44 protein-coding genes, 1 tRNA gene and 1 pseudogene are annotated in these 49,499 nt (G+C 66.9%); 21 read left to right on the top strand and 25 right to left on the bottom strand.

All coding sequences use genetic code 11. The features are described 5' to 3' along the window. From hemE to KHC24_RS07600, 4 genes are all read left to right on the top strand, one after another. Positions 1 to 964, top strand: a 964-nt coding sequence (gene hemE, locus KHC24_RS07615) for a uroporphyrinogen decarboxylase (RefSeq protein WP_213361820.1), incomplete at its 5' end; no start/stop codon positions are given. Positions 965 to 1,022: 58 nt separating this feature from the next. Next, complete coding sequence (hemJ, locus tag KHC24_RS07610) at positions 1,023 to 1,448, top strand: protoporphyrinogen oxidase HemJ (protein ID WP_213361819.1); 426 nt, start codon at positions 1,023 to 1,025, stop codon at positions 1,446 to 1,448. 232 nt (positions 1,449 to 1,680) lie between these two features. After that, positions 1,681 to 2,946 (top strand): transcription termination factor Rho, encoded by a 1,266-nt coding sequence (gene rho / locus KHC24_RS07605; protein ID WP_213352391.1) that lies wholly within the window; start codon positions 1,681 to 1,683, stop codon positions 2,944 to 2,946. Between the two features lie 56 nt (positions 2,947 to 3,002). Further along, positions 3,003 to 3,401 (top strand): hypothetical protein, encoded by a 399-nt coding sequence (locus KHC24_RS07600; protein ID WP_213361818.1) that lies wholly within the window; start codon positions 3,003 to 3,005, stop codon positions 3,399 to 3,401. Between the two features lie 523 nt (positions 3,402 to 3,924). Here KHC24_RS07600 and KHC24_RS07595 read toward each other — a convergent pair. Further along, positions 3,925 to 5,958 carry a thioredoxin domain-containing protein gene (locus tag KHC24_RS07595; RefSeq protein WP_213361816.1) on the bottom strand — a complete coding sequence of 678 codons (2,034 nt, stop codon included), beginning with the start codon at positions 5,956 to 5,958 and terminating at the stop codon, positions 3,925 to 3,927. A 66-nt stretch (positions 5,959 to 6,024) separates the two neighbouring features. Between KHC24_RS07595 and mnmE the strand changes: the two genes are divergently transcribed. The 5 genes from mnmE to KHC24_RS07570 all read left to right on the top strand — a co-directional run bounded on the left by mnmE (position 6,025) and on the right by KHC24_RS07570 (position 12,032). Beyond that, a complete protein-coding gene (mnmE, locus tag KHC24_RS07590; RefSeq protein WP_213361814.1) occupies positions 6,025 to 7,371 on the top strand; it encodes a tRNA uridine-5-carboxymethylaminomethyl(34) synthesis GTPase MnmE in 1,347 nt (448 codons plus the stop codon). Positions 7,372 to 7,586: 215 nt separating this feature from the next. Continuing rightward, a complete protein-coding gene (gene mnmG / locus KHC24_RS07585) occupies positions 7,587 to 9,437 on the top strand; it encodes a tRNA uridine-5-carboxymethylaminomethyl(34) synthesis enzyme MnmG (protein WP_213361812.1) in 1,851 nt (616 codons plus the stop codon). Between the two features lie 85 nt (positions 9,438 to 9,522). Then, entirely contained in the window at positions 9,523 to 10,179 is a 657-nt protein-coding gene (gene rsmG / locus KHC24_RS07580) for a 16S rRNA (guanine(527)-N(7))-methyltransferase RsmG (RefSeq protein ID WP_213361809.1), read from the top strand. A gap of 36 nt (positions 10,180 to 10,215) precedes the next feature. Continuing rightward, on the top strand, positions 10,216 to 11,103 hold the full coding sequence (locus KHC24_RS07575) for a ParA family protein (RefSeq protein WP_246546350.1): 888 nt from the start codon (positions 10,216 to 10,218) through the stop codon (positions 11,101 to 11,103). Between the two features lie 20 nt (positions 11,104 to 11,123). After that, positions 11,124 to 12,032, top strand: coding sequence for a ParB/RepB/Spo0J family partition protein (locus KHC24_RS07570; protein ID WP_213361806.1), 909 nt, complete (start codon positions 11,124 to 11,126; stop codon positions 12,030 to 12,032). A 212-nt stretch (positions 12,033 to 12,244) separates the two neighbouring features. Here KHC24_RS07570 and holA read toward each other — a convergent pair whose 3' ends face one another. The 4 genes from holA to KHC24_RS25540 form a co-directional block, all read right to left on the bottom strand. After that, the gene (gene holA / locus KHC24_RS07565) at positions 12,245 to 13,270 is read right to left on the bottom strand and encodes a DNA polymerase III subunit delta (protein WP_213361802.1); all 1,026 of its coding nucleotides are present in this window, start codon (positions 13,268 to 13,270) and stop codon (positions 12,245 to 12,247) included. Positions 13,271 to 13,277: 7 nt separating this feature from the next. After that, a complete protein-coding gene (locus KHC24_RS07560; RefSeq protein WP_213361801.1) occupies positions 13,278 to 13,928 on the bottom strand; it encodes a hypothetical protein in 651 nt (216 codons plus the stop codon). Next, positions 13,915 to 16,542, bottom strand: coding sequence for a leucine--tRNA ligase (gene leuS / locus KHC24_RS07555; protein WP_213361800.1), 2,628 nt, complete (start codon positions 16,540 to 16,542; stop codon positions 13,915 to 13,917). Before leuS ends, KHC24_RS07560 begins: the two co-directional genes overlap by 14 nt. Positions 16,543 to 16,665: 123 nt before the next feature. Further along, a complete protein-coding gene (locus KHC24_RS25540) occupies positions 16,666 to 18,291 on the bottom strand; it encodes a sensor domain-containing diguanylate cyclase (protein ID WP_213361796.1) in 1,626 nt (541 codons plus the stop codon). A gap of 265 nt (positions 18,292 to 18,556) precedes the next feature. On the opposite strand from KHC24_RS25540, the gene KHC24_RS07545 reads away from it, so the two are divergent. Further along, on the top strand, positions 18,557 to 19,231 hold the full coding sequence (locus tag KHC24_RS07545) for a YggS family pyridoxal phosphate-dependent enzyme (protein WP_213361795.1): 675 nt from the start codon (positions 18,557 to 18,559) through the stop codon (positions 19,229 to 19,231). Between the two features lie 4 nt (positions 19,232 to 19,235). Here the strand turns inward: KHC24_RS07545 and KHC24_RS07540 are convergent, their stop codons facing one another. Then, a complete protein-coding gene (locus KHC24_RS07540) occupies positions 19,236 to 19,790 on the bottom strand; it encodes a L,D-transpeptidase family protein (protein ID WP_271180547.1) in 555 nt (184 codons plus the stop codon). Positions 19,791 to 19,971: 181 nt separating this feature from the next. On the opposite strand from KHC24_RS07540, the gene KHC24_RS07535 reads away from it, so the two are divergent. The 3 genes from KHC24_RS07535 (at position 19,972) to arfB (ending at position 21,792) form a co-directional block, all read left to right on the top strand. Further along, positions 19,972 to 20,658: a response regulator transcription factor gene (locus KHC24_RS07535; RefSeq protein WP_213361781.1), complete on the top strand. Its 687-nt coding sequence runs from the start codon at positions 19,972 to 19,974 to the stop codon at positions 20,656 to 20,658. An 82-nt stretch (positions 20,659 to 20,740) separates the two neighbouring features. Next, positions 20,741 to 21,229, top strand: coding sequence for a cyclic nucleotide-binding domain-containing protein (locus tag KHC24_RS07530; RefSeq protein ID WP_213361780.1), 489 nt, complete (start codon positions 20,741 to 20,743; stop codon positions 21,227 to 21,229). Positions 21,230 to 21,360: 131 nt separating this feature from the next. Continuing rightward, positions 21,361 to 21,792 (top strand): alternative ribosome rescue aminoacyl-tRNA hydrolase ArfB, encoded by a 432-nt coding sequence (gene arfB / locus KHC24_RS07525; protein ID WP_213361776.1) that lies wholly within the window; start codon positions 21,361 to 21,363, stop codon positions 21,790 to 21,792. Positions 21,793 to 21,840: 48 nt separating this feature from the next. Here the strand turns inward: arfB and KHC24_RS07520 are convergent, their stop codons facing one another. After that, positions 21,841 to 22,050: a YegP family protein gene (locus tag KHC24_RS07520; protein WP_213361774.1), complete on the bottom strand. Its 210-nt coding sequence runs from the start codon at positions 22,048 to 22,050 to the stop codon at positions 21,841 to 21,843. A gap of 319 nt (positions 22,051 to 22,369) precedes the next feature. Further along, entirely contained in the window at positions 22,370 to 22,579 is a 210-nt protein-coding gene (locus KHC24_RS07515; RefSeq protein WP_213361773.1) for a DUF1674 domain-containing protein, read from the bottom strand. Positions 22,580 to 22,825: 246 nt separating this feature from the next. On the opposite strand from KHC24_RS07515, the gene htpX reads away from it, so the two are divergent. The 3 genes and pseudogenes from htpX to KHC24_RS25020 all read left to right on the top strand — a co-directional run. Continuing rightward, a complete protein-coding gene (htpX, locus tag KHC24_RS07510) occupies positions 22,826 to 23,818 on the top strand; it encodes a zinc metalloprotease HtpX (RefSeq protein ID WP_213361771.1) in 993 nt (330 codons plus the stop codon). Positions 23,819 to 23,960: 142 nt separating this feature from the next. Continuing rightward, positions 23,961 to 24,036: transfer RNA gene (locus KHC24_RS07505), tRNA-Thr, on the top strand. 197 nt (positions 24,037 to 24,233) lie between these two features. Then, positions 24,234 to 24,556, top strand: a pseudogene (locus KHC24_RS25020) (PIN domain-containing protein); the annotation flags it as partial. 532 nt (positions 24,557 to 25,088) lie between these two features. Here KHC24_RS25020 and KHC24_RS07495 read toward each other — a convergent pair. The 10 genes from KHC24_RS07495 to KHC24_RS07455 all read right to left on the bottom strand — a co-directional run bounded on the left by KHC24_RS07495 (position 25,089) and on the right by KHC24_RS07455 (position 36,393). After that, positions 25,089 to 26,201 carry an AI-2E family transporter gene (locus tag KHC24_RS07495; RefSeq protein WP_213361768.1) on the bottom strand — a complete coding sequence of 371 codons (1,113 nt, stop codon included), beginning with the start codon at positions 26,199 to 26,201 and terminating at the stop codon, positions 25,089 to 25,091. A gap of 108 nt (positions 26,202 to 26,309) precedes the next feature. After that, positions 26,310 to 27,539: a DUF2254 domain-containing protein gene (locus KHC24_RS07490; RefSeq protein WP_213361764.1), complete on the bottom strand. Its 1,230-nt coding sequence runs from the start codon at positions 27,537 to 27,539 to the stop codon at positions 26,310 to 26,312. A gap of 131 nt (positions 27,540 to 27,670) precedes the next feature. Then, the gene (locus tag KHC24_RS07485; protein WP_271180546.1) at positions 27,671 to 27,964 is read right to left on the bottom strand and encodes an HdeA/HdeB family chaperone; all 294 of its coding nucleotides are present in this window, start codon (positions 27,962 to 27,964) and stop codon (positions 27,671 to 27,673) included. A 248-nt stretch (positions 27,965 to 28,212) separates the two neighbouring features. Next, positions 28,213 to 28,425 (bottom strand): hypothetical protein, encoded by a 213-nt coding sequence (locus KHC24_RS25015; RefSeq protein WP_373878563.1) that lies wholly within the window; start codon positions 28,423 to 28,425, stop codon positions 28,213 to 28,215. After that, a complete protein-coding gene (locus KHC24_RS07480) occupies positions 28,422 to 29,621 on the bottom strand; it encodes a DUF2092 domain-containing protein (protein ID WP_213361762.1) in 1,200 nt (399 codons plus the stop codon). The genes KHC24_RS25015 and KHC24_RS07480 overlap by 4 nt, the downstream gene beginning before the upstream one ends. A gap of 756 nt (positions 29,622 to 30,377) precedes the next feature. After that, the gene (locus KHC24_RS07475) at positions 30,378 to 31,784 is read right to left on the bottom strand and encodes a metallophosphoesterase (RefSeq protein ID WP_213361761.1); all 1,407 of its coding nucleotides are present in this window, start codon (positions 31,782 to 31,784) and stop codon (positions 30,378 to 30,380) included. An 87-nt stretch (positions 31,785 to 31,871) separates the two neighbouring features. Then, positions 31,872 to 32,723: an HAD family hydrolase gene (locus KHC24_RS07470; protein ID WP_213361759.1), complete on the bottom strand. Its 852-nt coding sequence runs from the start codon at positions 32,721 to 32,723 to the stop codon at positions 31,872 to 31,874. Next, complete coding sequence (gene zwf / locus KHC24_RS07465) at positions 32,720 to 34,264, bottom strand: glucose-6-phosphate dehydrogenase (RefSeq protein ID WP_213361757.1); 1,545 nt, start codon at positions 34,262 to 34,264, stop codon at positions 32,720 to 32,722. Before zwf ends, KHC24_RS07470 begins: the two co-directional genes overlap by 4 nt. Before the next feature lie 3 nt (positions 34,265 to 34,267). Next, positions 34,268 to 35,251, bottom strand: coding sequence for a phosphogluconate dehydrogenase (NAD(+)-dependent, decarboxylating) (gnd, locus tag KHC24_RS07460; protein ID WP_213361754.1), 984 nt, complete (start codon positions 35,249 to 35,251; stop codon positions 34,268 to 34,270). 212 nt (positions 35,252 to 35,463) lie between these two features. Further along, positions 35,464 to 36,393, bottom strand: coding sequence for a LysR family transcriptional regulator (locus KHC24_RS07455; RefSeq protein WP_213361752.1), 930 nt, complete (start codon positions 36,391 to 36,393; stop codon positions 35,464 to 35,466). A 95-nt stretch (positions 36,394 to 36,488) separates the two neighbouring features. Here KHC24_RS07455 and KHC24_RS07450 point away from each other — a divergent pair, with 95 nt between their 5' ends. Continuing rightward, entirely contained in the window at positions 36,489 to 37,904 is a 1,416-nt protein-coding gene (locus KHC24_RS07450; RefSeq protein WP_213361749.1) for an aldehyde dehydrogenase family protein, read from the top strand. Then, entirely contained in the window at positions 37,901 to 38,752 is an 852-nt protein-coding gene (locus tag KHC24_RS07445; RefSeq protein ID WP_213361748.1) for an SDR family NAD(P)-dependent oxidoreductase, read from the top strand. Before KHC24_RS07450 ends, KHC24_RS07445 begins: the two co-directional genes overlap by 4 nt. Here KHC24_RS07445 and KHC24_RS07440 read toward each other — a convergent pair. After that, the gene (locus tag KHC24_RS07440) at positions 38,712 to 40,304 is read right to left on the bottom strand and encodes an ABC-F family ATP-binding cassette domain-containing protein (RefSeq protein ID WP_213361741.1); all 1,593 of its coding nucleotides are present in this window, start codon (positions 40,302 to 40,304) and stop codon (positions 38,712 to 38,714) included. The genes KHC24_RS07445 and KHC24_RS07440 overlap by 41 nt on opposite strands. 99 nt (positions 40,305 to 40,403) lie before the next feature. On the opposite strand from KHC24_RS07440, the gene KHC24_RS07435 reads away from it, so the two are divergent. Next, positions 40,404 to 41,072, top strand: coding sequence for a TetR/AcrR family transcriptional regulator (locus tag KHC24_RS07435; protein ID WP_213361739.1), 669 nt, complete (start codon positions 40,404 to 40,406; stop codon positions 41,070 to 41,072). A 345-nt stretch (positions 41,073 to 41,417) separates the two neighbouring features. Further along, entirely contained in the window at positions 41,418 to 42,638 is a 1,221-nt protein-coding gene (locus tag KHC24_RS07430) for an epoxide hydrolase family protein (RefSeq protein ID WP_373878564.1), read from the top strand. Between the two features lie 63 nt (positions 42,639 to 42,701). Here KHC24_RS07430 and KHC24_RS07425 read toward each other — a convergent pair whose 3' ends face one another. The 5 genes from KHC24_RS07425 to KHC24_RS07405 form a co-directional block, all read right to left on the bottom strand. Beyond that, positions 42,702 to 43,379: an aspartate racemase/maleate isomerase family protein gene (locus KHC24_RS07425; RefSeq protein ID WP_213361738.1), complete on the bottom strand. Its 678-nt coding sequence runs from the start codon at positions 43,377 to 43,379 to the stop codon at positions 42,702 to 42,704. A gap of 11 nt (positions 43,380 to 43,390) precedes the next feature. Next, a complete protein-coding gene (locus KHC24_RS07420) occupies positions 43,391 to 44,497 on the bottom strand; it encodes an ABC transporter ATP-binding protein (protein ID WP_213361735.1) in 1,107 nt (368 codons plus the stop codon). A gap of 63 nt (positions 44,498 to 44,560) precedes the next feature. Then, the gene (locus KHC24_RS07415) at positions 44,561 to 45,631 is read right to left on the bottom strand and encodes an extracellular solute-binding protein (RefSeq protein ID WP_213361733.1); all 1,071 of its coding nucleotides are present in this window, start codon (positions 45,629 to 45,631) and stop codon (positions 44,561 to 44,563) included. 35 nt (positions 45,632 to 45,666) lie between these two features. Then, entirely contained in the window at positions 45,667 to 46,461 is a 795-nt protein-coding gene (locus KHC24_RS07410; RefSeq protein WP_213361732.1) for an ABC transporter permease, read from the bottom strand. A gap of 13 nt (positions 46,462 to 46,474) precedes the next feature. After that, positions 46,475 to 47,470 (bottom strand): ABC transporter permease, encoded by a 996-nt coding sequence (locus tag KHC24_RS07405; protein ID WP_213361730.1) that lies wholly within the window; start codon positions 47,468 to 47,470, stop codon positions 46,475 to 46,477. A 137-nt stretch (positions 47,471 to 47,607) separates the two neighbouring features. On the opposite strand from KHC24_RS07405, the gene KHC24_RS07400 reads away from it, so the two are divergent. Further along, positions 47,608 to 48,594 carry a LysR family transcriptional regulator gene (locus tag KHC24_RS07400; RefSeq protein ID WP_213361729.1) on the top strand — a complete coding sequence of 329 codons (987 nt, stop codon included), beginning with the start codon at positions 47,608 to 47,610 and terminating at the stop codon, positions 48,592 to 48,594. 144 nt (positions 48,595 to 48,738) lie between these two features. Here KHC24_RS07400 and KHC24_RS07395 read toward each other — a convergent pair whose 3' ends face one another. Next, a complete protein-coding gene (locus tag KHC24_RS07395; protein ID WP_213361727.1) occupies positions 48,739 to 49,068 on the bottom strand; it encodes a hypothetical protein in 330 nt (109 codons plus the stop codon). Between the last annotated feature and the right edge of the window lie 431 nt (positions 49,069 to 49,499).

Raw genomic sequence — 49,499 nt, 5'->3', positions numbered from 1 at the left:
GCGCCAGGCCGGGCGCTACCTGCCGGAATATCGCGAGTTGCGCGCCAAGGCCGGCGATTTCCTCTCCCTCTGCTACAATCCCGACTACGCCACCGAGGTAACGCTCCAACCCATTCGTCGGTTCAATTTCGACGCGGCGATTCTGTTTTCCGATATCCTGGTGGTACCGCATGCGCTGGGCATGGGGCTTACCTTCGAGGCCGGGGAGGGGCCGCGTCTCGATCCGGTAAAGAATATCAGCGATCTCAATAATTTACGCCGGATGCTCGATCCGGCTCGTACCGGGCCGGTGTTCGAGACGGTGGCGAAGACCCGCGCCAGCCTGCCGGCGGAAACCGCGCTGCTCGGCTTCTGCGGCGCGCCCTGGACGGTGGCGACCTACATGATCGCCGGCCGCGGCACGCCCGACCAGGCCCCCGCCCGCCTCGCTTCGCTCACCGATCCGGTCTTCTTCGACGCGCTGATCGACCGGCTGGTCGAGGTCTCCGCCGACTACCTGCTCGGGCAGCTGGAGGCCGGAGCCGATGCGGTGCAGATCTTCGACAGCTGGTCCGGCGTGCTCGACCCGGAGAGTTTTGTCAGGTGTACGATCCGGCCGATTTCGCGGCTGGTCGGGCTGGTCAGAGCGAAAAGGCCGGGGGCGCGCATCATCGCCTTCCCGAAGGGGGCGACACTCACCGGTCTCACGCAGCTGGTCGAGGCCAGCGGGGTCGATGCCGTCGGGCTCGACTGGACGGCGGACCGGCCGGCGGTGCGGCGGGCGCTGGGCGGCAAGGTAGCGTTGCAGGGCAACCTCGATCCGCTGGCGCTGATCGCCGGCGGGGCAAGCCTCGACGCCGCCATCGACGCGCTGCTGGCCGACTTGCGGGGCGCCGCGCATATCTTCAATCTCGGCCACGGCATCCGACCGGAAACGCCGATCGCCCATGTCGAGCAGATGCTGCGGCGGGTCAGGGGCTTTTGAAATCCGGAATAGCGATTCCCGGCACGAAACCGCTTCGCACTTTTGCTGGAACAGCTTGATGCTCTACGACTGGATCAAGGCGCTGCACATCCTCGCCGTCATCTCCTGGATGGCGGGCATGCTCTATCTGCCGCGCCTGATGGTCTATCATTGCGACGCGCCTCCCGGCTCGCAGCAGTCCGAGACGTTCAAGATCATGGAACGGCGGCTGTTGAAGGGCATCATCGACCCGGCGATGGCGGTGACCTGGCTCGCCGGGCTGTGGCTGGCGTGGCAGGGCGGCTGGTGGGTCGCGCCCTGGTTCCACGCCAAATTCGCGCTGGTGCTGGCGATGAGCGGCTTCCACGGCTTTCTCACCGCGCGGGTGAGGGACTTTGCCGAGGACCGAAACACCCGTTCCGCCCGCTTCTACCGCATCGCCAACGAGGTGCCGACGCTGCTGATGATCGCGATCGTGATCCTGGTGGCGGTGAAACCTTTCTGATCCTCGTTTCAGCAGGCTTGCGCGGAATCGCCAGCTTGCCTATGTTGCTAACTCTCCGCGAAGCTGGCTGCCGCATCGTTTGCACCGGCATCTCCCCGATGCCGGCCGGTGGGTCGGACAAGAAGCCGGGTTTTCCGCCGGCTCGGTCCGCAGACCAGCGCTTCCCTTATTCCACGATCGTCCGTGCCGGATCTCTTCCGCCGGAAACATCCAAACATCGAGGCCCTTTCCCATGGGGGAAATGAAGCTCCAGGACCTCAAGTCCAAGACTCCGGCCGAACTGCTCGTCACTGCCGAGGAGCTCGAGGTCGAGAACGCCAGCACGCTGCGCAAGCAGGAGCTGATGTTCGCCATTCTGAAACAGCTGGCCGCCCGCGAGACCGACATCATCGGCGAAGGCGTCGTCGAGATCCTCTCCGACGGCTTCGGCTTCCTGCGCTCGCCGGACGCCAATTATCTGCCCGGCCCCGACGATATCTATGTCTCGCCCTCGCAGATCCGCCGCTTCGGCCTGCGCACCGGCGACACGGTGGAAGGCCAGATCCGCTCGCCGAAAGAGGGCGAGCGCTATTTCGCGCTGCTCAAGGTCAACACGATCAATTTCGAGGACCCGGAGAAGATCCGTCACAAGATCAACTTCGACAACCTCACCCCGCTCTATCCCGACGAGCGGCTGAAGCTCGAGATCGAGGATCCGACCCGCAAGGACTTCTCGCCACGAATCATCGATATCGTGGCGCCGATCGGCAAGGGCCAGCGCGGCCTGATCGTGGCACCGCCGCGCACGGGTAAAACCGTTCTCTTGCAGAACATCGCCCAGTCGATCACCACCAACCACCCCGAGTGCTACCTCATCGTGCTGCTCATCGACGAGCGGCCGGAGGAAGTCACCGACATGCAACGCTCGGTGAAGGGCGAGGTGGTGTCCTCCACCTTCGACGAGCCGGCCCAGCGCCACGTGCAGGTCGCCGAGATGGTGATCGAGAAGGCCAAGCGCCTGGTTGAGCACAAGCGCGACGTTGTGATCCTGCTGGATTCGATCACCCGCCTCGGCCGCGCCTACAACACCGTGGTGCCGTCCTCCGGCAAGGTGCTGACCGGCGGTGTCGACGCCAACGCCCTGCAGCGGCCCAAGCGCTTCTTCGGCGCGGCGCGCAACATCGAGGAAGGCGGCTCGCTGACCATCATCGCCACGGCGCTGATCGAGACCGGCTCGCGCATGGACGAGGTGATCTTCGAGGAATTCAAGGGCACGGGTAACTCCGAAGTCATCCTCGACCGCAAGGTGTCCGACAAGCGGGTGTTCCCGGCCATCGACATCACCCGCTCGGGCACCCGCAAGGAAGAGCTGCTGGTGCCGAACGACGTGCTCAAGAAGATGTATGTGCTGCGGCGCATCCTCAATCCGATGGGCACCGTCGACGCCATCGAGTTCCTGCTGGACAAATTGCGCCAGACCAAGACCAATGGCGACTTCTTCGATTCCATGAATACCTGACGAGGCGACCCTGGCGATCACTCGCTGATCGGCAAACTCTGGCGGCGGAGACGGCCATGGCGGTGCGGCGAATCCTTCTCGTTCTCACGGGCTGGACCTTGCCCGCCGCCTCGGCCCTGGCCGCACCGATCGCTACCGGAATGGCCGAGCGCGAGCCTCCGGCGCCGGTTCTGTGGCTGACGCTGCTGACCATCGCCGGACTGAGCCTTGCCATGTCCTGCCGGCGCTGGTGGCTGCCTCTGATGCTGTGGGTGCCGGTGGCCTTCGCCGTCTCGCTGATCATCGCCGAACTCGCCGATCCGGTGATCGGCGCCGCGATACGCGAGGAACTCGGCGGCTTCTACGTGTTGCAGGCCGACCTGTGCGCGGCGCTGGCGATCACCGTGCCGTTGATGTTCGCCAATATGCGCTTCGGCCGCGGCGACGGCGCGAAGAACCGCTCCCGGCTCGGCTGACACCACGGCCGACGGCCGACGGCTGAGGGCGGGGCGAGGCGGACTTGTCCCCATGCCGCGCGGTGCCCGGTGGACTGCACGGCCGCCTCTGAATATCCGAGCCGGGTGACGGCCTCCAGCAGGACAACCAGTGCGAGTCATTTCATCGATTCGCTACCGAAATGATGCCCTTCAGAATTGACTCAGGACAGCCGTTTCGGACTCGATCCGATGGATGGTTCATAAAACGTCGATCTGCCGTCCTCGGCGATTTCTGAGGCTCTGCGGGGATGAGGGCATTTTATGCCCAGTTTATCCACAGGCTTGCCCACAGAGGTGGGCATGCACGGCTATTCGCGAGCCGCTTCGCCGAAATGACGGCAGGGGTCGCGTCCGGCCGATAGCGCGACGCTAGATCCACGGCAATCTTGTGAATTCAGAGTGATGCCGATGCCTGTGTCTGACGCGGGCATCGGTTCGAGTGTGGAGGGAGCAGCCGAGCCCGCTGCTGCGAGAATCAAGCCGGGCGTGTGACGCTGCTGCCTCAGCCCAGGGCTGGCCGGTTCAACAGCGTCGCCAGCTGATTCGCGTCGGTGACGGGAAGCGAGCAGGTGCCGTTGGCGCACAGGAAGGCGGAAGGCTGGCTTACCGACACCGCCTTGATCGCCGCCGGGTGATCGGCGGGCAGGCCGGTCGCGGCATCGACGCGCTGGAGCACGGCGTCGATCAGCGGCAGTTTCTGCGCGGCGCTCCACAAAGCCTCGGTGGCCGGGTCGTCGGCGGTACCGACCACCACCAGCTCCGGCGACCGCAGCCGGGTGTCGAGCGCGTTCAGCAGGCCGGCATGGCTGTAGAGCTGCGGCGCCGCGCGCGGCAGCAGGCCATCGAACAGGCGGTCGAGCCGGGCGCGCCAGCCCTCGTCGCCGGTGAGCGAGGCCAGATGCGCCAGCGCCCGCGCCGCCACCGCGTTCGGGTTGGTGACGGCGTCGTCCATGGTGGCGTCGGGCCGCAGGATCAGGCCCTCGGCATCGGCGGCGGTCAGGTAGTAGCCGCCATCCGGGCCGGCATGATGGGCATCGAGGCTGCGCATCCAGCCGATGGCGCGGTCGAGATAAGTAGGTTCGCCGGTCGCCTCATGCAGCGCCAGCGCCGCGCCGGCCATGGCGGCATAGTCGGAGGAAAGCCCGGGAACGACCAGCTTGCCCTGGCGATAGCTGTGCCCCAGCCGTTCGCCACGGGTCATATGGGCGACGATGAAATCGAAGGCGCCTCGGGCCAGCTCCAGCCATTCCGGCCGGTCGAGCCGGCCGGCGGCGCGGGCCAGCGCCGCGATCATCAACCCGTTCCAATCGGCCAGCACCTTGTCGTCGCGGCCGGGCGGCACCCGTTTCGAGCGCACCGCCAGCAGCTTGTCGCGCAGCATGGCGAGGCGGATGTCGTCGGCACCGGAGCGCTCGACTTCCTTCAATCGATTCGGGATCGAAACGCCTTCCCAATTGCCGAACGGGGCGATGTCGTAGTGCCGGGCGAAGAACTCGGCATCCTGCGCACCCAGCGCATCGAGCAGCTGTTTCAGCGTCCAGACGTAATAGCGCCCCTCATGGCCTTCGGAATCGGCGTCGAGGCTGGCGGCGAAGGCGGCGGTGTTGCCGTCGCCCTCGACCAGCATCTCGCGCTGGAGCCAGGCCACCGTCTCCTCGGCGCGGGCGCGGAACAGTGGCTCGTGCGTCTCGACAAAGGCGAGCGACAGCAGGTCGAGCAGCTGCGCATTGTCGTAGAGCATCTTCTCGAAATGCGGCACCAGCCAGTGATCGTCGACCGAATAGCGCGAATAGCCGCCGCCGATGTGGTCGTAGATGCCGCCCTCGCTCATGGCATCGAGCGCGTGCAGTGCCTCGTTGCGGAAGCGCTCGCGGCCGGTACGCTCATAGGCGCGCCAGAGCAGCTCGAGGAATGGCGTATTGGGGAATTTCGGCGCCCCCTTCAACCCGCCATGCTCGGGATCCATGATGCCGAGGATGCGGCCGGCGACATCGTCGAGCTCGTTGGCGCCGATGACGACCTTGCCGGCGGGGCGGGCCCGCTCGGTGAGCTTGTGCAGCAGCGCCTCGCGATTGGTGGCGATGCGCGGGTCGCCGGAGGCATAGGCATTGGCCATGGTCTTCAGCACATCGACGAAGGCGGGCTGGCCATAGCGCGCCTCGTTGGGGAAATAGGTGCCGCCCCAGAACGGCGCGCCGTCGGCGTCGAGGAACATGGTCATCGGCCAGCCGCCGGAGACGCCGAGCTGTTGCAGCGCCGACATGTAGATCTGGTCGATGTCGGGGCGTTCCTCGCGGTCGACCTTGATGTTCACGAAAAGCTCGTTCATCACCGCGCTCGTGGCGTCGTCCTCGAAGCTCTCATGCGCCATGACATGGCACCAATGGCAGGCGGCGTAGCCGACCGAGAGCAGCACCGGGCGGCCGCTGCGGCGGGCCTCGGCGAAGGCTTCCGGGGTCCATTCCCACCAGTCGACGGGGTTTTCGGCATGCTGGAGCAGATAGGGGCTGGCGGCTTCGGCGAGGCGGTTCGGCACGGCGTCTCTCCCGTCGGATGGAGGCATCTGGCGCGAATGGCGAATCTTCAACCTAGGGCGTAGCCGGTGAACGGACAGGAAGAAAGCACAATTGCCGCGGTATCGAGCGGCTCCGGTGCCGCGGCGGTGGCGGTAATCCGGGTTTCGGGCCCGCGCGCCGGCGAGGCGGTGAGGGCACTCGCCGGGCGCCTGCCGCCGCCGCGCCGCGCCAGCCTGGCGCGGCTTGTGGATCCGCGCAGCGGCGAGGGGCTGGATTCGGCGCTGGTGCTGTGGTTTCCCGGCCCGGCCAGCGCTACCGGCGAGGACATGGCGGAGTTCCAGGTGCATGGCGGCCGCGCCGTCGTCGCGGCGGTGCTGGCGGCGCTGTTCGCGCTGCCGGGCGTGCGGCCGGCCGAGCGCGGCGAATTCTCCCGCCGGGCCTTTCTCAACGGCCGCATGAGCCTTGCCGAGGCGGAAGGGCTGGCCGACCTGATCGCCGCCGAGACGGCGCAGCAGCGGCGCCAGGCGCTCGCCCATGCCTTTGGCCATCTCGCCGACCGGGTGGAGGGCTGGCGGGCGGCGCTGGTGCGCGGCATGGCGCTGATCGAGGCCGGCATCGATTTCGCCGAGGAGGACGACGTGCCGGCCGAGGCCCGCGCCCTTGCCCGGCCGGGGCTGGAAGCGCTGCTTGCCGAACTCGATACCGCACTTGCCGACCGGCGCGGCGCCATGGTGCGGGACGGGGCGACGATCGCCATCGCCGGGCGGCCCAATGCCGGCAAGTCGTCGCTGATGAACGCGCTGGCGGCGCGCGACGTCGCCATCGTCTCCGACGAGCCGGGCACCACCCGCGACGTGCTGGAAGTGGCGCTCGACCTCGACGGCCACAAGGCGATCCTCATCGACACCGCCGGGCTGCGTGAGGCGGCCGGCGCGGTGGAGGCCGAGGGCATTCGCCGGGCGCGGGCGCGCATCGAGGCGGCCGACCTGGTGCTGTGGGTGCATGACGGCAGCGACAGCGAAGCGCTGGCGATCGAAGTAACGCCGCCGCCGGAGGCCGGGTTGTGGCTGGTGGTCAACAAGAGCGACCTTGCCGGCGGACCGATGACGATGCCGGCGGCGGCGCGTACCTTTGCCGTTTCCGCCCGCACCGGCGACGGGCTGGACGGGCTGACCGCCGCGCTCGCCGGCTTCGTCACCGCGCGGGCCGGCGGTGCCGAGCATCCGGCGCTGATCCGTGAGCGCCAGCGCGGCGCGGTCGCCGAGGCCGCGGGACATCTGCGCCAGGGGCTCGCCGGCTGGGAGATGCTGAGCGACGAATTGATCGCCGAAGAGCTACGGCTTGCCGCCCGCGCGCTCGGTCGGGTGACTGGCGCCATCGATGTCGAGGACCTGCTCGACGTGGTGTTCCGCGAGTTCTGCATCGGCAAGTGATCGACCCGCTCCTTCGATGAGGGGGTGGATTCACGTGAAACCACCACGCCGGCGGCATCGATTCGGCCCCGTGCTGTTTCACGTGAATCAGGGTGAAGGGACCCTTAACCGCGGCGGGAGCCGGCATTCCCGCGCGCCGCGGGCGACCGCCGCGCTTGACGTTGCCGGTGAATTGGCGCTTCAACTCCGGCAACACCCCTGAAGGACCGAACGGAATGAGCGACACGCGTTTCGACGTGCTGGTGATCGGCGGCGGCCACGCCGGGACCGAGGCGGCCGCGGCGGCTGCGCGATTTGGCGCCCGCACGGCGCTGATCACCCATCGGCGCGACACTATCGGCGCCATGTCCTGCAACCCGGCAATCGGCGGGCTCGGCAAGGGGCATCTGGTGCGCGAGATCGACGCGCTGGACGGGCTGATGGGCCGTGTCGCCGACCAGGGCGGCATCCAGTTCCGGCTGCTCAACCGTCGCAAGGGGCCGGCAGTACGCGGCCCGCGGGCGCAGGCCGACCGCAAGCTCTATGCCCGTGCGATGCAGGCGGCGATCGAGGCGCAGCCGAACCTGAGCGTCATCGAAAGCGAGGCGCATGATCTGGTGATCGCCGACGGCCGCGTTACTGGCGCGATGCTGCGCGACGGCCGCACCCTGACCGCCGGTGCAGTGGTGCTGACAACCGGCACTTTCCTCAACGGTCTCATCCATATCGGCGACCGGCAGACCCCGGCTGGGCGCATGGGCGAAGCGCCGGCGCTCGGCCTCTCCGAGACGCTGGCGCGGCTCGGTCTCGCGCTCGGCCGGTTGAAGACCGGCACGCCGCCGCGGCTCGACGGGCGGACCATCGACTGGGCGTCGCTGGAGATGCAGCCGGGCGACGAGCCGCCGGAGCCATTCTCGGCGCTCACCGACCGCATCACCAACCGCCAAGTGGAGTGCGGCATCACCCGCACCACCCCGGCGACGCATGCGACGATCCGCGCCAATATCGACCGCTCGGCGATGTACTCCGGCAACATCAAGAGCATCGGCCCGCGCTACTGCCCCTCGATCGAGGACAAGATCGTCCGCTTCGGCGAGCGGGAAGGGCACCAGATATTCCTGGAGCCGGAAGGGCTCGACGATCCGACGGTGTATCCCAACGGCATCTCCACCTCGCTGCCGGAGGAGGTGCAGAAGGCGCTGCTCGCCACCATTCCGGGACTGGAAAAGGTGGTGATGCTGCGGCCCGGCTATGCCATCGAATATGACCATGTCGATCCGCGCGAGCTGGCGGCGACGCTGGAAGCCAAGAAGGCGCCGGGGCTGTTCCTCGCCGGACAGATCAACGGCACCACCGGCTATGAGGAGGCGGCGGCGCAGGGGCTGGTCGCCGGGCTCAGTGCGGCGCGGCGGGCGGCCGGCATGGAAGGCGCCACCTTCGACCGCAGTGCCGCCTATATCGGGGTGATGCTCGACGACCTCGTCACCCGCGGGGTCAGCGAGCCGTATCGCATGTTCACCTCGCGTGCCGAATACCGGTTGTCGCTCCGGGCGGACAATGCCGACCAGCGGCTGACCGCGCGCGGGGTCGAACTGGGATTGGTGGGCTCCCGGCGCGAGCGGCTGTTCGCCGGCAAGCAGGAGGCGCTGCAGCGGGTGCGGGACTGGAGCGGTTCGGTGTCGCTGACCCCGGCGGAAGGCGATCGCCACGGGCTGGCGCTGAACCGCGACGGCCAGCGGCGCACCGCCTTCGACCTGCTGTCCTATCCGCATGTCGGCTGGGCCGATATCTGCCGCATCTGGCCGGAGGCTTCGGACGAGCCGACGCACATCGGGGAGCAGGTGGAGATCGATGCCAAATACGCCGTCTATCTGCACCGGCAGGAGGCCGACATCGCCTCGTTTCGCCGCGAGGAAGCCGCCGAGCTGCCGGAATTGGACTATCGCGGCCTGGCCGGCATCTCCAACGAGATCAAGGCGAAGCTGGAATCGATTCGGCCCCGTACCATTGGCCAGGCCGGGCGCATCGACGGCATGACGCCGGCAGCGCTGGCGCTGCTGGCGGCGCATGCGCGCAAGGCGCGCTGAGTATCTGACGCGTTAAACGCCTGGCGCGTGGGGCATTGGCGGCCGAGGTTTTTACCCGCTCGCCGCGGCGGGGTATGCTGGCGGCATGATAACTGCCGATTCGGATGACCGCCGCCGCGCTCTCGCGCTCACCCCTGTTTCACGTGAAACAGAGGACCGCCTGGTCGCGATTGTCGCGCTGCTGGAGAAGTGGCAGCGCACCATCAATCTGGTGGCGCCGGGCACGCTGCCGAAGCTGTGGACCCGCCACATCGCCGATTCGCTGCAGCTGGTGCCGCTGGCCGGGGAGGTGACCCGCTGGGTCGATCTCGGTTCCGGCGGCGGCTTTCCCGGACTGGTGGTGGCCGCGGTGCTGGCCGAGCGCGACGGCGCCGACGTGACGCTGGTGGAGAGCGACAGCCGCAAGGCGGCGTTTCTGCGCGAGGCGGCGCGGATCGGCGAGCTGCCGGCCACCGTCCTGCCGATGCGGATCGAGCAGGTGGCGCCGAAGATCGCCGCCGGGGTGGAGATCGTCTCGGCGCGGGCGCTGGCACCCCTGCCGAAACTGCTCGAGCTGAGCTTTCCCTTTCTGGAACAGGGCGCCCGCGGCCTGTTTTTGAAGGGACAAGATGTTGATAACGAATTGACCGAGTCATCTAAATCTTGGAGAATCGACGCCAGGATTACGGAGAGCCTGACCGATCCAGGCGGGCGCATCCTGATGGTAAATCGAGCGGTGCCGCTGACGCCGGCGAAAGACTGAACCGCGAAGCCGGTTCACGGAAAGCGGGAACGGACCATGAGTGACATCAGGGACGAGGCGGAATCCGGCGAAGCGGTCTCGCTGGCACCGCGGGCACCGGTGGCGGTGCCACGGGTGCTGGCGCTGGCCAATCAGAAGGGTGGGGTCGGCAAGACCACCACCGCGATCAATCTCGGCACCGCGCTGGCCGCGATCGGCGAGACGGTGCTGATCATCGACCTCGATCCGCAGGGCAATGCCTCGACCGGACTGGGCATCGAGCGCCGCGACCGGCGGGTCTCCACCTATGATGTGATGTGCGGCGAGGCGACGTTGCGGCAGGCGGTGCTGCCGACGGCAGTGCCGCGGCTGCATATCGCGCCCTCCACCATGGACCTTTCCGGCCTGGAGCTGGAGCTCGCCACCGCGCGCGACCGCGCCTATCGCCTGCGCGACGCGGTGCGGCGGTTGAACGTGGACTCATCTCACTACCGTAACGAGTCGTTCGATTTCACCTATGTACTGATCGACTGCCCGCCCTCGCTGAACCTGATCACCGTCAACGCCATGGCGGCGGCCAATGCCATTCTGGTGCCGCTGCAATGCGAGTTCTTCGCGCTCGAGGGTCTGTCGCAGTTGCTGAAGACCGTCGAGCAGGTGCGGCAGACGCTCAATCCCGGCCTGTCGATTCATGGTGTGGTGCTCACCATGTTCGATGCGCGCAACAATCTCTCCAACCAGGTGGTGGAGGATGTGCGCCAGTTCATGGGCGAGAAGGTCTACGAGACCATCATCCCGCGCAATGTGCGGGTGTCGGAGGCGCCGTCCTACGGCAAGCCGGTGCTGCTCTACGATCTCAAATGCGTCGGGTCGCAGGCCTATCTTCGTCTCGCATCCGAAATAATCCAGCGCGAGCGCAATCTGCGCGCGGCGGCGACGGTCTGAAAGGTCCTGGGGAGCGTTCCATGGCAATGGCGGAAGACGGCGGGCGTTCGCGACTGGGGCGCGGCCTCGCGGCGCTGATCGGCGACATGGGCGACGACAGCCCGGCGCAGGAGCGCCCGATTGCGACGGGCGGCGCGCGGCGGGTGCCGCTGGCCTTCCTGCGGCCGAACCCGCACAATCCGCGCCGGACCTTCGTCGAGGCGGATCTGGAGGATCTCGCCAACTCGATCCGCGAGCGCGGCATCATCCAGCCGATCGTGGTGCGACAGGTCGCCGGCCTGCGCGATGCCTACGAGATCGTTGCCGGCGAGCGGCGCTGGCGGGCCTCGCAGCGGGCGGGCATCCACGAGGTGCCGATCGTCGTCGTCGACGTCTCCGACCGCGAGGCGCTGGAGATCGCCATCGTCGAGAACGTCCAGCGCGCCGATCTCAATCCGCTGGAGGAGGCGGCCGGCTACCAGCAACTGGCCGATCAGTTCAGCTATTCGCAGAACGATCTGGCGCGGGTGATCGGCAAGAGCCGCTCGCATGTCGCCAATACCATGCGGCTTTTGAAGCTGCCGGACAGCGTGAAGATCTATCTCGCCGACGGCCGGCTCTCCGCCGGCCATGCGCGGGCGCTGCTGACTCAGGACGATCCCGAAACGATCGCCCGCGCCATTGTCGAGCAGGGGCTGAATGTGCGCGCCGTCGAGGCGCTGGCGCAGGAGCTCAACGAGGCGAAGGCGCGCGCCGAGGGCAAGCCGGCGAAGAAGCCACGCACGCCGCGCGAGGTCGATGCCGATACGCGGGCGCTGGAGAAGCAGCTCTCCGACGTGCTCGGCCTTGCCGTCAGCCTGCGCCATGAAGGCCAGGCCGGCGAGATCCGCATCCGCTATGGCACGCTGGAGCAACTCGACGAGCTGTGCCGACGCCTGTCGGCGGGCTGAGGCCGGCGGGTTCCATCCTATCCTGCGTCGCCGCGGCTCGATCCATGGCCGGCGGCGAGTGCCGGGTCGTCGATGCAAGGATGTCAGGTCTCACTGAGCCGGCGAGCCTATCAGGGAGCCCCTCATCCCGGTCTTCGCGGCGCTCGGAGGCTTTTGCCTCATCCGGCAGCACCGCGTGCCGACTTTCGATTCGATAGCGGAACAAGCGCTGTTCAGCCGCGCCGGGCGGTGGCGGCGAGCTGAAGCAGGGCGCGTTCAGCCAGCACGGGTCCCAGTGCGGCGCTGCGGCGGGCGGCGAGCAGCGCGTCATCGACCGCCAGCAGCGCCTTTTCCAGCCGGGCGGCGGTCCAGCCGCGTAGCGCCTTCTCCACCAGCGGCTTGCGGCGGAAATGGATTGCCGGACGCGCGCCGTCGATCGCCCGCTCGACGCTGCCGCCGGCCTCGATGCCCAGCCGCATCAGGTGCAGGCCCTGCGCCGCGCGGGCCACCAAGCCGAGGATGACGTCGCCGCGCATGCCCTCGCCGAGCGCCTTGTGATAGGCCTCGATCGCTTCCGCCGACAGGCCGGCCAGCGCGGAATCCACCACCTCGTCAAGGGCGAGAGCCGAGGCATCGCCGACGATGTCGCGCACATGGGCGGCGGTGACGCGCGGCTCGCCGGCGGCATAGAGCAGCAGCTTCTCGATCTCGCCGCGGGAGGCGAGGCGATCGCCCCCGAGCAGGCCGACCAGCTCCTCGCGGGCGTCACGGTCGATGGCGAGGCCGGCGCCGGCCGCCATGGTATCGATCAGGCGGGCGAGATCGCGCTCATTGTCGGCATAGCAGGCAATGGCCAGCGCCCGCGGCGAGGATTCGCAACTGGCCCGAAGCGGGGCATTCTTCTTCAGGTCGCCGGCCTCGATCACCACCACGGCTTCGAGGCCCGGCATGGCCAGCAGCGCGTCGACGGCGGGGACGATGTTCTTGGCACCGGCGCGCACCGAGACTACCCGCCGGCCGCCGAACAGCGCCACGGTGCCGGCCTCGTCGACCAGACGGCCGGGATCGCCGGCAATCTCATCGCCGTCGAGCCGAACGATGCCAAAGGGATCGGTGGAGCCAGTCGCGGCCTTGGCGAGAAAGACGCGGGCGCGCTCGCGCACCAGCCCGATATCCGGCCCGAACAGCAGCAGCACCGGCCGCAGCGGATCGACGCGCGAGAGCGTGGCCTCGACATCGCCGGGCCGGACCGCGACCATGGGCGGCTCAGCTCCGCGGCCGGGCGGAAGTCGGCGTGCCGATGATCGGCGTCGAGGGATCGGTGACGACGGTCGACGCGGCGTTCGGGCTGACGCTGGCCGCCGCGGTCTTGTTGGAGAAATACACCGCGAGCTGGCTGCGAATGGTCTCGGCCACCACGGTGGAGGCGCGGTTCTGCGCGTCGCGGATGGCGCGGGCACGGGCAAAACGCTGGTAGCCGCTGTCGATGGAGGCCTTGCCATAGGCATTGGAGGCCATCACCGGCTTCTTGTCGTTGCCGGCCTCGAAGAGCTGCCACTTGGAATCGACGGTGATCAGCTCGACCTCGGGCAGGCCGGAGACCGGGTCGATGATGGCGGATGTGGTGTTGTCGGTGACGTTCAGCACCAGCCGATAGGGCGCGCCGGCCGGATTGCCGGCACCGCCGGTGAGGGCGAAGATCAGGTCGTTGCGCACCTCGTTGCCGACGCGGCCGGGCGCGAACACCACCTCCACATCGCCGAGCTGGTCGCTAAGGCCGGTGCCGGCCTCGTTGCTGCTGTTGGCATACATCGGCCGGAAGCAGCCGGCGGTGAGACCGGACAGCAGCACGACCGCGGCAAGGGCGACGAGACGGCGGCGGGTGGGCGCGGTGCGCGGGAGGTCAGGCGACGACATTCACGATCCTCTGCGGAACCACGATGATACGCTTCGGGGCGCGCCCGTCGAGGGCCTGCGCGATGAGATCGAGCGCCAGCACCGCCTGCTCGACCTCGGCGGGGCTCGCCTCCTTCGGCACGGTGATCTCGCCGCGGCGCTTGCCGTTGATCTGGATCGGCAGCGTCACGGTGTCGTCGACCAACAAGGCGGGGTCGCTCGCCGGCCAGGAGGCGGTGGCGGCGAGGCCGTCGCGGCCCAGCACCGTCCAGCATTCCTCGGCGAGATGCGGCACCATCGGCGCGACCACCGCGACCAGGATCGACGCCGCCTCGCGCAGGGCGAAAGCAAGGTCGGGCGCCACGGTATCGGCCTTGCGCGCTTGCGCAAGCGCGTCGCCGAACTCGTTGGCGAAGCCATGCACGCGGGCGACGGCGACGTTGAAGCGCAGGCGCTCGACATCATCTGCCACCTGGGCGGCCAGCCGGTGGGCGGCGCGGCGGAGCGCCGTCGATTCGGGGCCGAAATTATCGGGAGGCGCCACCTCGACCGGCGCCAGCGCCGCCGTGTCGCCGACGAGGCGCCAGATGCGCTGCACGAAACGCCAGGCCCCCTCGATGCCGGCGCTGGTCCATTCGCTGTCGCGCTCCGGCGGGGTGTCGGAGAGCATGAACCAGCGGGCGCAGTCGACGCCATAGGTATCGGCCACCACTTCCGGCGGCACGACGTTGCGCTTGGACTTCGACATCTTCTCCGGCGCGCCGACCGTAACCGGCTCCTCGGTGCCGATGCGCACCGCGGTGCCGTCCGGGCGCTTCTCGACCTCCTCGGGGAACAGCCACTTGCCGGCGCTGTCCTTGTAGGTCTCGTGGACGATCATGCCTTGGGTGAACAGGCCGGCGAACGGCTCCTTCACCGAGACGCGCCCGGTCTTGTGCAGCGTGCGGGTGAAGAAGCGCGAATAGAGCAGGTGCAGGATCGCATGCTCGATGCCGCCAATATACTGGTCGACCGCCAGCCAGGAATCGGCGGCGTCCTTCTGCAAGGGATCGGTGCCGGGCTCGGAGGCGAAGCGGGCGAAATACCAGGACGAATCCACGAAGGTGTCCATGGTGTCGGTTTCGCGCCGGGCCGGGGCGCCGCAGCTCGGGCAGTTCACGTGCTTCCACGTCGGGTGACGGTCGAGCGGGTTGCCGGGCTGGTCGAAGCTGACGTCCTCCGGCAGGCGCACGGGAAGCTGGTCCTGCGGCACCGGCACCGGGCCGCAGGCGTCGCAATGGATGATCGGGATCGGGCAGCCCCAGTAGCGCTGGCGCGAAATGCCCCAATCGCGCAAGCGGTAGTTCACCGCCCGCTCGCCGACCGGCGCGTTGCCGGCGATCTCGTTCTCCAGCCGCAGCGCCACCGCCTCCTTGGCCGCCGGCACGTTGAGGCCGTCGAGGAAGCCGGAGTTGAACAGCGTGCCGTCGCCATCATAGGGGGCGTCGGCGACCGAGAAGGCCGCGGGATCGACATCCGGCGCCAGCACCACCGGGACGATCGGCAGGCGGTATTTCGTCGCGAAATCGTGGTCGCGCTGGTCATGGCCGGGGCAGCCGAAAATGGCGCCGGTGCCGTAATCCATCAGCACGAAATTGGCGACATAGACCGGCACTGGCTTGCCGCCCAGCGGGTGGCGCACGGTGAGGCCGGTGTCGAAGCCCATCTTCTCCTGCGTCTCGATCTCGGCGGTGGAGGTGCCGCCGCGACGGCATTCCTCGACGAAGGCTTTTAGCGCGGCGTTGTCCTGCGCGAGCGCCTCGGTCAGCGGATGGCCGGGCGAGAGCGCCAGGAAGGAGGCGCCGAACAGCGTGTCCGGGCGGGTGGTGTAGACCTTCACCTCGGAAGGCAGGCCGGCAGGCGCGTTGTCCAGCATGAAGCGGACATGCAGCCCTTCCGAGCGGCCGATCCAGTTGCGCTGCATCAGCCGCACCTTGTCCGGCCAGCGCTCCAGCGTGTCGAGGCCGGCGAGCAACTCCTCGGAGGCGTCGGAAATGCGGAAGAACCACTGGGCGAGCTTGCGGCGCTCCACCAGCGCGCCGGAGCGCCAGCCGCGCCCGTCGATCACCTGCTCGTTGGCAAGCACGGTGTTATCGACCGGGTCCCAGTTCACTTCGCTCTCGCGGCGATAGACGAAGCCGCCCTTGAGGAACTCCAGGAAGATGCGCTGCTGCTCGCCATAATAGGAGGGATCGCAGGTGGCGATCTCACGCGACCAGTCCAGCGACAGGCCGAGCAGCTTCAGCTGCTCGCGCATGGTGGCGATGTTCTCGTAGGTCCACTTGCCCGGATGGGTGTTGCGCTCGATGGCGGCGTTCTCGGCCGGCAGGCCGAAGGCGTCCCAGCCCATCGGGTGCAGGACGTTGAAGCCCTTCATCCGCTTGAAGCGGGCGACCACGTCGCCCATCACGTAATTGCGCCCGTGGCCGATATGGATGCGCCCCGACGGATAGGGGAACATCTCCAGCACGTAATATTTGGGGCGCGGGTCGGCGTTCGCCGTGCGGTAGATGCCGCGTTCGTCCCAGATCTTCTGCCAGCGGGGTTCCGCCTCGCGGGCATTGTAGCGCTCAGTGGTGGTCGAAGGCGGTGTCATGGAGCCGGTCTTGTCGTCGCAGTCAGGGGAGGCGGGCGGGGGTCTCGGGCCAGTGGCCGCGCGCGGAAAAGTCACGCGCGAGGACCGGCGGCGCCGGACTAGGGCACGAAGTCGGCGCTTCGGTCAACCTCCGGCGGGATCGCGCCCTTCCGTGGCGGACATGGCGCCGGCCCGTCCGCCGCCCGGCTGCACGGCCTCGGCGGCGCAGACCCGGTTGCGGCCTGCCTGCTTGGCGGCATAGAGCGCCCGGTCGGCGGCCATCATCAGGTCGCGGCCATGCAGTCCCGGCGCCGGCGCGCAGGCGGCGCAGCCGATGCTGATGGTGACGGTGCCGTCGACCGTCGGGGCATGCTCGATGCCAAGCTCGTCGGCGGCAGCGCGCAGCCTTTCGGCGAGCTCGACTGCCGCCTCCAGGGTCGCTCCAGGCATCAATATGGCAAATTCCTCGCCGCCGATGCGGGCGACGACATCGGTGCCGCGCGCCGCGGCAGTGAGCGCCTGGGCGATGCGGTAGAGGCAGCGGTCGCCTTCCACATGTCCGAAATGGTCATTGTAGGGTTTGAAATCGTCGATATCGACCATCAGCAGGGCAAGGTTCCGCGCCGTGCTCCATTGAACCGCGAAGACGGCGTCGAAGCTGCGCCGGTTGGCGATGCCGGTGAGCGGGTCGAGGCTGGCCAGCGAACTGAGCCGCCGGTTGGCGCCGCGCAGCGCGTCCTCGCGGCGGGTCAGTTCCTCCGCCATCGCCTCGAAGGCGGCGGCAAGCGGTGCCAGCTCGGTGATCACCACCCTGCCGTCATCGCCGCCTTCGCGCTTGCCCTCGCCGAAGCGGGTAAGGCGCCGCGACAGCGCCATCACCGGCGCCACAATCAGCGTCTCGCCGACCAGCCAGAGCCCGATCAGCATGATCACGGTGGCGACCAGCAGCGTCGTCGCCGCCCGCCAGGTCGCCCGCTCGACCTCCCGCGTCACCGCGGCCATGTCGAGGCCGACGATGAGGTGCATGTTGCTCAGCGGCAGGCGGCTGTAGCCATAGAGGCGCAGGACCGAATCCACCCCCTCGGCGATGAGGGTGCCGCGGGTCTGCGACAGGGTCTGGATGACGACGGCACTGTGATTCAGGTCCCGGCCCATCATGGCGCCGTTGTCGGGAGCGGCCCGGATGACGACCCCGGACGGGTCGATCAGCAGCGCCTGCGAGCGCAGATCGAGATCGCTGGCGAACGATTCGGGGAACAGCTCGGCGATGCCGACCCGCGCGATCACCACCGACCGGACCTCGCCATCGTCCTCCAGCGCCGGCGCCGCCATGTATATGGCCGGGGTCTGGGTGACATAGCTCTGCCGCACGGTGCTCAGATTGGCGACGCCGCGCATGGCGATGCGGAAATATTCGCGGCCGCTCAGATCGAGACCGACCGCCCCCGGTGCTGTGGCGCAGACCACCGCTCCATCTGTGCCGACGAGGGTGAGGGTCTCGATGCCCGGCGCCGAGCCGAGCACGGCGTGCAGGCGTTCGCATTGCTCCGGGGTCGGATTTCCCGGCGACGTATCGGCGGCGGCCAGCGTTGAAAGCACGGCCCCGGCGGCAGCGATTTCCTGGCTGTACCGGCTGACGCCCTGTTGCACCAGGTCCATCACCCGGCCGCGCGCCTGCGACAGCGTATCGGCATGCAGGCTGAAGATGCTCAGGCTGCGCTCGCCGATCACCAGCGCCATGACGCAGACCACGAAGGCAGCGAGACGCACCCGCAGGCTAACGGTCCGCGCTCTCGGGCGGACCGCGTCAACGGAGCGAAACCAAGAATCGCCGGGAGAGCGGGCGTTGTTGCCGCCCCGATCATTCGTCACCGACACGTCGTGCGTGCTCTGGCCTGTGGTGGGTCGACGCTACCCCGTGTGCCGGCACCCGGCAAGGATGCGCGGGCGAAATCGCGTGCCGAGACTGTCAAATCGCGCGATTGCTTGGCATATGAGGCGTCTGCTCCGTTCGCCGCCCGAAAGGAAGTCCGTCATGACCGCCGCCGCGCCCGTCGCCCTCCGTCTTGCGGAGGTTCGCGCCTCCATCGCCCGGGCCTGCCGCGATGCCGGCCGGCCGGCAGACGCGGCGACGCTGGTGGCGGTATCCAAGACCTTCGACGCCGGCGAGATCCGCCCGGCGCTGGAGGCCGGCCAGCGCCGCTTCGGCGAGAACCGGGTTCAGGAGGCCAAGGCGAAATGGCCGGAGCTGAAGGCGGACTATCCCGATGTCGAGCTGCACCTGATCGGGCCGCTGCAGAGCAACAAGGTGCGCGAGGCGCTGGCGCTGTTCGACGTGATCCACACGCTGGACCGTCCCTCGCTGGCGAAGGAACTCGCCAAGGAAATCCCGAAAAGCGACCGTCCGGCGCCGCGGCTGCTGGTGCAGATCAACACCGGCGAGGAGCCGCAGAAGGCCGGGGTGTCGCCGCTGGAGGCCGACGCCTTCCTCGAAGCCTGCCGCGCCGAATATGGCCTCGCGGTGGAGGGGCTGATGTGCATCCCGCCGGCCGGCGAGCCGGCCGCGCCGCATTTCGCGCTGCTCGCCACCATCGCCAAGCGCAACGGGCTGTCGACGCTCTCCATGGGCATGAGCGGCGACTACGAGACGGCGGTGGCGCTGGGGGCGACGCATGTGCGGGTCGGCAGCGCCATTTTCGGCGCGCGCTGACGGTTCAGCCGACGACGATCGCGGTACGCGGGCCGATCCGCGCCAGCAGCCGCAGCAGGTCGGCGCGGCGGAAAGCGATGCAGCCGGCGGTGGGCTCGAAGCCCTCGCGCGCCAGATGCATGAACACCGCCGAGCCGCGCCGGGCGCGGCGCGGGCGGGTGTTGTGGTCGAGCACCACCACCAGGTCATAGAGGCGGTCCGCCCGCCACATTTCCTCATGCGAGGCCTGGAACGGCGCGCGCACCGGCTGGTTGTAGCGCCCGTGCGAGGGCGCGTCGCACCACAATTCATCCGGCCTCGTGCGATGCAGGGGCAGGCGGCTCGCCGGCTGGCGCCCCTGGTCGGCGCGCCAGCGCAGCGCCAGCGGATGCCAGGTGCCCGCCGGGGTGGCGCCGTCGCCTTCGCGCTTGTCATGCCGTATCCCGGTACGGCCAAGCGCGACCGGCGCGGCGAATCCGGGGGCGAGAACGAGCCCGCGCGTGCGGCATCCGGGACGTGCCACCACGCGCAGCCGGGTGATCGTCCCCGGCTTTTCTTGGTGAAACCTCTTCTTCTTCACGCGATTTCCGTTCACGATCACGTCACGATCCCGGCCGTATCGCCCTTGGCGACGCTGCCACTCTTGCCGAAGGTGCCGAGCCTGCCTAGTCGGGGAGCGTGGTCGACGACGAAGCTGATATCACGCCTGCGTACCGAACGACGACGCGGACAGGGCAACTCAAGCGATCGGAAGCTGACAGATGGCGAATGCTCAAAGGGTTCTGGTGGTCGATGACGACAAGGAACTGCGCGAAGCGCTGGTGGAGCAGCTCGCCCTCTACGATGAGTTCGAGGTCGTCGCCGCCGACAGTGCGCGCGCCGCGCAGGATGTGGTGGACACCGGCCGCGTCGACCTGGTGCTGATGGATGTCGGCCTGCCGGACGCCGACGGCCGCGAGGCGGTGCGTGCCATGCGCCAGAAGGGCTTCAAGGCGCCGGTGATCATGCTCACCGGCCACGATACCGACAGCGACACCATCATGGGGCTGGAAGCCGGCGCAAACGACTATGTGGCCAAGCCGTTCCGCTTCGCGGTGCTGCTCGCCCGCATCCGCGCGCAGATGCGCTCGCACGAGGCGAGCGAGGACGCGGTGTTCACCATCGGGCCGTACACGTTCCGCCCCGGTGCCAAGATGCTGGTGACCGAGCGCAACTCCAAGATCCGCCTCACCGAGAAGGAAACAGCGATCCTGCGCTACCTCTACCGCGCCGGGAAGAAGCCGGTGGCGCGCGAGATCCTGCTGCAGGAGGTGTGGGGCTACAATTCCGGCGTCACCACCCATACGCTGGAAACCCACATCTACCGGCTGCGGCAGAAGATCGAGAAGGATCCCTCGCACCCCAATCTGCTCGCCACCGAGGCCGGCGGCTACAAACTGGTACCCTGACGGTGCGGCAGGTGATTCACTCCCGGGTGAATCTGATTCGCGCGGGTGATTCGCGCCTGCGCGCTGGAGGTGGGCCCGCCTGATGGCCATCGAGGACGACATTGCGCTGCTCGAAGGCGTGCCGCTGCTGCAGTTGCTCGGCCGCGAGGGACTGCGCGTGATCGCCATCAGCGCCGATACCCGTCGCCTCAACGAGGGCGAGGTGCTGTTCCGCGAGGGCCAGTTCGCCGATGCCGCCTATGTGGTGGTGAGCGGGAAGCTGCGCGTGTGCCACGAGAATCCCGCCCGCAGCGCCAAGCCCGGCCACAATGAGGAGGTCGGGCCCGGCACGCTGCTCGGCGAGATCGCGCTGATCACCGACACCAAGCGCCCGGCCACCGCCACCGCGCTGGTGCCTTCGGCGGTGCTGCGCATTCCGCGCGTGATCTTCATGCGCACGGTGGAAAGCTATCCCGAGGCGGCGGTGCGCATCGCCGAGACGCTCAGCGAGCGGGTGAGCACCACGCTCGGCCAGCTCGACGACGTGCGCCGGCGGCTCGACGAGATCGGCGTCCCGCCGGGCGGGCGCTGAGGCGCCGCAGCCGGCAGTGGCTTTCCTCCGCCTGGACCGCCAACGGCAGCGCTGCTTCGTTGCCTTGTCGCTTTTTCCGAAGCGCCGGGATATTTCCTCCGGCCTGAGATGTTCCAGCCCGGACCGGCGCGATGATCCCCGTCACCAATCGCATCAGCCTCGCCGAGGAGGAGATCGTCGAGGTGTTCGTACGCGCCTCCGGCCCCGGCGGGCAGAACGTCAACAAGGTGTCGAGCGCGGTGCAGCTGCGCTTCGACGTGCGCGGCTCGCCGAACCTGCCGGAAGGCGTGAAGGAGCGGCTGGAGCGCCTCGCCGGCAAGCGGCTGACCAATGACGGGGTTATCGTCATTTCCGCCCAGCGCTTCCGCACCCAGGAGCGCAATCGCGAGGACGCCCTCGCCCGGCTGGTCGAGATGATCCAGCAGGCGGCGGTGGTGCCGATCACCCGCCGGCCGACCCGGCCGACGCTCGGCTCGAAGATGCGCCGGCTGGAAGGCAAGGCGCGCCGCTCCGGCGTCAAGGCGATGCGGCGCGACAAGCCGGGTGGTGATTCTGAAAGTTGAAAGCCCGACTTGCGACCGGGCTTTCTTTTCTCAATCGCCCATGGATGCTCAGGCAGCCGTCGCGAGATTATCGGGCAGCCATACCGGAGCGCGGGACGACCCCTTCATGATGTTGATGCTGTTCTCGCAATCGACGCGGCGATTGTAACTCTCGCTGCTGACAGCGATCGCCTCACCATTAACCGCGTGATAGGTCCAGCGCCACTTGTTCTGGACATCCTTATACATCCAGTAGGAGGGGAAGGTACGCGTAGCCATTTCTTACCTCATTGAAGAGGGCTGGGCCTTGACCTTTGACCTGCACGGATTCAAGATTCCGCTGTAGCGCACGTCGTGCCCGCGGCCCAGCCGGGTTTTTGCGGGACGGTTGCTTCAAAAGCCGTCGGGTGGATCAGACCCGGCGGCTTTTCCACAACCGCTCAATGTCATTGAGCCGTGGAGCTACCTCTAGGTCAATAGGTGGTAGTCGAGAAAATTTTTGCACTAGATATAGTGCGTTGCCTTGACTCAATCCTTATGGAGAGTCCTTACGCTGAGTCTGCCAAGTAACTGACATGTATGTCAAAGCAATGGGTACTCAGAAATCCGAGGCGATGCCCTTCACTTCCCAGTCGCCGTAGCGGACCGGCTCGGGACCGCCGCGCCCGTCGATCTCCTTGGGCAGCGGCGCCGGCTCGCCCTGTGCGGCGCGGCGGGCCGCGGCTTCGTCCAGCGCCCGGCGGGCGGCCGGGGACAGCACACGCGGCGGCACCGCCGTTGCCTCTGGGGCTTTGGGTTTCTCGTCCATGGCACATTGGAAGCACCGCGCGCGGGTGCGCGTCAAGCCGGCACGTCAGGCCGGGGACGTCCGCCGGCGCGTCTTGCCGGGGCGACCTGCCCGCGTGTCTTGCCGCGTGTCTTGCCGCCTGTCTTGGCTCCGGCCTCTTGTCCCGCGACCTGCCAGGACGGCACGGCTCCCTTGCGGCAACCGGCGCGACTTCCCATCCTATTTCCATCAAGGGGCGCCGCCGGACGGCGCCGGAAGAGGAAATCGATGAACTATTTTCGCACGGCGATCCTGCTGGCGGGGATGACCGCGCTGTTCATGGGCATCGGCTACATGATCGGCGGCTCGGGCGGCATGATGATCGCGCTGGTCGTCGCCGCCGGCATGAACGTCTTCAGCTACTGGAATTCCGACCGGATGGTGCTGTCGATGTACGGCGCCCGCGAGGTCGACCGTTCGAGCGCGCCGGATTTCGTCGGCATGGTGGAGCAGCTGGCGGCCCGCGCCGGTCTGCCGATGCCGCGGGTCTACATCATCGACAACCCGCAGCCCAACGCCTTCGCCACCGGCCGCAACCCGAACAACGCCGCGGTGGCAGCGACCACCGGCCTTCTGAACGCGCTGTCGCGCGAGGAAGTGGCCGGGGTGATGGCGCATGAGCTGGCGCACATCAAGCATTACGATACGCTGACCATGACCATCACCGCGACGCTGGCCGGCGCGATCTCCATGCTGGCGAATTTCGCGATGTTCTTCGGCAACAGCCGGGAGAACAACAACAACCCGTTCGGCGTCATCGGCACCATCGCCATGATGATCCTCGCGCCGCTGGCGGCGATGGTGGTGCAGATGGCGGTGTCGCGCTCGCGCGAATATGTGGCGGACCGCGAGGGGGCGCTGATCTGCGGCCAGCCGCTGTGGCTGGCCTCGGCGCTGGCCAAGATCGCCAATGCCGCCCACCAGGTGCCGAACATGCCGGCCGAACACAATCCGGCCACCGCGCATATGTTCATCATCAATCCGCTCTCGGGCGAGCGGATGGACAATCTGTTCTCCACCCACCCGGCCACCGAGAACCGCATCGCCGCGCTGCAGGCGCTGGCGCAGGAAATGGGCGTCGGCAGGGAGAGTGGTGTCTCTGGCGGTTCGGGCTGGAGCGGGCGGGAAGCGGCCGGCCCGGCATCGCGGCCCTCCTCCACGGCATGGGGCCGGCGCGGCGGGCAGAGCGAGAGTGGCGGCCGGCGCGGTCCGTGGGGCTGAAGCCGTTGCGGAAGGTGCCGGTCCGGGCATGGCAGCGGAGCGGCGGCAGGGCCGGCGCGGACGGATTGCATTCATCGCCGGCGGCACGCTTGAAAAACCGCGGCTTCGCGGCTATCAGAGGCACCGTCGACGCATATCCCGTGCCGCGGTAGCTCAGCTGGTAGAGCAACGCATTCGTAATGCGTGGGTCGGGGGTTCGAATCCCTTCCGCGGCACCATCACCCCGTCCAGCGGGGTCCGATACAGTCCAACAAACAGCAGAATCAGAATTTGATGCCTGTCGGGTGTCCAGCGCGGACCGGCCGTGTCAAGTGCTATCCGGCGTGAACGTTGCTACGGCTGATGATGTCGTCAAATCGGGGTGTTGGTATCGTCCGGGTTCAGAGGTCGACCATGCCGCTCGGCGACCCTGGACAGGATGGCGGCCCAACGCGACGACGATTTGTTGATTGCTTCGCCGACGGTTGCCGAAATCCGACGGGGCATTCTCAAGGAACCGCGTGGCAAGAAGCGCGACGCGCTCGACACTTGGTTTTCTGGATCCGAATGACCGCGAGCCTTGTTCGCCGGTCGCATTCTCCCCTTTGATGACAGGGTTGCGCTCATATGGGCGCGGTCGATGGCTGACGGAACGGCGGCCGGTCGACCACGGAGCGGCTCGATATGACCATCGCCGCTGTTGCGGAATCCAAAGACTGCACCGTTGTGACGGACAATGAAAAGGATTTCGCCGGCCTCATGCATCATCACCGCCTCTTCCGGCGTGCAGGTCTCGCTCACTTTTTTCCTTGGCCATGTCGTCGTTGCCATTGGTGGCCGATGATATGCAAGCTGACCGGGCCGTTGAAGTGCGCCTCGCCCCTAAGCTGATGGGGCAATTCAGGAGTTCCAAAAGGCCAACGAGTTCGAACCCACCGGCATACTGACGGCGGAACAACGGGGCCCTTCGCGCGCATGCATTCCCGCTCTTCCGGCTGTGGGACCTGTCTCCCCTGCCATGCCCGTGAGCAGCGGCGACGTTGAAGGAACGGCTCTGAATGCTCCAGATGAGACCGCGAGAATTGTTACGGTCCCCTCTGTCGTCAGGTCAAACTGGTTAGGAATGAGGCCGTAAACATCCTCTGACTAGGTAATATACAGCCATCAAGGGGCGCGAGGCGCGCTCAGGCGAGAGCCTGGCGGATTTCACTTACATCCAAGACGGCCAGGGGATGGCCTCGCGTCGCCGCCGTTGATCCGCTCTTTCGAACACGTCGTCGGTTCTGACAAACTACCCTCTCGGCATGGCCGCGCGGCTCGTTCGCCAGCCCTGAAGCAAGACGAAGGCGACCGCGAGAACCATGGGGCCGATGAACAGCCCCAGGAACCCGAAGGCGACAAATCCGCCGAAAACTCCCAATATCGTCAAAGGCATGGGCATGCGGATCCCGAGGCCGATCAGCCACGGCTTCATCAGATTGTCGATCATGCTGACCAGGAGTCCCCAGACGATCAGGAAGCTTCCCATCCCCGGCTGACCGTGCGCAAAGAGCCACCAGGCCGCACCGCCCCAGATCACTATCAGCAGCGGTGCTCCCACCTGGCTCAAGGCGAGCAGCAGGCCGATAAAGCCGAGTGTCGTTGCGCCGGGGATGCCCGCAATCACCAGCCCGATCGTCAAGAGTACGGCCTGCGCCAAAGCCGTGCCTATGACACCATAGGCGACGCTGCGGACGGCTCCGGCCGCTGCGAACAGGCTCGTCCTTGCCGTGAGGCCTCCCAGCCGATCGACGATGCTCTCCAGTTCGCGGACGACGACGTTTCCACTGATCCAGAACATTGTAGCGACGATCAAGGACAGGAGAATCTGCATGACACTGTCGGCCAATGCCGCGGCAACGGAGACAAGCAGTTGCTCCACGGCCGCGGAGTGCGGCGCCAGAGCAGCTCCGACGTCTCCGCGGGCTCGCAGCAATTGATCCCACGCAGCAACAAGCTTCGGCCCCACCACGGGCACCCGATCGAACCACTCCGGGCGTTCCGACACGGCGGCAAAGTGGCGCTGGACGCTTTGGCCAAAGCTTGCGATTTCGTCGCTGAGTACGGGTGCCAAAAGGAGCACCGGCAGGACGATCACTATGCCTGAGGCAAGCAACAGCGCACCGGCCGCCGACCGCGGGCTGAGACCTCGTCGAACAAGCCACTGTCGGCATGGCCAGGCTGCCATGGCCAGCGTTGAACCAAACAGGATCGCGGCCGCAAACGGCTTGAGTATTGCCAATACGGCAACGAGCAGAACGATGATGAGTATCAAGGTCAGGCTTCGTTCAATAAGACTTTCTGTCGTCAGTTCTCGGCCAGAACTTGCACGTCTTGGAGAAGCATCCTTGGTCGTCCCGATCATTTCCTCACTCCTGTCCCTCTCATGGCCCCTTCAATCGCTTGCTGGCATCACCACAGCCAGGAAAGGGTGGGGGAGGCATCTTCCGCAAGCGGACCAGCACCGGCGGTATCAAGGTCGGCGCTGGGCCGGCAGTTCGTCGTCACGTGCGGCGACCGAGGGGGAAATCAGCGCGTCGATCTCGTGCTTGAACCGTTCCACCGCCGTCTGTCGAAGGGGATCCGTGACGATGTCGCCAAGGTTGGAAAGGCTCGCCCTGAGCCTTCGCGAGACTTGGGTGGAAGCCGCGCTGTATTGTAAAATTTCCTCGAACGCGAGCGACAGATAGTCCTCCCAAGTAGGCATTGGGATCAGAACACACGGTCGGCCATGCGCATCGCAGCGATAAAGGTCGCTCAGCTCCTGCCGAGCCAGGCGTCGAAGAAGATCCTCGATCTGGTCGAGCGCCTGTACAGCCGTTGTTGGATCGTTGATGGCCGGAGAAAGGGCCTTGAGCGCAATGTCCACAAGCAAACGGAAAGAAAATCTGGGATCCTGTTCAAGCGTCCTGTCTCGGCCGAGGTCGATGGCTTCTCTCAGCTTGCTCTCCGGGATCCGTGGCGGCGCGCTCGATGCGACGAGAAGGGTATCTCCTTCGAGCACCGTGTCCCCCACGGAAATTTCGAGCCAGATGACTCCGTTGTAGTTCGTCGCCAGCGACTGAAGGCGATCCGCATCGATAGTTCGGACGCTCAATGGCGGCCCAACATGCAGCAGTTTCCGACATCTGTCGGGGGCACGCTCCATTGCGTCCCAAGCCGGCGGCTGCGAGGTCGCAACACCGGCATGATCGGAGGTGCTCTTCTGACGTGCCAGCACCTCTCGCCCCATATCTCCGACCAGCATGAGGACCTCGGTGATCTGCAGCTGCGCCACCCCCTGAATGAGGCGCGCGAAGACAATCATGCTTGCGGAAAGTAGTATCAGGACGACAACCGTAGATAAAAACGGGACGAAGTTCGATCCATAGCGATCCGTCCAAGCCAACGTAGCCATGGCGAAGGTAAAAGTTGCAATGAAAATCCCGAGGGCGTGATAGAGTTGGGGCCGATTCACGAACCAAAGTGCCAGACGGGGGGAATAGGCAATGGCACTAAACTGGATAATGACAAAGGTAATCGAAACTATGATTGCTGTGAAGGTGATGATGCCTGAAGCTGCCGCTGACATGAACGCCGTGGCCGACGCAACCGACATGCCATAGGACGGGTCCGGCAGCAGGGCATATTCGACCCGCGGGAGAGCCAAAGCCACGATGAGACTTCCGATGGCATAGAAAGTGGGGATCCGCCACTGTCTCATTCGCGGCCTCGCGACTGCACATTTTTGTATTGTGGATGAGCCAAGCAAAGTACGGCAGAATGCTGATGACCCACTGGGCAAAGCGAGCGGTCCAGAATGGGCCGCTCGACTAAGTCAGTTCCTTTCGTCCCCTACGATTTGGCAAGCGCCTCGATCGCACTCGTGAGGGTCGCAGTGGGATTTTGCTTACAATAAGTCGCGATCTTCTCCGCATTGGCATGCGCCTTGTCGGCGTCGACCATGGCGTTGCCGGCCTTGCCATGAACATAGCCGTTCACCCACATCGCCACGCCGATGGTCTTGGCCGCCGGCATCTCGCCGACTTGCTTGCAGGTGAGCTTCGACATGTCCATTTCGGCGGCGAACGATGGGACTGCCAGTCCGAGACTTGCCGCGACGAATAGCATCGAAAGGTGGTGTTTCACGATGAGTTCCTCCTTAGATGGTGAGTTGGCCTTAACACTCCCCCAAGGCTAGACACCCCAAAGACTTGACCCGCCCAAAGCCCGACGCCGACTCGCATGGCTCTCCGCCATCGCTGGCAATAGAGGTTCGAGCTAGGCGAGCAACGTGACGCCCCATTTCCGCATGGGATCCGTTTCTTTCTTCGTTGATCTGATGTGCCGAGCAAGGCGTCGTCGAAGCTTCGCACCGCAGCGTTGCCCGTCTTTTCTCAGTAGCACGTCACGCCGGCGGCGCAGCGTCGGGCCGAGCGCCTGGCCACTCCTGCGACGCTGACCGGCGTCAAGGGACGGCCGACGCGCGCCTCTGCCTGCGCGACCAATCCATTCAGGCTTGGGGCCGAACCTTGCCCCGCGAGATCAAGTCCGCCAAGGCATAGGAAAAATGCCGCTGACGCGAATAAGTATCGACATGTCATCGTCATTGTTTCGCTCCCATTATAAAATTTTCCGGCAGTTCTTTCAACTCTGCGACTTGCCCCGGCTCCAGACGTACCGCATCCGTCGTATTGGCGAAGCTGAAATCTCCTGCAAATACCTTGTCTCCACTTTTCCAGTTCGTGATCTGGATCGCGAATTGCGGTGCTTGCTCGATGTTCTTCGAGGTAATGACATATTGGCAGGGATACCGAGCTTGGCCCTGCGCGATCCAGATCTGCCAATCGACATCCTTGGTCCGGAATGCAAGGTGATCGCACTCGGTGCCGCCGATAATGCCGCTTCCGAGATCCTTGGCGTCGATGACATCCGCGATCAGTTCATTATATGTGTCGGATGATAACAGATCCGCGATCGGAAGAGGCGAATCGTACTTGTTCTTCAGAATAGCTATCAGCGTATCGAGTGTTCCCGACATATCGACCTGAATATATTTGTTGGAATTCTTGCCGAGCACCGTGAACTTCGACCCGTCGAAGGAAATCTCGGTTTCCGCGAAACCACCGAGCCTCGTCGCGCGAAGTTTGTCGGGGCGGCTGACGTCGATGGTGCCCGAGCTTGCGAGTTGCAGCTTCTGATGTTCCTTCGTCACTATCTCGAAGCTGGTATCGAAGCCGAACGATATGGATTTCTGGGCGGCGAGGTAGTCGGACATCGCCCTCAGCATCTTCGCGGCTTCGGATCCTTCGACGTCGGACTCCAGACGAAGGAGTTCGACACGGCGATTCAGGGCCTTTCCCTCCGCTGTGTCGTTGCTGGCGGCCGGGCTGCGCTGGCCGATGCCAAATGTCTCGATCCTTGCTGCATCGATGCCGCGTTCGACAAGCGCCTGCTTGATCGCGAGTGCGCGGTCTTTCGATAGCACGTCGTTGTGAGCCGCGTCGCCGGTTGCATCGGTATGCCCGGTGATCCTGAGGCGCCAGGTCGGAAACTGCTTCAGCGTCGCTGCGATATCGTCGAGGAGAGGCATAGTGTCAGCCTGAATCATCGACTTGTCGAACTCGAAGCGAATGCCATAGAGGTCATAGGCGTTCTTCGTCGCGAGTGCTTGCTCCATCGCCTCCTTGCTGTAGGCGACCCCGTCTTGGGATTGCGACGGCAGATTCATGCCGAAATAGATCACCGCCGCGATTGCCGCCGACGTGAGAATTTTGCTGCGCAGATTCGGCCTAAAGTTCGACATCGTTGTCCCTCCATTGGTCGAACGCGCACGTGCCGGTGCCTGGGGCGCCGACCCACGTGTTCGCCACGTCAGTTCTGGGGCTATAAAATATAGAATCCCCACATGCGCGATGATGAGAACGTACTAATCGAATATTATGAAGTGAAGCGGGAAAAGCATCCGCAAGTCTGCGGCGACAGACTACCCTACATTCTTGCGTGAGGGTCTATATAGTTGGCAGAAGCTGAAATTTATATCACAAACTTAAATCGTTGTGAATTGACTTCTTTCGACAGGTTCAAATGCCGCCATACCGGCCTACTCGGCGATCCCGATGCGTATCGCGGGTTTTGTTCCACCAGTATGAGCGAACGGGAGCGGTCTGGAGTGAGGTATTGTCCTCATGGAACAGCGGCACGCCCCGACTGCGCGACAGAGCTCCCATGACCGGCAGATCCAGACTGCCCGACCTGAGGTGTAGGTTTGCAATGATAATTTACATCGGCACGTCAGGGCAGCCGTTGCTTCTTACAGAGCCAGCACCTGCTCATTTCAACCGCTGCCGCCAGCTGCGCCTTTGGCAGCGTGAAGCCGGTGGCCAACTGTTCGGGCGCTTTGGCCAAGGAGAGGCTCAAGTTCTGGATGCCAAAGGGTCCGGGCCGACAGACCGACGAGCCCGGACACGCTACGAGCCGGCTCCCCGCGCAGAGCAACGGGAAATCCACGAACGGTTTCCCCCATGACCTTAAACCGCTGCGCTCTTTTGCGGGAATTGCTTTAGCGGCCGCAGTAGCAGGCGGCAAAGGCGGCGGGCTCGGTGTAGCCGATGGCGCAGGCATAGGCTGGTAACTCGTCGCTCCCGAGCTCGCCGTGGCTGACATTGTAGAAGCGTCGGAACGGCGCGTCGGCTGCGCCTGCCGGTTGCAGCTGCTTCCACATCGCCTCGACAGCTGATGGCGTGAAGGCCCCCGCAGCGTAGGCCGCCGCGAACCGGTATTCCTGCTTCCATTCGGCCGCGGCGGCGGTCGCCGCGGTTTCGAGATTGGCGAGGTAGCGCGCCACGAAATCCGTCATCGCGCCCGAGGCACGGTCATAGGAAAACACCAGGAACCCCGGATTCTGGCCGAAGACGGGGCTGATCGCCGGCGCGATCTTCTCGGTGCCGATGACGGCGCCGGTTCGATCGCGCAGCAGCCGGTAGTCGTCGTGATGGTCGTGTCCGCTGAAGCTCGCCGTCACCGTGCCGGCGTAGCGCGCCAGCAGGCCGGTGAAGCGCGAGGCGAAGGGCTCGGCCAGCATCGGCACGATGCGCTCGCGGCAGGTCTCGCCTTTGGCTCTCAGCGTGCCATAGGCGTCGATGCCCGCCGGAATGTGGTGCATCAGCCAGACCTTGCGGCCGGCGGCCTCGGCCGTCGCCAACTGGCGTTCGAGCCAGGAAAGCATGGCGTGCGCCGCGTCGAGGCCGGTGGTGCCGCAGGCATTGCGGTACGCGGGCGACCACAGCGCATCGTCGAGCACCAGCAGGGTGGTGTCGGCCAGAGTCGGATGCGAGGCGGCGTAAAATCCGCCGGCGAGGTAGCTCTCGTCGAAATCCGCGGCGAGCAGGGACGATCCCACCAGTTCGCGCACCGTCTCGCGCGTCGCCTGGAGATAGGGGCCACCGGCATCGATCCGGTAGTCGCCGCAGCCTGAATCGGTGTTGCCGAGCGACAGCAATATCGGCTTGCCCGGCAGGGCCGCCCGCAGGCGGGCGGCAACGAAGAGCGTGGTCTTCACCGCGAAAGCGCGGCTCTCCGCCGAGCCGGCGCGGAAGCCGAAGGCGCTTTCGGTCCTGGCCGGAAAATCGTGGGCAAGCAGGTCGCCGGTGAGCAGCACGAAGTCGGAGCCGGCCGCGGCCCTGGAAATTTCAGCGAGCGCGGTTTCGAGGAGAGCGTGGTTGGTGTCCTCGCCCCAGCGCGACAGGCGGTGGCTGGGATCGGCGGCGAAATGGGCCGGCCATTCGGCGAGCGGCAGGCCGGCGAGAGCGCGGCTGCGCAAGGGCGGCTCGAACGGATTGAAGTGAATATCCGAAATATGGACGAACGCGGCGTCGAGGGGCCCCGACCGCGCGGCTCCGGGCAGAAGCAGCGCCAGAAACAGCATCGCGCTGGCCAGCGCGGCGATCAGCGCTGCCTGAGCGGTCACCGGCCTTGGAACAGACTTTGATGCGCGCATCTCACCATGTCGCAACGCCGGAGACCGCCAGCGGCCGGGGGCAGGCAGCGCCGGTCCTCAGCCTTTCCCGCCGGCGCGCGGCAGCACGAAGCGCTCGATGGCGTTGGCGACGCCATCCTCGTCATTGGGGGTGGTGACGAGATCGGCCTGCGCCTTCACCTCGGGCGCGGCATTGCCCATGGCGATGGCGAGCCCGGCGGTGGCGAACATCGGCAGGTCGTTATGCATGTCGCCGATCACCGCCACCTCGTCCAGCGGCACGCCGAAATGCCGGGCGAATTCGCGCACGGCATGACCCTTGTCGGTGCCGGGCGGGGTGAGGTCGAGATATTTGGCCTGCGAGCGCTTCACCGTGGCGCCGCTGCCCAGCATGGGCTGGAGATCGGCCTCGCAGGCCTCCAGCATGGCGAAATCGCTCGACGAGCCGACGATCTTGCCCGCCCGCGCAATATGGTCGCCGAAATCGCTCACCACGGTCGGCTGGAAGGCGACGGTGCGGATCTCGCCGGCGATGTACTGGTTCTGCGTGTCGGTGAGGAACCATTCATTGTCGGCGAACACCCAGATGGAGGCGCCGCGCTCGGCCATCACCGCGATGCCGGTCGCCGCGGCGTCGCGGGCGACGAAGTGCTGCTCGACGATCGAGAAGTCGCCGCGCAGGATCGAGCCGCCGTTGAAGCCGCCGAACAGGTCGAGGCCAAGCGCCTCGACGAGGATCTTCATGCCGCGCGGCGGACGGGCGGAGACCGCGACGAAGGGTACGCCGGCCTCGCGCAGGCGGCGCACCGCCGCGATGGTGCCGGGGGTCACGGTCTTCTGCTTGTCGACCAGCGTGCCGTCGACGTCGGAGACCATGAGCGAGATGCGCCCCGAGGGCGTCGACGGGCGGTGGGTATCGGAGGGGTTCATGGGGCACGGTTCCGTTCGAGCGACAGCCATTGGAAGCCGTCCTGCGCCAGCATCACATCAGACATTGCCGGGCCGCTGCTGCCGGCGGAATAAAACTGCACCTCGTCTTCGCCGCCGGCGACGGCGTCGATGATCGGTTCCACCGCCTCCCAGCCGGCCTCGATGGTATCGGCGCGCTGGAACAGGGTGGGATCGCCGCACAGGCAATCATAGATCAGCGTCTCGTAGCCGGTGGACGGCGCCGCCTTGAAGTAGTCGGTGTACTTGAAATCCATCTGCACCTCGGAGAGCCGCACCTTGCGGCCCGGCACCTTGGCGGCGAAGCGCAGCGAGACGCCCTCGTCCGGCTGCACATGGATCACCATCACATTCGGCTTCAGCGCGGTCGGCAGATGGCGGAACAGCACCCCCGGCGCGCGCTTGAACTGGATGACGATCTCGGTCCGCCGCGCCGACAGTGCCTTGCCGGTGCGCACATAGAAGGGCACCCCGTTCCAGCGCCAGGAATCGACGAAGCATTTCAGCGCCACATAGGTCTCGGTGCGGCTGTCGGGCGCGACATCCTGCTCGGCGCGATAGTCCTTCACCGCCTGGCCGTTGACGATGCCGGCGCGGTACTGGCCGCGCACCGCCGCGCCGATGGCGTCGCTCGGCTTCATGTGGCGGATCGCCTCGATCACCTTGGTCTTCTCGGTGCGCACGGCGTCGGCGTCGAAGGAGTTCGGCGGCTCCATCGCGGTCATGGCGAGCAGCTGGAACATGTGGTTGGGCACCATGTCGCGCAGGGCGCCGGTGGCGTCGTAGAAGCGCCCGCGCTTTTCAACCGTCACGGTTTCCGCGGCGGTGATCTGGATGTGGTCGATATATTCCTTGCTCCAGATCGGCTCGAAAATGCCGTTGCCGAAGCGCAGCGCCATCATGTTCTGCACTGTTTCCTTGCCGAGGAAATGGTCGATCCGATAGATCTGCCGCTCGTCCGCCACGGTCAGCAGCCGCTTGTTGAGCGCCCGCGCGGAAGGCAGGTCGGTGCCGAACGGCTTCTCGACCACGATGTGACGGAAGGCGCCCTCCGCCTCCTTCAGCAGGTCGGCGGCGCCGAGCTGCTCGGAGATGGCGGCGAAGAAGCGCGGCGCCACCGCGAGATAGAACACGGCATTGCCGGTCTGCCCGGCCCGCTGCTCCAGCCGTTCGCGGATGCGGCCATAGGTGGCGGGATCCTCGAAGTCGCCGGCGATGTAGCCGATGCGGCTTATCAGCCAGCTCCAGGTCGTGCCGCCGACGTCGCAGGAGCCGGGCAGGCCCTTGGTCGCCTCGGTGAGATAGGCCCGGTAGGCTTCCTCGCTCTGCTCGACCCGGTCGACGCCGATAATGGCGAAATCGTCGCTCAGCACGCCCTCATTGGCGAGGTTGTAGAGCGAGGGCAGCAGCAGGCGCTGGGTCAGGTCGCCGGACGCGCCGAAAATGAAGAAGGTGGATGCGGGAGCGGGCGCGGCATCCGGCGCCAGCACCTTCTGCCCGAGGACGACGGTCTCGCCAGCCATTGATCACTTGTCCATCTTGAATTCGGTATGGCCGCCGAACTGGAAGCGCATGGCCGAGAGCATCTTCTCGCCGAAGGTATGGTCCTGGCGCGAGCGGAAGCGGGTGTAGAGCGCGGCGGTGAGCACCTCGGCCGAGACCGCCTCCTCCACCGCTGCCATCACCGTCCAGCGGCCCTCGCCGGAATCGGCGACCTCGCCGGGGAAGGCGGAGAGCTGCTCGTCCTTGGCGAGCGCGATCGAGGTCAGGTCGAGCAGCCAGGACGACACCACGCTGCCACGGCGCCACACCTCGGCGATATCCGGCATGTTCAGCGTGTAGCGCTCATTCGCCGGCAGCGCGGTGGAATCCTTGTTCTTCAGGATCTCGAAGCCCTCGGCATAGGCCTGCATCAGGCCGTACTCGATGCCGTTGTGGATCATCTTGACGAAGTGACCGGCCCCGGCCGGCCCGGCATGGATATAGCCCTGCTCGGCGCGCGGATCGCGGCCCTCGCGGCCGGGCGTCAGCGGGATGTTGCCCTTGCCGGGCGCCAGCGCGGCGAGGATAGGGTCGAGGTGGTCCACGGCTTCCTTGGTGCCGCCGATCATCATGCAGTAGCCGCGCTCCAGGCCCCAGACGCCGCCGGACGTGCCGACGTCGACATAGTGGATGCCCTGGGGCTCCAGCGTCTCGGCGCGCCGGATGTCGTCCTTGTAGAAGGTGTTGCCGCCGTCGATGATGATGTCGCCGGGCGACATCAGGCCGGCGAGCGCGTTCACCGTCTCCTCGGTCGGCGCGCCGGCCGGCAGCATCACCCATACCGCGCGCGGCGCTGCCAGCTTCGACACGAGGTCGGCGAGATCGGCGGCGCCCGCCATGCCCTCGCCGGCGAGTTCGCCCACCGCCGAGGTGCTGCGGTCCCACACGACGCAGGAATGTCCCGCACGGGCGAGGCGCCGCGCGATGTTTCCACCCATCCGGCCGAGGCCGACGACACCGAGCTGCATATTCCCCTCCTGCTATCGTCGAACGGCGTGCCTTCGACGGCGCCATTCGAACCTGAAACGTCCTGTCGATCCCTTAAGGATCGCCGCGGCCTCTGCCTTTAGCGCGGAAAAGCCACAGCTCGATTACCGCATTGGTAGTCGCTTCGGCGTCGAGGCAGAAGCCGGGATCGCGCCGAAACCGCCTCACGCCTCGCGTGGCGCCCGGAATGTCGTCACGGGTCATGCCGGGCAGCCTTCTCGGCGCCCGTACCGGCGCCCGCTTTTTCCCGGATGAGGTCGATCAGCGCCCGCAGCCGTGCCGGCATGAGGCGACGGTGCGGGAAATACAGGCTGAGGCCGGGATAGGGCGGGCTCCAATCCTCCAGCACCGGGACGAGGCGCCCGGCCGCAATGTGCGGGGCAACCGACAGTTCGCCGAGATAGGCAAGGCCGGCCCCTTCGACGGCGGCTTCCACCATCAGGTCGGTGGCATCGAGCGTCAGGCTGCCGGGTGCGTCGATCAGCAGGCTTTCGCCGTGCCGCTCGAACTCCCAGCGGTAGAGCCGGCCGCCGGGCATGCGAAAGCGGATGCAGCGATGCTGCAGCAGATCGGCCGGCACTCGCGGCGGCGGCCGCGTCGCGAAGTAGCCGGCAGAACCCACCACGCGCGAGCGCAGCATCGGGACGATCGGCACCGCGACCATGTCGGGCGGCACCGCCTCCGCGAGCCGCACGCCGGCATCGAAGCCGCGGCCGGTGATGTCGACCAGTGCGTTCTCGGCGACGATCTCCAGCCCGATAGTCGGATAGCGGCGCGAATATTCCAGAAGCACCGGCGCCAGCAGGATGCGGGCGGCACCCGGCGACATGTTGAGCCGAAGCGTGCCGGTGGGGAGGCTGGATTGCGCGCCTGCCTGTTCCAGGGCATGGCCGATGGTCGCGAGGGCGGGGCTCACATCGGCCACCAGCTGTTCCCCAGCGGCGGTGAGCGAGACGCTGCGGGTGGTCCGGTTGAACAGCCGCACCGCGAGACGCTCCTCCAGTGCCGCGATGGCATGGCTGAGCGCCGAGGAGGACATGCCGAGCTCGCGGGCGGCGGCCCGGAACCCGCCATGGCGGGCCACGGCGGCCACCGCTTCCAGTTCCGCCAGGCTCGCCTTCATTGCGCGATATAGTTCATCAAGCTGTACCTCAGCGTACATCTTATAAGATCAATTGTGCCGCACCAGCTCCTTTCCCGACACGACAGGAGTTCGTCATGCGCATCATCGACAGGATCTATATCGGCGGCCAGTTCGTCCCGCCGCAGGGCGAGGAGCAGGCGCCGCTCTTCAATCCGGCCACCGAGGAGCAGATCGGCACGGTGCATCTCGGCAATGCGGGGGATGTCGACCGGGCGGTCGCCGCCGCCAAAAACGCGCTTCCGGTCTTCGCGCGTACCTCCAAGGCCGAGCGGATGGCGATGCTGGAGCGGCTCAACGCGGCGGTATCGGCGCGCGGCGACGATCTGGCGGCGGTGATGCGGGAGGAGTATGGCGCGCCGGCGGCCTTCGTCGATTATTCGTCGAAGCGCGCCGGGTCGGTGTTTCTCGACATGGCACGCACGCTGGAGGGCTATGCCTTTCGTCGCCGCATCGGCACTGCCGATGTCGAGATGCTGCCCTCCGGCGTCGTTGCCGCCATCACCCCGTGGAACAGCAATTACGGCTTCATCTGCGCCAAGCTCGCCACCGCCGTCGCCGCCGGCGCGCCGATCGTGATCAAGCCGTCGGAAATGAGCGCGCTGCAGACGCAGATCATCGCCGAATGCCTGCATGAGGCCGGCCTGCCTCCCGGCGTGCTCAACATCGTGAACGGCTATGGAGACGTCGTCGGGGCGGCGCTGAGCACGCATCGCGACGTTGCCAAGATCACCTTCACCGGATCCACGGCGACCGGCCGCGCCATCCTGCGCGCCGCCGCCGCGACCCTGAAGCGGGTGACGCTCGAGCTCGGCGGCAAGAGCCCGAACATCATCCTCGACGATGCCGATCTCGATCGCGTCATCCCTCAGGTTCTGGCGATGGGCTTCATCAATAGCGGCCAGGCCTGCATCGCCGGCACGCGCATCCTCGCGCCGCAGAGCCGGCTGGAAGAGATCGAGGCCCGGCTGGTGGCCGCGCTCGCCGCGTTCAAGGCGGGCGACGGAGCCGACCCGGCGGTGCGGATCGGCCCGATGGTAAGCCGCAGGCAATGGGAGCGCGTGCAGTCCTATATCCGCCTCGGCCAGCAAGAGGGCGCCCGCCTGCTGGCCGGCGGCGAGGGACGGCCGGAGGGGCTGGAGCGCGGCTGGTTCGTGCGGCCGACGATCTTCGCCGATGTGCGAAACGACATGCGGATCGCCCGCGAGGAGATTTTCGGGCCGGTGCTCGGCCTCATCGGCTATCGCGACGAGGCGCACGCGATCGAAATCGCCAACGACACCGATTACGGCCTCAGCGCCTATGTGTTCGCCACCGACATCGGCCGCGCCAAGGCGGTGGCGGAGCGGATCGAGGCCGGCCGCGTCGTGATCAACGCGGCGCCGCACGAGCCGCAGGCGCCGTTCGGCGGCTTCAAGCAATCGGGGATCGGCCGGGAGTTCGGCGTCTTCGGCCTCGAGGCGTTTCTCGAGTCCCGCGCGGTGCTGGCATGACGATGGCCCCCTTAGAAGACAAGCCGGTCGCGCTGGTGACCGGCGCCAATCAGGGCCTCGGAAAGGAGGTGGTCCGCCAGCTCGGCCGCTGCGGCATGACGGTCTATCTCGGCAGCCGGGACATGGCGCGCGGCGCGGCGGCGGCCGAGGAACTGGCCGCCGAGTCGCCCGACATTGTTCCGTTACGCGTCGACGTGACCAATGCGGAAACCCTCGCCCTCGCTGCGGAGACGCTCGGGGCGCGCCATGGCCGGCTCGATGTGCTGGTGGCCAATGCCGGTGTGCTCCATCGGATGCCGGCGCTGGAGACGACGGCGGCGAACATGATGGCGACCTATGACACCAACGTCTTCGGCGTGGTGCGAACCATCGAGGCGATGCTTCCGCTGCTTCGGTCGGCGCGGCATCCGCGCGTCGTCACCCTCGCCAGCACCAGCGCCTCGCTGGCCTTGTCCAGCGATCCCGCGACGATGTTCGGCCGGTCCGACACCATCGTCGCCTATGCGTCGTCCAAGGCGGCGGTGACGATGCTCACCGTCCAGTATGCCAATGCCTTCCGGCGGCAGGCTGGCTATGCCCACATCAAGATCAACGCCGCCACCCCCGGGCATATCGCGACCGGGTTGAACGACTATGCCGGCACCCGCACGGTGGAACAGGGCGCCGCCATCGTGCTGACGCTGGCGACCTTGCCGGATGACGGTCCTAGCGGCGGCTTCTTCAACGATGCCGGTAGCGTGCCGTGGTATAGACTCGCCGGGCGCCTGAAAGGGGGCGTCCGGCGTTCCGTCCGATCCTCGACGGCGGCTAGGTGTGGGGCGCCGCCGCGAGGTTCAGCCGCCGGGTGATGCCGATATTGTTCAGGAAGTGTCCGTCATGGCTGACGACGAGCAGCGCGCCGTCATAGGCGAGGAGCCCGGCTTCGATGGCTTCGATGGAATCGATGTCGAGATGGTTGGTCGGCTCGTCCAATAGGAGCAGCGACGGCGGCCGGGCGCCCCCGAGCACGCAGGCGAGCCCGGCGCGCAGCGACTGCCCGCCGCTCAGGGTGCCGGCGAGCTGGAGCGCCGCCCGGGCACGGAACTGGAAGCTGGCGAGCGCCGAGCGGCAGGCGTTTTCGCCGGCGCCGGGGTTCAATCGCTTGAAATTGTCGAAGATCGTCGCCGCCGGATCGAGAAGGTCGACGCGCTGGTCCAGCATGGCGCGGTCGGGCACGACGAAGACGCGGCCGGCGCACGGTGCGAGAGCGCCGGAGATCAGCTTCAGCAGCGTGGACTTGCCGGCGCCGTTCGGCCCCACGAGACCGACGCGCTCCGGCCCGGTCATCGCAAAGCACAGATCGCGGATCACCGGAGCCGCGGCGAGGTAACCCGCCGTCACGTTTTCCAGCCGCACCACCTGCCGGCTTGCCGGCAGCCCGGTAGGCGGCAGGGTGATCGCCAGTTTCTGCAGGACTTCCACCCGGGCCTGCGCCTCCGCCGTCGCCTCCAGCGCCTGCGCCCGCTGGCGGTCGGCGAGGCGCACGCCGCTGCCGCGGCTGGCCTCGGCGTTGCTCTTGCGCCCGCCCGCCAGGATCCGCGGAAGGTCGCCGCGCGCGCCTTTGCGGGCACCTGCGGCGTCGCGACGATCCTTGCGCTCGGCGGCGAGCTGCGCCTTCCGGCCGGCTTCGGCCAGCTGGCGCTCGGCATGGGCGAGATCGTGCTGCGCTGCCGCGAGCTCGGTGGCCTTGCGCGCCCGATACGCGCTCCAGCCGCCGCCATAGCGCGTTGCGCCGAGCGAGGTCAGCTCGACGACGGCATCGACATGTTCGAGCAGCTCGCGGTCATGGCTGACGAGGACCGCGCCGGACCGCCAGCCGGCGACGAGATCTATCACCGCCTCGCGGCCGCTGCGATCGAGATTGTTGGTCGGCTCGTCCAGCAGCAGGAAGTCGGGCTCGGGAAAGATCGCGGCGGCAAGGCGCGCCCGCGTTGCCTGTCCTCCCGATAGCTGCGCCAGCGGGGTGTCGGCATCGATCTGCAGCCCGACGCGGCCAAGGGCGGCGGCGAGCCGCTCTTCCAGCGTCCAGTCGATGTCGATCAGCTCATCGGCCGTCGCCATGCCGGCCGTGGCGCGGCGCAACGCCGCCAGCGCCGTCGAGACGCCGAACAGATCGGCGATCGTCTCCCGTGGATCCAGCTGCGCCGCCTGCTTGAGGAAGCTCACCGTGCCGATCACGCCGACATGGCCGGCCAATGGGGTGCGTTCACCGGCGATGAGCTGCAACAGCGTCGACTTGCCGACGCCGTTGCGGCCGACAAGGCCGACGCGCTCGGTTCCCAGCACGAGATCGAGGCTGGAAAACAGCGGCCGCCCGTCGGGCGTCGCATAGGAGAGATCGGTCAGACGGATCGTCGCCAATGCTGTCAGTCTCCCTGGATAACGGCACGAAGTCGTGCTTTTATCGACATCGACCCGAAAACGCAACGATGCCGTGCTGTTTTCCGGGATGAGGGATCGATGACGCAGGGCACGAGAAGGCTGGGCGAGAGAAGGTCGGGCGGCCGGCCGAGCAAGGAGCAGGCCGCCGCACTCGGCGAGCACGTCCTCGATGGCGCTCGCGCGGTGTTCTGCCGGAAGGGCGTCGTCAATACCTCGCTCGATGAGATCGCCCTTCAGCTCGGGGTCTCCAAGCACACGATCTATCGCCGCTACCCGAACAAGGACGCGCTGCTCGAGGCGGTGATCGAGCGCGACATTCAGCGCTTCAGGGAAGCGCTGCTGGCGGCCTCGACGGAAGCGGCGGCGCCGGGGCCGCTCGCGGCGCTCCAGCATGTCGCGTGGCGCTATGTCGAGATCGGCTCGTCGCGCGAATACGCCGCCTTCTATCTCTCGATCTGTGCCGAGGCGGCGATCTCCGCCACATTGCGTCGCCAGTTCGCCGCCTGGTCGCAGGCGGCGCTGGAGCCGCTGGTGGCGGCCATCACATCGGCAACCGTCGCCGGCCTCCTGCGGGCCGGAGACCCGCAGCTTGTCAGTGAAATTCTGGTGGATCTGCTCGAGGGCGTGAATAACCGGGCCCGTCTGCGCGACGATCTGGACGCGGAATGTCAGGGGTTGGAGGCGATGTTCGAGCAGCGATGGCATGTGTTCCTCGCCCTGATGGCCGAAGGTGTCCGCTCATCGTGACGCGGACCGAAAATGCGCCGTCGGCCTTTCGCGCCCGCGGTAGACCATGGCCACCGGCGTCACGGTTCGAGCCGGGTTCGGGATCGTATCCGCGTGTGTCTGCCGCCGGCAGGGAGACGCAGGGCTACATCTCGGGGCCTCTGCCGACACAGGTCAGATGCCCCCAGCCGGCATGACATCGGCAACCGCAGAGCGCCTGCGCCCGACCGATGGAGTTGCCCCATGTCTTCCGGCCCCATGTCTTCCGGCCCCACCTCCGCCAGCCAAACGGCTTCCGGCCATACGTCCTCCCATGGGCTGAGCCCGACCCGGCGTGGCCTGCTGAAGTCGGCGGCGGCGCTGGCGATGCTCGGAGCCCTGCCGGCCCCGCTGCGCGCGCAGGACGCTCAAGCAACGCCGGACGGCATCCGGCCCTTCAAGGTTGCCATACCGGAAGCCGACATTGCCGATCTGAAGCGCCGGCTCGCGGCCACGCGCTGGCCGGAAATCGAAACCGTGCGCGACGCCTCCCAGGGCGTGCAACTGGCCAAGTTGCGGCCGCTGACGGAATACTGGCAAGCGTCCTATGACTGGCGCAAGATCGAGACCCGCCTCAACGCGCTGCCGATGTTCGTCACCGAGATCGACGGGCTCGACATCCAGTTCATCCATATCCGCTCGCCGCATGCGCGGGCGATGCCGATGATCATGACCCATGGCTGGCCGGGCTCGATCCTCGAATTCATGAAGGTCATGGAACCGCTCACCGATCCGACACGGCATGGCGGCAGCGCCGAGGATGCCTTCCATCTGGTGGTGCCGTCGATTCCCGGCTTCGGCTTTTCCGGCAAGCCGACCGCGACCGGGTGGGGCTCCGATCATATCGGCCGCGCCTGGGGCGTGCTGATGGCGCGGCTGGGCTACCGGCGCTTCGTCTCGCAGGGCGGCGACTGCGGCTCGGTCATCTCGCATCGCATGGCGCTGCAGAAGGTGCCGGGGCTGATCGGCATCCATGTCAACATGCCCGGTACCGTTCCCAAGGAGATCGCCGCGATCCTGGCGGCGGGAGGGCCGCCGCCGGCCGACCTCACCCCGCCGGAGCGGGAAGCCTTTGCCGCGCTGGACGTTTTCTATCGCGACAGTTCCGGCTATGCGAGCATGATGGTCACGCGGCCGCAGACCATCGGCTATTCGCTGGTGGATTCGCCCGTCGGCCTCGCGGCGTGGATGTATGAGAAGTTCCAGACCTGGACCTATAGCGGCGGCGATCCCGAGCGGGTGCTGAGCAAGGACGAGATGCTGGACGACATCTCGCTCTATTGGCTCACCGGCACGGGCGCCTCGGCGGCACGGATCTATTGGGAGGATCATTCGAACAACTTCAATGCCGTCGATATTCCCGAGCTGCCGGTGGCGGTGACGGTCTTTCCCGGCGAGATCTACAAGGCGCCGCGCAGTTGGGCCGCGCGCTGCTACCACAACCTCGTCTATTTCAACGAGGCGAAGAATGGCGGGCATTTCGCCGCCTGGGAGCAGCCGGAATTGTTCGTGGAGGAAGTGCGGGCGGCCTTCCGTCCGCTGCGCTGAACCTCTGGCCCGGCTTGGGGCCACGCCTGTCGCGTCTTCCCGCGGGCGACACGACAGGCGCCGTCACGCATTCGCCGTGGTGACATAAGGCAGCGCCTGCCAGATCCCCACCGCCGCCGAGTCCAATACCGGGATCGGCAGGCCGCTGGGCAGCCGGCCCGCAAGCCGGTGCCCGGCGAGGTTGGTGCTCCACACCAATATGGCGTCGAGACGGGCCGCCGCGGCGAGACGCAGCGCGTGATCTTCGATTTCCTCCGGGGTCACGCGTGCTGCTTCGAAATTGTCCTGGATGCCGAGATTGTGCCCCACGACGATCTCGATACCCTCGCGGCCGAAGGTCTGTTTCAGCCGCTGGCCGTCGCGATCGTCGCCCTGCGCCACCAGCCCGATGCGGCGCAGGCCGCGACGGGTGAGATAGTCGACCGTGGCGAGCGCCGTCGTGGTGCAGGGGATGCCGGTTTCCTCCTCAAGCGCCGAGGCAAGCCGCCGGTCCGGCTCGAAGCCGATCAGCGCGCCGCGCGTCGCGTTCCAGAGGATCACATCCGGACGGGCCTGCGCCAGCATCGCCGCGGCCTGCCGGAACGACGCCATGTCGTAGCCGTCCGGCGGGTGGCCGGCATAGGGCACGCGGGTGAAGCAGGCGTCGATGCCGGGCAACTCGTCGAGGATCGACCGCGTAACACGCTCGACGACGCGGTTCGACGACGGCAGGATGATCCCGATCGCATGGGGCGTGAGCATGTGATGGTGGTTCACTGTTCGCGCACCACCAGCGTGCGCTCGGCGGACCAGCGCGCGGTCCATATCTCGCCGGGCCGGGGGCTCAGCGTCCCCGCCTCCTCGATCGGCACCGATACCTGAAACTCGCCGTTGCTGCCGTTCTGCATCCATACCGACAGCACCTGGCCCTTGAACAGGCTGCGCCGGATGGTGCCGGACAGCGTGTTGGGCGCGGCGGGCTGTTCACCCGGCGACAGCCGCACGCTTTCGGGGCGTATCGCCACCGCCACCCGATCCGTCGCCGAGAAGTCGTTGGCAACGGTGCTCGCGAAAAGGTGCCCGCCCGCCGATCTGAGCAGCGTGTGATCGCCGGTCTTCTCGACGATGCCGGCGGCGATGAAGTTGGAGCTGCCGATGAAGTCGGCGACGAAATGCGACACCGGCCGCTCATAGATGGCGCGGGCATTGTCCACCTGCTCGATGCGTCCGCCGCGCATCACCGCGATCTGGTCGGCGAGGATGAGCGCCTCCTCCTGATCGTGGGTGACGAGTATGGTGGTGAGGCCCAGCTCGTTGCAGAGCTGGCGCAGCTCGATCTGCATCTCCTCGCGCAGTTTCTTGTCGAGGGCGCCGAACGGTTCGTCGAGCAGCAGCACGCGCGGGCGGTAGACGATGGCGCGGGCCATGGCGACGCGCTGCTGCTGGCCACCGGACAGCGCCGCCGGCATGCGGTCCTCGAAGCCGGCGAGCCGCACGAGAGCCAGCGCCTCCCGTGCGCGCCGCGTGGTTTCCGTCTTGGAGGCGCCGCGCATGGCGAGGCCGAACGCCACGTTCTCCAGCACGCTGAGGTGCGGGAACAGCGCGTAGTTCTGGAACAGCATGCCGAGATTGCGCCGATGCACCGGAAGCCCGGTGATCGGCGCGCCGTCTATGGTGATCTCGCCGGCCGAGGGCTGGACGAGGCCGGCAATCATCCGCAGCGTCGTGGTCTTGCCGCAGCCGGAGGGGCCGAGCAAAGCGAGGATCTCGCCGCCGGCGGCGTTGAGGTTGACGTCGCGCACCACCTGGGTGGTCCCGTAGCTGCGGCAGATGCCGGTGAGGCGGACCTCGCCGCCACCCGCTGATGTTGCTGTTGCCATCTCGTTTCTCCGATGGGGCGCGGTGTCCGTGGTGGTTCATCCGCGGTGGTTCGGCGGCGGCGATCAGACCGCGAAGATGCCGTTCATCTTCTCGGTCCAGCCGGAGCGGCGGGCATTGATGTATTCCCAGTCGGGCGTGAACAGGCCGCGCTTGTCCATCTCCTCGACCGGATAGGCGATGTATTTCAGCGTTTCTGGCGAGAACTCGATCCCCGACACCGGCGGCGCGGTGAAGGCGTATTCCGAGAACGCCTTCTGAACCGAAGGCTCCAGCATGCGGTTCATGAACGCGACGGCGAGGTCCCTGTTCGGCCCGCCCTTCACCAGCACCTGGCAGTTGTTGCCGGCAAAGCTGCCCTCCTTCGGGAAGCTCATGGTCACCGGCGCCTTCTTGGCGGTGTAGGGGTAGATGTATTTGGAGAGTTCCAGCAGCCCGATATCGGCCTGGCCCTGGGCGACCTCGTTGGCGGCCTGCGGGCCGTTGTCGAACAGGTTCATGATGTTGGGCTTCAGCTCGGCGACCTTGTCGAAGCTGTCGTCGATCAGATACTGCGCCTGCGCGAACGGCTTGCCCGACTTCACCGACGCCGCGACGATGAGGAAGAACACCGAAGGCGTGTTCTTCGGGCTGACCAGCTTGAGCTTGCCGGCAAATTCCGGCTTCCAGAGCTCGGCATAGCTGTCGGGCGGGGTGATCGAGGTGTTGTGGAACATGCTGGCCACCGAGATCGCCAGCGCCGTGCCCCAGCCATCGAAGCCGAAGCGCGGATAGAGGCTGGCGAGCGCGGGCATGTCGCTTGCCGGCAGCTGTTCGATCAGCCCCTCGCTCTTGCAGATCGGGATCGCCACGTCGTCGATGAACATGACGGAGAATTTCGGATTGGCCTTGGTCGCCCGCATCTTGCCGACATTGGCGAGGGTGAAGCCCTCTTCCGCCGTGACCTTGCAGCCGAAGTCCTTCTCGAAGGCCGGGATGATGTTCTTCTTGACGAACTCGCCCTGCGAGCCGCCCCAGATGCCGATCTGGATTTCCTTGCCCTGCGCCCAGCCATTGCGGACGAACCCCATCGGGGCGGCCAGCGCGCCGGCACCGAGAACGAGCTTGCCGAAGCTACGGCGAGATATCTGTGTCATGACCTGTTCCCTGTTCTGGTTGGTGTGGGCCGCCGTCAGCTCGCGAGCCGCGCCAGGCTGAGCCCGAAGACTTTTTCGATGACGAGCACGAGAAGGAGGGCGAAGACGATCATCAGCGAGGCGATGGCGGCGATCGACGGATCGAAGGAGCGCTCGATGACGGTGTAGAGATAGAGCGGCACCGGGAAGTGGTTGCCGTCGGCAAGCCACATCGAGATCGGGTAGTCGTCGAAGGAGACGATGAAGCAGAAGATGCCGCCCGCGAGGATGCCGGGCCGCACCTGCGGCCAGATCACCTTCGTCGCCACAAGGTGCGGCGGCGCGCCGAGCACGGCGGCGGCATCCTCCAGGTTGCGGTTGACCAGGAGCAGGCTCGCCGACACCGAGCGGATCACATAGGGCAGGCAGACCACCGTGTGGCCGATCACCAGCTGCAGCATCGTCGCCCGCGAGCCGAGCAGGGCGAAGAGCTGCAGCAGCGCGACGCCGGTGACGATGAGCGGCACGATGAGCGGCGACAGGATGAGGCCGAGAACGGCATCCTGCCCCGGCACCCTGTAGCGGGTGAGCCCCGCGGCGCAGGGCACGCCGAACGCCAGCGACACCAGGGTGACGATCGCCGCCAGCTCCAGCGAGAACAGGAAGCTGCCGCGCGCTTCCGGATTGGCGAGCACCTCGGCATACCATTTCAGCGTGAAGCCCTGCGGCGGGAACACGATGTAGGGCGTGTCGGACACCGACATCAGCAGCGGCACGACCAGCGGCGCCACCACCATGAGCAGGATGACGCCGACGACGATCTTGAGCAGGGGACTGACGGTCTCGTTCATCGGGCGGTCTCCTTCAGCGTGCGCCGGCGGTCCAGCGCGCGAAGCGCCGGCTGACGAGCTTGAGGAAGATGAGGTTGGAGGCGAGCACCATGGCGATCAGCAGGGTCGAGATCGCCGCGCCGAACGGCCAGTCGTTGAGCGTCAGGATCTGCTGTTCGATCAGCGTGCCCAGCAGCGGCGAGAAATTGCCGCCGAGGATCTGCGGCGTGACATAGGCCGCCGCGCTCAGCGAGAACACCAGCGAGACGCCCACCGCGAGGCCGGGCAGGCTGAGCGGCAGGATCACCCGCGTCAGCACCGCAAGCCGCGTGGCTCCCGCCACCCGCGCCGCCTCCTCGACCGAGCGGTCGATGCGGCCGATGGCGCCGGCGATCGGCATCACCATGAACGGCAGGTAGACGTGGACGCAGGCGATCAGCACCGCCCATTCGGTGTAGAGCAGCACCGGCGGGTTGCTGACGCCGACCAGCTTCAGCAGCCAGGCCAGCGCGCCGGTCTTGTTGAGGATGGCCTGCCAGCCATAGGAGCGCACCACCACGTTCACCAGCAGCGGCGCCAGAATGGTGATGGTGACGAGGCGGGCCAGCGAAGGGCCGCCACGGGCGATGGCGATGGCCAGCGGATAGGCGAACACCGCCGCGAACAGGCTGGTCATCAGCGCGATGCGTATCGTGCGCATCAGGATGCGGAAATAGAGATCGGAGGCGTAGAGCCGGACATAGTTCTCCAGCGTGAAGCCCTCGACCGTCACGCCCTCGACCACGTGCGCCGTCAGGCTGAGATGCACCATGGTGAGCACGGGCCACACGAACCAGACGGCGAGGAACAGCACGGTGGGGGCGACCAGCAGATAGCCGGTGTAGCGGGTGCCGGCGAGAAGCTCCCAGGCGCGCCCGGCGAGGCGCGCGGCCAAGGGCTCGCCCGGCACCTCCTGCCCGACATCGGCGCCGGAAACGGTGTGGGCGGGCAGGGAGCGGGTGGGCACGTCGATGCTCTCAACGCGGCTCATCGGCGGTTCCCGTTCGACACTGGAGGATGGTTGGGCCGGGACGTCGCGGCTTGTCTTGCAAGGATGATTCCGCCACAAATGCGTTGCCGTCCAGCGTAGATTAAGCAACAGTTCATTCGAATAATTGGGATGGTTCGATGGCCCGCGCCTTTCTGGTTCCCGCCTCGCTGCGCTATCTCGATCAGGTGGCGCGCTCCGGCTCGATCCAGAAGGCGGCGAAGGAGCTGAACGTCGCGGCCTCGGCCATCGACCGGCAGATCCTGCTGCTGGAACAGGAGCTCGAGGTCGAGCTGTTCGAGCGGGTGCCGCGCGGCATGCGACTGACCGCCGCCGGCGATGCGCTGGTCACGCTCGCCCGGCGCTGGCGCGCGGACGAGCGGCGGGTGGCCGCCGACATCAAGCAGTTGCAGGGGCTGGACCAGGGCCATGTGCGGCTGGTGGCGATGGACAGCCATGCCAATGGCCTGCTGCCGCGCTTCATCGAGCGGCTGGCGGTCGAACAGCCGCGCATCTCGCTGGAGGTCGAGATCGCCAGCCCGGATGACGCGCTCTCGGCCCTGCTGGCCGGTGGCGCCGATATCGCGGCGATCTTCAACCTGACGCCGCGCCGCGACGTGCATGTGCACTGGAGTTCGGAGTTGCCATTCGGCTGCGTGGTGTCGCCGGCCCATCCGCTGGCGAAGGGCGAGACGGTGAGCCTCCAGGAGGTGGTTGCCTACCCGATCGCGCTGCAAAGCAAGGCGTTGATGATCCGCCGCTATCTCGACGCCCGCTATGGCTGGCTGTTCGCCGACCCGCAAAAGGCGCTGGTCACCAATTCCCTGCAACTGGTGAAGCAGCTGGCGCGCGGGGGGCGCTACGTGGCCTTCACCTCGGAGCTGGACGCGGCACCCGAGCTTGCCGCCGGAACGCTGCGGTTCCTTCCCGTGCGGGACAAGGGCGCCGAGCCGCAAACCGTTTCCGTCGCGATCGATGCGAGAAAGCCGCTCTCGCGTCTCGGTCGCATCGTTGCCGATCTGCTCACCGACGAGATCCGGGCATCGCTGCGGGACGCCCGGGCGGCGGGAGTGGCCGCGATGCCGGCTAACGAGGAAATTCGGCAGGGGTCGGAAGAGGCAACATAGCGCGCATCTTCCACACGTGATTCCCCCGTGCAGGTGATCGGCCTCGGCTCAATGGCGAGTGCCGCACGGATTGGCGCGGAGTGTCATGCCCGAGGCAGTAGGAAGGCGCGGCTGCGAACAGCGGCGCCTTCCGGTCTCCGATACTCAGCGCCACGTATACCAGCAGCTGCGGAACGGGCGTCCCCAGCGATCGCGGCGCCAGCCGCACACACGCCGCCGCCGGCGACGGTTACGGCGGCGCCAGTAGCCGCGCGGCGGGCCGGGCGGGCCCCATCCGCCACGGGGTGGCCCCCAATATTGCGCCTCCTCGACGACGGTGCCATCCGGCGTCGCGGCGGCTGCGGGGTCGGAGGGGGCGAGGTTCTTCAGCTGATCGAGGGGCGTCGCCTCGGCCGAGGCGACGAGCGCGAAACCGGCCGTAGCCCCGGCGCCAATGACGCCGGCGAGGCCGAGGAGGAATCCACGTCTATCCACTTTACTCTCCCACAAGGGGACGTCTCCGCTCCGCGCGGAGGCGGCCGAACACCGCCTTAACGCGCGAAGGATGACGAGGGTTTCGCCGACCCGGGAGTCAGGGTCGTCCCGCTTCGCGTCATCAGCCGGGCAGAAACACGGCCGAAGGAAGCCTTCCGCAGGGAGAAGTCGGGAAATCGGAGGCGAGGGCGGCGTGGTTCCCGTCCCGACGGTGGCGAGGCGTGGCGGAACTCATCCGGGATGGCGGCCGAAGTCGAGCACGGCGCCCGCCTGCGGCGGAAGCGAGTGTAGCGGTAGCATAATATGCCTGCACAGGCAGCTCGCTGCCGAGAGGATCGCGGCGGCCGGCCATTTTCGTCCGCTGCCGGCCGATCGTCTAGGTCGGATCGACATTCATTTGAGCCAGATCATGGCGCCAGCGAGATGAACGA

Origin of the sequence: Ancylobacter defluvii, from assembly GCF_018390605.1 — a bacterium.
In the GTDB taxonomy this organism is placed as follows: Bacteria; Pseudomonadota; Alphaproteobacteria; order Rhizobiales; family Xanthobacteraceae; genus Ancylobacter; species Ancylobacter defluvii.
This window is presented reverse-complemented; position numbering and strand designations above follow the sequence as displayed.

Coding starts and splice junctions, on each gene's coding strand:
- hemJ (WP_213361819.1), top strand. CDS start 1,023: ATGCTCTACGACTGGATCAAGGCGCTGCACATCCTCGCCGTCATCTCC.
- rho (WP_213352391.1), top strand. CDS start 1,681: ATGGGGGAAATGAAGCTCCAGGACCTCAAGTCCAAGACTCCGGCCGAA.
- KHC24_RS07600 (WP_213361818.1), top strand. CDS start 3,003: ATGGCGGTGCGGCGAATCCTTCTCGTTCTCACGGGCTGGACCTTGCCC.
- mnmG (WP_213361812.1), top strand. CDS start 7,587: ATGAGCGACACGCGTTTCGACGTGCTGGTGATCGGCGGCGGCCACGCC.
- rsmG (WP_213361809.1), top strand. CDS start 9,523: ATGATAACTGCCGATTCGGATGACCGCCGCCGCGCTCTCGCGCTCACC.
- KHC24_RS07575 (WP_246546350.1), top strand. CDS start 10,216: ATGAGTGACATCAGGGACGAGGCGGAATCCGGCGAAGCGGTCTCGCTG.
- KHC24_RS07570 (WP_213361806.1), top strand. CDS start 11,124: ATGGCAATGGCGGAAGACGGCGGGCGTTCGCGACTGGGGCGCGGCCTC.
- holA (WP_213361802.1), bottom strand. CDS start 13,270: ATGGTCGCGGTCCGGCCCGGCGATGTCGAGGCCACGCTCTCGCGCGTC.
- KHC24_RS07560 (WP_213361801.1), bottom strand. CDS start 13,928: ATGTCGTCGCCTGACCTCCCGCGCACCGCGCCCACCCGCCGCCGTCTC.
- leuS (WP_213361800.1), bottom strand. CDS start 16,542: ATGACACCGCCTTCGACCACCACTGAGCGCTACAATGCCCGCGAGGCG.
- KHC24_RS07545 (WP_213361795.1), top strand. CDS start 18,557: ATGACCGCCGCCGCGCCCGTCGCCCTCCGTCTTGCGGAGGTTCGCGCC.
- KHC24_RS07535 (WP_213361781.1), top strand. CDS start 19,972: ATGGCGAATGCTCAAAGGGTTCTGGTGGTCGATGACGACAAGGAACTG.
- KHC24_RS07530 (WP_213361780.1), top strand. CDS start 20,741: ATGGCCATCGAGGACGACATTGCGCTGCTCGAAGGCGTGCCGCTGCTG.
- arfB (WP_213361776.1), top strand. CDS start 21,361: ATGATCCCCGTCACCAATCGCATCAGCCTCGCCGAGGAGGAGATCGTC.
- KHC24_RS07520 (WP_213361774.1), bottom strand. CDS start 22,050: ATGGCTACGCGTACCTTCCCCTCCTACTGGATGTATAAGGATGTCCAG.
- KHC24_RS07515 (WP_213361773.1), bottom strand. CDS start 22,579: ATGGACGAGAAACCCAAAGCCCCAGAGGCAACGGCGGTGCCGCCGCGT.
- htpX (WP_213361771.1), top strand. CDS start 22,826: ATGAACTATTTTCGCACGGCGATCCTGCTGGCGGGGATGACCGCGCTG.
- KHC24_RS07495 (WP_213361768.1), bottom strand. CDS start 26,201: ATGATCGGGACGACCAAGGATGCTTCTCCAAGACGTGCAAGTTCTGGC.
- KHC24_RS07490 (WP_213361764.1), bottom strand. CDS start 27,539: ATGAGACAGTGGCGGATCCCCACTTTCTATGCCATCGGAAGTCTCATC.
- KHC24_RS25015 (WP_373878563.1), bottom strand. CDS start 28,425: ATGACGATGACATGTCGATACTTATTCGCGTCAGCGGCATTTTTCCTA.
- KHC24_RS07480 (WP_213361762.1), bottom strand. CDS start 29,621: ATGTCGAACTTTAGGCCGAATCTGCGCAGCAAAATTCTCACGTCGGCG.
- KHC24_RS07470 (WP_213361759.1), bottom strand. CDS start 32,723: ATGAACCCCTCCGATACCCACCGCCCGTCGACGCCCTCGGGGCGCATC.
- zwf (WP_213361757.1), bottom strand. CDS start 34,264: ATGGCTGGCGAGACCGTCGTCCTCGGGCAGAAGGTGCTGGCGCCGGAT.
- gnd (WP_213361754.1), bottom strand. CDS start 35,251: ATGCAGCTCGGTGTCGTCGGCCTCGGCCGGATGGGTGGAAACATCGCG.
- KHC24_RS07455 (WP_213361752.1), bottom strand. CDS start 36,393: ATGAAGGCGAGCCTGGCGGAACTGGAAGCGGTGGCCGCCGTGGCCCGC.
- KHC24_RS07450 (WP_213361749.1), top strand. CDS start 36,489: ATGCGCATCATCGACAGGATCTATATCGGCGGCCAGTTCGTCCCGCCG.
- KHC24_RS07445 (WP_213361748.1), top strand. CDS start 37,901: ATGACGATGGCCCCCTTAGAAGACAAGCCGGTCGCGCTGGTGACCGGC.
- KHC24_RS07435 (WP_213361739.1), top strand. CDS start 40,404: ATGACGCAGGGCACGAGAAGGCTGGGCGAGAGAAGGTCGGGCGGCCGG.
- KHC24_RS07430 (WP_373878564.1), top strand. CDS start 41,418: ATGCTCGGAGCCCTGCCGGCCCCGCTGCGCGCGCAGGACGCTCAAGCA.
- KHC24_RS07425 (WP_213361738.1), bottom strand. CDS start 43,379: ATGCTCACGCCCCATGCGATCGGGATCATCCTGCCGTCGTCGAACCGC.
- KHC24_RS07420 (WP_213361735.1), bottom strand. CDS start 44,497: ATGGCAACAGCAACATCAGCGGGTGGCGGCGAGGTCCGCCTCACCGGC.
- KHC24_RS07415 (WP_213361733.1), bottom strand. CDS start 45,631: ATGACACAGATATCTCGCCGTAGCTTCGGCAAGCTCGTTCTCGGTGCC.
- KHC24_RS07410 (WP_213361732.1), bottom strand. CDS start 46,461: ATGAACGAGACCGTCAGTCCCCTGCTCAAGATCGTCGTCGGCGTCATC.
- KHC24_RS07405 (WP_213361730.1), bottom strand. CDS start 47,470: ATGAGCCGCGTTGAGAGCATCGACGTGCCCACCCGCTCCCTGCCCGCC.
- KHC24_RS07400 (WP_213361729.1), top strand. CDS start 47,608: ATGGCCCGCGCCTTTCTGGTTCCCGCCTCGCTGCGCTATCTCGATCAG.